Annotated in this window: 44 protein-coding genes and 1 pseudogene (1 of these 45 running past the window's edge); 21 read left to right on the forward strand and 24 right to left on the reverse strand. The window is 42.6% G+C overall.

Annotation, left to right across the window (positions count from 1 at the left end):
• A pseudogene (locus tag QT327_RS22395) lies at positions 1-1,715 on the forward strand (DNA gyrase/topoisomerase IV subunit A); the annotation flags it as partial.
• A gap of 216 nt (positions 1,716-1,931) precedes the next feature.
• Positions 1,932-2,450: a peptide-methionine (S)-S-oxide reductase MsrA gene (gene msrA / locus QT327_RS22400; protein ID WP_013664942.1), complete on the forward strand. Its 519-nt coding sequence runs from the start codon at positions 1,932-1,934 to the stop codon at positions 2,448-2,450.
• Positions 2,451-2,473: 23 nt separating this feature from the next.
• On the opposite strand, the gene QT327_RS22405 is transcribed toward msrA, so the two are convergent.
• The 13 genes from QT327_RS22405 to QT327_RS22465 all read right to left on the reverse strand — a co-directional run bounded on the left by QT327_RS22405 (position 2,474) and on the right by QT327_RS22465 (position 20,709).
• Positions 2,474-3,517 carry a hypothetical protein gene (locus tag QT327_RS22405; RefSeq protein WP_130854443.1) on the reverse strand — a complete coding sequence of 348 codons (1,044 nt, stop codon included), beginning with the start codon at positions 3,515-3,517 and terminating at the stop codon, positions 2,474-2,476.
• 424 nt (positions 3,518-3,941) lie between these two features.
• On the reverse strand, positions 3,942-5,645 hold the full coding sequence (locus QT327_RS22410; protein ID WP_289554077.1) for an FAD-dependent oxidoreductase: 1,704 nt from the start codon (positions 5,643-5,645) through the stop codon (positions 3,942-3,944).
• A gap of 18 nt (positions 5,646-5,663) precedes the next feature.
• The gene (locus QT327_RS22415) at positions 5,664-7,376 is read right to left on the reverse strand and encodes a GMC oxidoreductase (protein WP_289554078.1); all 1,713 of its coding nucleotides are present in this window, start codon (positions 7,374-7,376) and stop codon (positions 5,664-5,666) included.
• A 70-nt stretch (positions 7,377-7,446) separates the two neighbouring features.
• On the reverse strand, positions 7,447-8,316 hold the full coding sequence (locus QT327_RS22420; protein WP_289554079.1) for a sugar phosphate isomerase/epimerase family protein: 870 nt from the start codon (positions 8,314-8,316) through the stop codon (positions 7,447-7,449).
• Between the two features lie 81 nt (positions 8,317-8,397).
• On the reverse strand, positions 8,398-9,900 hold the full coding sequence (locus QT327_RS22425; protein ID WP_289554080.1) for a glycoside 3-dehydrogenase: 1,503 nt from the start codon (positions 9,898-9,900) through the stop codon (positions 8,398-8,400).
• Position 9,901: 1 nt separating this feature from the next.
• Positions 9,902-11,566: a RagB/SusD family nutrient uptake outer membrane protein gene (locus QT327_RS22430; RefSeq protein ID WP_289554081.1), complete on the reverse strand. Its 1,665-nt coding sequence runs from the start codon at positions 11,564-11,566 to the stop codon at positions 9,902-9,904.
• Between the two features lie 3 nt (positions 11,567-11,569).
• Positions 11,570-15,001, reverse strand: a complete 3,432-nt coding sequence (locus tag QT327_RS22435) for a TonB-dependent receptor (RefSeq protein WP_289554082.1) — start codon at positions 14,999-15,001, stop codon at positions 11,570-11,572.
• 170 nt (positions 15,002-15,171) lie between these two features.
• The gene (locus QT327_RS22440) at positions 15,172-16,167 is read right to left on the reverse strand and encodes a FecR family protein (protein ID WP_289554083.1); all 996 of its coding nucleotides are present in this window, start codon (positions 16,165-16,167) and stop codon (positions 15,172-15,174) included.
• A 92-nt stretch (positions 16,168-16,259) separates the two neighbouring features.
• Positions 16,260-16,841 (reverse strand): RNA polymerase sigma factor, encoded by a 582-nt coding sequence (locus QT327_RS22445; protein ID WP_013664951.1) that lies wholly within the window; start codon positions 16,839-16,841, stop codon positions 16,260-16,262.
• 324 nt (positions 16,842-17,165) lie between these two features.
• A complete protein-coding gene (locus tag QT327_RS22450) occupies positions 17,166-17,813 on the reverse strand; it encodes a DUF6266 family protein (protein WP_130854433.1) in 648 nt (215 codons plus the stop codon).
• A gap of 278 nt (positions 17,814-18,091) precedes the next feature.
• Complete coding sequence (locus QT327_RS22455) at positions 18,092-18,985, reverse strand: class I SAM-dependent methyltransferase (protein WP_289554084.1); 894 nt, start codon at positions 18,983-18,985, stop codon at positions 18,092-18,094.
• 159 nt (positions 18,986-19,144) lie between these two features.
• Positions 19,145-19,897, reverse strand: coding sequence for an ABC transporter ATP-binding protein (locus QT327_RS22460; RefSeq protein ID WP_013664954.1), 753 nt, complete (start codon positions 19,895-19,897; stop codon positions 19,145-19,147).
• 77 nt (positions 19,898-19,974) lie between these two features.
• A complete protein-coding gene (locus QT327_RS22465) occupies positions 19,975-20,709 on the reverse strand; it encodes an MlaE family ABC transporter permease (protein ID WP_013664955.1) in 735 nt (244 codons plus the stop codon).
• A 167-nt stretch (positions 20,710-20,876) separates the two neighbouring features.
• Between QT327_RS22465 and QT327_RS22470 the strand changes: the two genes are divergently transcribed.
• The 10 genes from QT327_RS22470 (at position 20,877) to QT327_RS22515 (ending at position 31,138) form a co-directional block, all read left to right on the forward strand.
• Positions 20,877-21,584 (forward strand): SDR family oxidoreductase, encoded by a 708-nt coding sequence (locus tag QT327_RS22470; protein ID WP_130854431.1) that lies wholly within the window; start codon positions 20,877-20,879, stop codon positions 21,582-21,584.
• 145 nt (positions 21,585-21,729) lie between these two features.
• On the forward strand, positions 21,730-22,278 hold the full coding sequence (locus tag QT327_RS22475; RefSeq protein ID WP_130854430.1) for a PspC domain-containing protein: 549 nt from the start codon (positions 21,730-21,732) through the stop codon (positions 22,276-22,278).
• 89 nt (positions 22,279-22,367) lie between these two features.
• Positions 22,368-23,318 (forward strand): toast rack family protein, encoded by a 951-nt coding sequence (locus QT327_RS22480; protein ID WP_130854429.1) that lies wholly within the window; start codon positions 22,368-22,370, stop codon positions 23,316-23,318.
• 241 nt (positions 23,319-23,559) lie between these two features.
• Positions 23,560-24,165, forward strand: a complete 606-nt coding sequence (locus QT327_RS22485) for an RDD family protein (protein WP_289554085.1) — start codon at positions 23,560-23,562, stop codon at positions 24,163-24,165.
• 389 nt (positions 24,166-24,554) lie between these two features.
• Positions 24,555-25,196 (forward strand): TetR/AcrR family transcriptional regulator, encoded by a 642-nt coding sequence (locus QT327_RS22490; protein ID WP_013664960.1) that lies wholly within the window; start codon positions 24,555-24,557, stop codon positions 25,194-25,196.
• A gap of 8 nt (positions 25,197-25,204) precedes the next feature.
• Positions 25,205-26,554: a TolC family protein gene (locus QT327_RS22495; protein WP_130854427.1), complete on the forward strand. Its 1,350-nt coding sequence runs from the start codon at positions 25,205-25,207 to the stop codon at positions 26,552-26,554.
• Positions 26,555-26,589: 35 nt separating this feature from the next.
• Positions 26,590-27,702 (forward strand): HlyD family secretion protein, encoded by a 1,113-nt coding sequence (locus tag QT327_RS22500; protein WP_130854426.1) that lies wholly within the window; start codon positions 26,590-26,592, stop codon positions 27,700-27,702.
• A 96-nt stretch (positions 27,703-27,798) separates the two neighbouring features.
• The gene (locus QT327_RS22505) at positions 27,799-29,370 is read left to right on the forward strand and encodes a DHA2 family efflux MFS transporter permease subunit (protein WP_149105172.1); all 1,572 of its coding nucleotides are present in this window, start codon (positions 27,799-27,801) and stop codon (positions 29,368-29,370) included.
• 217 nt (positions 29,371-29,587) lie between these two features.
• Entirely contained in the window at positions 29,588-30,145 is a 558-nt protein-coding gene (locus tag QT327_RS22510; protein WP_289554086.1) for an FKBP-type peptidyl-prolyl cis-trans isomerase, read from the forward strand.
• Between the two features lie 81 nt (positions 30,146-30,226).
• The gene (locus QT327_RS22515; protein ID WP_289554087.1) at positions 30,227-31,138 is read left to right on the forward strand and encodes an FKBP-type peptidyl-prolyl cis-trans isomerase; all 912 of its coding nucleotides are present in this window, start codon (positions 30,227-30,229) and stop codon (positions 31,136-31,138) included.
• On the opposite strand, the gene QT327_RS22520 is transcribed toward QT327_RS22515, so the two are convergent.
• From QT327_RS22520 to QT327_RS22530, 3 genes are read right to left on the reverse strand one after another with little or no spacing between them, the layout of a single operon-like run.
• On the reverse strand, positions 31,135-32,448 hold the full coding sequence (locus QT327_RS22520) for a cryptochrome/photolyase family protein (protein WP_289554454.1): 1,314 nt from the start codon (positions 32,446-32,448) through the stop codon (positions 31,135-31,137). The two genes, QT327_RS22515 and QT327_RS22520, sit on opposite strands and share 4 nt — an antisense overlap.
• Positions 32,441-33,364, reverse strand: coding sequence for a TIGR01777 family oxidoreductase (locus QT327_RS22525; RefSeq protein WP_289554088.1), 924 nt, complete (start codon positions 33,362-33,364; stop codon positions 32,441-32,443). The genes QT327_RS22520 and QT327_RS22525 overlap by 8 nt, the downstream gene beginning before the upstream one ends.
• 17 nt (positions 33,365-33,381) lie before the next feature.
• Positions 33,382-34,248, reverse strand: a complete 867-nt coding sequence (locus QT327_RS22530) for a Rossmann-fold NAD(P)-binding domain-containing protein (RefSeq protein ID WP_289554089.1) — start codon at positions 34,246-34,248, stop codon at positions 33,382-33,384.
• A gap of 215 nt (positions 34,249-34,463) precedes the next feature.
• Between QT327_RS22530 and QT327_RS22535 the strand changes: the two genes are divergently transcribed.
• The 4 genes from QT327_RS22535 (at position 34,464) to QT327_RS22550 (ending at position 41,462) form a co-directional block, all read left to right on the forward strand.
• Positions 34,464-35,768: a DASH family cryptochrome gene (locus QT327_RS22535; RefSeq protein ID WP_149105175.1), complete on the forward strand. Its 1,305-nt coding sequence runs from the start codon at positions 34,464-34,466 to the stop codon at positions 35,766-35,768.
• Positions 35,769-35,921: 153 nt separating this feature from the next.
• Positions 35,922-38,735: a 2-oxoglutarate dehydrogenase E1 component gene (locus tag QT327_RS22540; RefSeq protein ID WP_013664970.1), complete on the forward strand. Its 2,814-nt coding sequence runs from the start codon at positions 35,922-35,924 to the stop codon at positions 38,733-38,735.
• Between the two features lie 11 nt (positions 38,736-38,746).
• The gene (odhB, locus tag QT327_RS22545; RefSeq protein ID WP_130854420.1) at positions 38,747-40,306 is read left to right on the forward strand and encodes a 2-oxoglutarate dehydrogenase complex dihydrolipoyllysine-residue succinyltransferase; all 1,560 of its coding nucleotides are present in this window, start codon (positions 38,747-38,749) and stop codon (positions 40,304-40,306) included.
• Positions 40,307-40,466: 160 nt separating this feature from the next.
• Complete coding sequence (locus QT327_RS22550; RefSeq protein WP_149105176.1) at positions 40,467-41,462, forward strand: lipid A deacylase; 996 nt, start codon at positions 40,467-40,469, stop codon at positions 41,460-41,462.
• Positions 41,463-41,718: 256 nt separating this feature from the next.
• Here QT327_RS22550 and QT327_RS22555 read toward each other — a convergent pair whose 3' ends face one another.
• Positions 41,719-42,441, reverse strand: a complete 723-nt coding sequence (locus tag QT327_RS22555) for a head GIN domain-containing protein (protein ID WP_130854418.1) — start codon at positions 42,439-42,441, stop codon at positions 41,719-41,721.
• Between the two features lie 415 nt (positions 42,442-42,856).
• On the opposite strand from QT327_RS22555, the gene QT327_RS22560 reads away from it, so the two are divergent.
• From QT327_RS22560 to QT327_RS22580, 5 genes are all read left to right on the forward strand, one after another.
• Positions 42,857-43,921, forward strand: coding sequence for a hypothetical protein (locus QT327_RS22560; protein WP_289554090.1), 1,065 nt, complete (start codon positions 42,857-42,859; stop codon positions 43,919-43,921).
• Positions 43,922-44,236: 315 nt separating this feature from the next.
• On the forward strand, positions 44,237-44,782 hold the full coding sequence (locus QT327_RS22565; protein ID WP_013664975.1) for a plastocyanin/azurin family copper-binding protein: 546 nt from the start codon (positions 44,237-44,239) through the stop codon (positions 44,780-44,782).
• A 367-nt stretch (positions 44,783-45,149) separates the two neighbouring features.
• Positions 45,150-46,553, forward strand: coding sequence for a dihydrolipoyl dehydrogenase (lpdA, locus tag QT327_RS22570; protein ID WP_013664976.1), 1,404 nt, complete (start codon positions 45,150-45,152; stop codon positions 46,551-46,553).
• Positions 46,554-46,650: 97 nt separating this feature from the next.
• Positions 46,651-47,040: an acyl-CoA thioesterase gene (locus QT327_RS22575; protein ID WP_013664977.1), complete on the forward strand. Its 390-nt coding sequence runs from the start codon at positions 46,651-46,653 to the stop codon at positions 47,038-47,040.
• An 18-nt stretch (positions 47,041-47,058) separates the two neighbouring features.
• On the forward strand, positions 47,059-48,930 hold the full coding sequence (locus QT327_RS22580; RefSeq protein WP_130854416.1) for an LTA synthase family protein: 1,872 nt from the start codon (positions 47,059-47,061) through the stop codon (positions 48,928-48,930).
• Between the two features lie 52 nt (positions 48,931-48,982).
• Here QT327_RS22580 and QT327_RS28360 read toward each other — a convergent pair whose 3' ends face one another.
• From QT327_RS28360 to QT327_RS22610, 7 genes are all read right to left on the reverse strand, one after another.
• Positions 48,983-50,092, reverse strand: a complete 1,110-nt coding sequence (locus QT327_RS28360; RefSeq protein WP_354004793.1) for an LTA synthase family protein — start codon at positions 50,090-50,092, stop codon at positions 48,983-48,985.
• The gene (locus QT327_RS28365) at positions 50,089-50,916 is read right to left on the reverse strand and encodes an LTA synthase family protein (RefSeq protein WP_354004794.1); all 828 of its coding nucleotides are present in this window, start codon (positions 50,914-50,916) and stop codon (positions 50,089-50,091) included. The genes QT327_RS28360 and QT327_RS28365 overlap by 4 nt, the downstream gene beginning before the upstream one ends.
• A 16-nt stretch (positions 50,917-50,932) precedes the next feature.
• Complete coding sequence (locus QT327_RS22590; protein WP_013664980.1) at positions 50,933-51,244, reverse strand: DUF3817 domain-containing protein; 312 nt, start codon at positions 51,242-51,244, stop codon at positions 50,933-50,935.
• Positions 51,245-51,411: 167 nt separating this feature from the next.
• Positions 51,412-54,582, reverse strand: a complete 3,171-nt coding sequence (locus QT327_RS22595) for an efflux RND transporter permease subunit (RefSeq protein ID WP_130854413.1) — start codon at positions 54,580-54,582, stop codon at positions 51,412-51,414.
• A gap of 43 nt (positions 54,583-54,625) precedes the next feature.
• On the reverse strand, positions 54,626-55,717 hold the full coding sequence (locus QT327_RS22600) for an efflux RND transporter periplasmic adaptor subunit (protein WP_049795143.1): 1,092 nt from the start codon (positions 55,715-55,717) through the stop codon (positions 54,626-54,628).
• A gap of 121 nt (positions 55,718-55,838) precedes the next feature.
• A complete protein-coding gene (locus tag QT327_RS22605) occupies positions 55,839-57,191 on the reverse strand; it encodes a TolC family protein (RefSeq protein ID WP_013664983.1) in 1,353 nt (450 codons plus the stop codon).
• Positions 57,192-57,212: 21 nt separating this feature from the next.
• A protein-coding gene (locus QT327_RS22610) for a TetR/AcrR family transcriptional regulator (protein ID WP_013664984.1) crosses the window boundary here: on the reverse strand, positions 57,213-57,671 show its 3' portion. It continues 162 nt past the right edge of the window; 459 of the gene's 621 nt are visible here — the last part of the coding sequence; its start codon lies off the right edge, out of view; it ends in the stop codon at positions 57,213-57,215.

Below are 57,671 nucleotides of genomic sequence, written 5' to 3' on the forward strand. Positions count from 1 at the left end.
GTGTTAATGATGTGCTTATCGAAAATACAAAACATACAAAAGGTCTACTCAAGCAGGAATTGGAGATTCGCCTAAATGAATTGCTGGAAAAGATTTTCTTCAGCTCCTTACTAAAGATCTTTATTCAGGAAGGGATGTATAAGCATCCTGATTATGAGAACGCGGGTAATTTTGAGATTGTTGTGGACGTCTTAAATCGTTTGTTCACACCCTTCTTTGACCGCTTCTATCGCGAAATACTTCCTGAGGATTATAAAAAACTAATCGATAAACCGATGAGTAGCATCACCCGCTTCGACGTGAAAAAGGCGGATGAGCAGATGAAAGCTTTAGAGGATGAGATAAAGGAAGTCAAATACAACCTTAAGCATCTAACAGATTATGCAATCGCTTGGTTCCAAAAACTGAAGGATAAATATGGTAAAGGTCGTGAGCGGAGAACAGAGATTCGCATATTCGAAAAAGTCGAAGCTTCACAAGTGGCCTTAGCCAATGTTAAGCTATACGTAAATCGAGCAGATGGTTTTGTTGGAACAGGTTTAAAGAAAGATGAATATGTTGGTGATTGTTCAGATATCGATGATATTATCACATTCCTAGAGAACGGTACTTGCCTGGTAACCAAAGTGCAGGATAAAGTGTTTGTTGGGAAGGATATCATTCATGTTGGTGTTTTCAAAAAGGGAGATGAGCGTACCGTCTATAACATGATCTATCGGGACGCAAAAACAGGTATATCCTATGTCAAGCGCTTTTCGATACTAGGTGTTACGAGAGATAAGGAATACGATCTGACCAAAGGAAGTAAAGGATCAAAGGTGCTTTATTTTACTGCAAATCCGAACGGGGAGGCTGAGATAGTAAATGTACAGCTTAAGCCGCATTCCAAACTGAGAAAACTACAGTTTGATCTAGACTTTGCCGAAATTGCGATTAAGGGTAGGGCCTCGCAGGGTAACATTGTTAGCAAATATCCCATTAAGAAGATTATCCTGAAATCAAAGGGTGTCTCTACCTTAGCCGGACGAAAAATTTGGTTCGATGAGGTGCTGAATCGGTTGAATGTAGATGGCCGAGGGAAGTATTTAGGCGAATTTGATGGGGATGATCGCATATTGATCGTAATGCCCGATGGCACCTATAGCTTAAGCAGTTTTGAGCTTACGAATCATTTCGATCCGAAAATGCTGCGAATTGAGAAATATAATCCGGAGCAAGTTTTTACTGCAATACATATCGATGGCAAGACCGGAAACTACCTCGTAAAACGATTCGTTTTCGAAAATACACCCATCGGTAAAACAACCTCCATTATCAACGAGGAGGCTGGTTCTAAATTGGTACTTCTTACAAATGGAAAGGATCCAATCATTAAATTGGATGTATTGAAAGGAAAGACGCAAATTCCGGAAACAATCGAACAACATTTGAATGAAATTGTTGATGTGAAAGGAATGAAGGCACAGGGAAATAGGCTTAGTTCACACGATGTCAAAAAAGTTACGTTGTTGTCTGGAGAAGAAGCGTATGTAACCGGACATGATGAAGAGAAAAAGAGGGAAGATGCAATAGCAGACCCGGATGAGGAAAGGGTAGAGGACGAAACGGTAGCTCCTTCGGAGCCATCCGAGAAGCCAAAGCCAAAAATTGACTTGGAAATTACCAATCCGGATGATATCGACTTGGATGATAGTGGACAACAATCATTGTTTTAATGATCTCCAGCAAATTGCCTGTTACTAAGAGCAAAAGTATAAGATCGATGACTAAGCGGTTTAAATGCAAGCCTTAAGTCATATGTTATACCAACTGGCTTAAAGTGAGAAAAATTTTATAAATTGATAACAATAATGAAAGCTGATAGCTTACGGCTGGCAGCTTACGACCGTCCCGGTGGGATGGCATTTACTTTGGATTCTTAATTTAGGTTTATGAAGGCGACATTTGGAGGAGGCTGCTTCTGGTGCACAGAGGTTATTTTTCAGCAGCTTGACGGCGTTAATTCCGTGCTACCCGGCTATATGGGAGGACATAAAGAAAATCCCACTTATAAGGAAGTTTGTACAGGAGAAACCGGGCATGCAGAAGTAGTACAGATTGACTACGATCCGCAAAAGATCTCTTATAAGAAACTATTGGGCATATTTTTTAAAACCCATGACCCCACTACCTTGAACAGACAGGGGAACGATATAGGAACGCAATACCGTTCAGCGGTATTTTATCATAGCCCGGAACAAAAGTTTGAGGCCGAGACCTTAATCAACAAACTGACAGAAGAAAAGATTTTTGACGATCCCATTGTAACCGAAGTGGTAGAGGCTAGAACTTTTTATGAAGCGGAGGACTATCACCACGACTATTTTAATAATAACCCGGATAATCCTTATTGTGCGGCTGTAATACAACCCAAATTGCAAAAATTTCTTAAGAGCTTGGAAAAAGCCTAAGTGATCGATCAATTAGGCATGTATTATTGATATTGTATATAACTTGGTGCTGGCTTCAACTGCAATAATTCAGTTGGAGTCAGCATTCTTTTTGGAGCCTGTTTTAAATCGTTTTTATAAAATAATTTAAAACCGGTAAATTGCACGGGCTCCCGGTAGATAAATTGGCGGTAAGTTGCTTTCTTTAGGGCGGGAGGTCCCCAGCCATCCATCTCGATAACAACCTGCACTTCGGGGCGTAATTTAATGTTCTTATAGTCTCGCACCATACCGGCAGTGAAACGATGTACAACGAGTAATTTTGGAGGTAATTGGCTTTCTTTTACTAAACGAGCTAAAAAATCGGCCGCATAATTGATATCCCTGGCATCGAAGCTGCCGATCCGGGTACCGGGTTTGCTCCCATCCTTCATTGAAAATTCCGGATCGATTCCCAAATGTACCTGAGGCAGTCGTAGGTATTTTTCCAACCTCGGAATCTCTTCCTGCAAAGTACTTAAGGCGACTTGTATATCTAAAAATACAGGCAAGTTACCATGTTGCCGAGCAATATTCAGAACGGAATCTATTTGTTTGTCGGGCATGCGCAGACGGTGTTTACCATCTCTACCGGCGTCACTTTGGGCGGTTACCGCGATATAATGCAGGGCGGCAATGGCTTTGGTGCTGCTATCGGCATCGTTCCAACGTACAACTTCCTCATTGAGCCGCCTGATCATTTCTTTCGGTGGAAGTTCACCTAGTATTCCCATGCGCTTAGAATATAGGTTTCCATAGTAAGCGATAATCCGATGTTCGGGAAGCAAAGCGCCTTTTAAAGGCAAGGGCTGTGGACTCACCGGCCATCGGTTTGCCGTATCGCCATTGGCAAGTGCTAGTAACTTTTGGTAGTAACTGATACTATCCACTGTCGTATCATCGAAGCTTGCTTGGCTTTGTAAGGTATCTGCGAGCGCCAGCTTGTCGCTTACCGTATTAACCTGAGCGCAGGAATAACCCGCAAGTGCTAGCAAGGCGGGGATGAAAAGCAATAGCCTAAAAGGCGATCGAAAACCTATTTTAATCATAAAGTTTAGAATAGAAACGGTAAGGTAATACAAAAATAAAATAAATTTACCGCATACCTATGTAGTAGAATGAATGATATTGATAATGAAGGGGATATCATGAAAATAACTTTATTATTTGTACTTGTTCTAAATAAACTTTATACTTGCACTATCGATAATCGTTCTAAATAAAAGAAGTTTGTAGGCTTGAGAAATAACATGGTTCATGTTTGGTTTGGTTGGTTAAAGTTTCCGGTTTCATAACACATTGTAGAAGCCGGATTCTTTTATTCCGAGTTAAGGTTATAAACGTTAGGTTTTTTTGTTCATAAAGTATCTATATAGATTGTTTATATAGTTGTTTAGTTTAGTTAGTGTAAAGCGGTTGTCGTGAGATATCCGCTTTATTTTTTGCATTATGGTTACTCCATTGATAACTGCTTTAACCCGGCCAATTGGTTTCTATCCCTTCCTTTCGAACGAAACGCTGAAAATCGTTCAATAGCTTCTGATCGTTTCTAACCTGATGGGCTGTTAATTTCTTTCGAATAACATAGGCACTTAACAAACCAACGGCTTCTCCGATACTCCATTCCACGGGATGCAAACGATAACAGCCGTTTGTAATATGAGTGGTTCCAATATTTTTATTGGCGGCGAGCAGGTTTTTCATGCGTATGGGAAGGAATGCACCTAAAGGAATTTGAAAGGGGAGCGAACTAAAATCGATATAATTATCGCTACCACTGCTCGGGTGGAGATCGATATGATAGTACCCGATACCCACGCTGTCAAAAAAATCAGCGGCTTTACTAGCTGCGGATTGTCCGGCAACCAAACCTCTGTTTTCCTTTCCGACATGTTCTTCGAGAATGGTAAAGGTTGCTTTTATTCGTCTCGATTCGCGTATATACGGGTACTTAGCTAACCCGTCAGCGGTCCCTAATACATCACCCCGTAAACGAAGGCCGGGCCACCCTTCACCACCATCGGACCTTGGAGCGGCCGTCTGTAACCAGTAAAATAGGGATAAACTTAACTGCTTTGCTGCTTTCAGGTGCTTTGCATATACGGCGGGCGGTACATCGATCAAGTTACCCAAAAAATAATCGTTCTGTGGCCAATTCATTATACTGAGGTCACCGGCAAAGGTCCCGGGTAAAAAATTGTGTCTGTTGATGATTTTTCGATAATTCCAAAGGTTTAACGCTTTATTGGTCGCTTCACCGGTTGGATTGAAGCCGAGTGTAGTGGCCTGCAATGTGCGCGGATTGGAATAGGAGAGATCCAACAATTTACCCGACCAGGAGGGGACCATCTTCGGTATGAAATCACGCCAAAAATCATATTGCTCCGGCTTATCAATCACGTGGTTTTCTCCGTGTTGATAGTCCATAGCCAAACACATAGTAAAAGCCTGTTGGTTTTCAGGCTTGCCGACTTCCGGGGCATGCAGCTCGTTCGTTTCCTTTTTGGATTCGGTACCTGTAACGTATTCGGTACCGGTTAATGGGAGCAGATCACCGAGCTCGGTAGCATCGATAAAATAATGACCATTTAAAGTAAGTTCATGATCCTCATGCCGATGTTTCACAAGTACTGCGGTGACCTGATCTTGATGAACAGCGGCTTTTATAACTCGATAATCCGTGAGTAAGGTTAATTTACCGGAGCTTAAATAAGGCATTAACATCTCCAATAGGACGGCAACAGCCACTCTAGGCTCATGGCATAGGCGTGAAACGGAACCATCTCCGGGATTTAAATGGGTGCGCTGTTTTGCTTCGGTCGTTAATGGATAATTGCGTTTATAAAACGTACGTATGCGATCACGAAAAGCGCGGTATGAGGCGGGTGCACCATGGGTTTCAATCCATCGGTGCTCGTCGGGAGGTACGCCTTGTTGACTGAGCTGACCTCCCAACCAATCGGTTTCTTCACTCAGTGTAACGCGCAATCCATGGCGCAGCGCGGCTAAAGCTGCCGCGCATCCGCCTAAGCCTCCGCCAACGATGACAATGTCGGACTTAAGCTCTTTCTGTTTGTGCTTTTCATGCGCATGAGCTGATGCATTTGATAGGTAAGGGATATTGGCTAAAAAGGTGCTGCCTATAGTGATGCCTGTTATAAAATCTCGTCTTTTCATATTTGGAATTTATGGATGTCAAACGGTTCCATCGTTCTTTTGAAGTGCCGTAGCGGCATAATCTACTGCTCTTGCTGTAAGTGCCATATAGGTCAGGGATGGATTTTGATTACCGGTTGAGGTCATACAGGCACCATCGGTAACAAATACATTTTTACATTGATGAAGTTGATTCCACTTATTCAACAACGATGTTTTGGGGTCCTTTCCCATGCGTACCCCGCCCATTTCATGTATATCCAAGCCCGGTGCATCTTTACGGTCAATCCTTGCTGTGACCTTACAACCGGATTGCTCGAGCATAGCAGAGCCCTGTTCCAGAAAATCGTGCATAAGTTTTAGGTCATTATCCGTATAGTCAACGGATGTAATCAATTGGGGAATGCCCCACGAATCTTTTTCAAGATCACTTAAGCGGACATGATTTTCATATCGAGGGATGGTTTCTCCTTGCATCATCATGAAAACCTGCCACGGACCGGCCTCTGTGAGTTGATCTTTATAATCACTTCCAATTCCTTCCAGCTGTTGGCTCCATCCTGCTCTACTAGCGCTGAAGGCGATCATATAACCTCGTAGAAAGTCGGTCTCCTGCCGGAATACATTGCGAAAGGAAGGCATAAAAATGCTGGTGGGGCGTCGTCCGTAATAATATTGATCGCGAAGCCCATCAAAGCTGGCCAATATATTGCCACGATAATTATGAAAGGCAATGTAATGGCCAAGTAAGCCGTTGTCATTGCCCAACCCTTGGGGGAAGCGGGCTGACTTCGAATTTAATAGGATAAGATTGGTGTTAAGAGCGGATGCGTTAACAAAAATAATGCGTGCATAAAACTCCTTTACAAGTTTTGTTTTGCTATCCACAGTACGCACACCGATTGCTTTGCCCTTTTGTTCATCGTACAGAATAGATTCCACCACCTGATTGGTCAATAAGGTCAGATTACCTGTAGCATCGGCCCAGGGTAGTGTGGATGAATTACTGCTAAAGTAAGCACCGAATGGGCATCCCCGATGGCAGAGGTGCCGAGCCATACATTGGCCTCTTCCTTGGGCTACATGAATTTTTTGTGGTGCCGTGAGGTGGGCACAACGACCAATGATGACATGGCGATTGGGATAAGAGGCTTTTATTCGTTCTTTAAGGTGCTTCTCTAGAGCATTCATCTCGAAAGCAGGAAGCACTTCGCTATCGGGAAGGTTCGGAATCTGATCTTTGGTCCCGCTGATTCCAACAAACTTTTCTACATAACTGTACCATGGTGCCAGGTCTTTATAGCGAATGGGCCAGTCTATCGCAAAACCGTCCCGTGCCGGGGCTTCAAATTCATAATCACTCCAACGCTGCGTTTGTCGTGCCCAAAGTAGGGACTTGCCACCAACTTGATAGCCCCTTATCCAGTCGAACGGCTTCTCTTGCACATATGGGTGTTCCTGATCTTTTACAAAAAAGTGTTGTGTTGTTTCGTCAAAAGCATAGCAACGGGACACAATGGGATTGTTAGTCGTCACCGCTTCCGGTAGCTCTCCTCGATGTGTGAATTGCCAAGGATCCTGCATCGCCGTAGGATAATCTTCCAGGTGTTTGACCATTCGACCCCGTTCTAATACCAACGTTTTATACCCTTTCTCACAAAATTCTTTGGCCGCCCAACCACCGCTGATGCCGGAACCGATTACAATGACATCATACGTGTGCTGCGCTTTCGCCTTCCCCGATATATTCATGCTCTTTTTGTTTATAATGATACCTGCAGCAATTTAGTTATTTCCTGTTACAGATGCTTAGCTTGTGCCTTTATGGATTAATTTCCTTTAAAGCCTGGGAATAATAAGTTAAATTTTTTTGTATATCAGGTACCGAATTTTCCCAATTGTTTTCATATTCGATGGCCAAGGTTCCTTTGAAATTTTGTTGTTTTAGTTCAGCTAACATAGCTTTTACATCGAGTATGCCGGTACCCCAGATTGTATCGGGCATTTCCTCGTGCGCTGAACGCTTACCAGAGGTGATGTCTTTGAAATGGAGTGCATGTATACGCCCCTTTACCTTCCTAAGGCATTCCAGCGGATTCAGCCCTTCTCGTCTCCAATGGCCCACATCTGCGCAAGAGCCGATCCTCGCATCGCGGTGACCGATCGCCTGCAATAAATCGTTAGGACTCCAATACAATGAAGGCTTGGGATGGTTATGGACAGCCAGTTTTATATTATACTTTTTGACAAGCTTTTCAACCAAGTCCCAATCGGCCAAGGCCGGTTCGGCACTAATGTACTCCATATGCATGGCTGCGGCAAAGGAAAAATAAGCTTCCCATTCGGCAGCTTCCGTTACAACCACTCCCATGGCAATGATCCTTATATCTCGTTTTGCAGCCTCTTGATTTAATTTCTCTTGATTTTCTTTTGATAAACTCGGCGAAAAGTTTAATTCGCCAAAGCCTGCGCCCAAGGGATGCCCCGGGTAAACTTCCAGGTAGTGCAGTCCCAAAGTTTGTACTTTATCTAAGGTTTCCATCAGTGTAAACTTATGGAAGGTATACGACTGGACGGCAAGTTTCCAATCGGTCTTTACCTCTGGGGATTGTGCTGCCGCGTAATGAAAATTGTATAGAATTAAGCAGGCGGTAAAAAATACGGTTATCAGGTTCCTTTCTAATCTTTTCATGATGAATTCTCTTATATTTAAGACCGGTACCGTCGATCGCATAACAGATCAACGACACCGGCGATTACTTATTAAACCATATTAGTCGATCGGCATTTCGGGCAATTGGAATCCGTTATGGTAAGTATGCTTTATCCATTCGTTTGCAATGGATTTAGCTCCGAACTCCGTAAAACGACGATCAAATCGGGGATCGCCATCAACTACTTTAAACTCGTCCACCGAAACGATGTTGATTTTATCTTGATCTCCAATATTGGTAAAGGTCATATTTTCACCATCCCACAGCAGGTCGCGGTGTAGGCCCTGTAGTCGAACAGCTAATACACCCATCACCACCATCTCATTAAATGGTCCGGAGAATCCAAAATGCGAACTGGCCTCCGTGCGATTTTCCGGAGATTCCTTGGCTGCGCGAATCCATTCCTGCTCGTGGGCATTGGTACTCCAAATATCTCCATTTCCACCTTTAATCCGCGGAATCCAAGGCGTCGGCTGCTCAAAATGTTCCATTTCGCTCACTGGTAAAAGGGTTGGGTTCATGCCATAACATCCGGTCATGATTTTTCCTTTTTTACCAATGAAGAGAATACCACCATTCTCGTCGCCTAACATCATGCCGGGACTGAGTTCCACTGGTCTTTCGGGCATCAACCCCCCGTCATACCAATAGACCTTTACTTCCGGCATTTTTACTTTTCTTTTTTTCGGTCGCTCCGGAAAAGTATACTGCACCATTTGTGCATGAGGTGGTGAATACAAATTACTGAGCGTTGAACTGCCATTAACTTTAATGGGGTACTTTAAATCTAAAGCCCAATAAATGGGATCCATAATATGACAGGCCATATCGCCTAATGCGCCGGTACCAAAATCCCACCAACCTCTCCAGTTCCATGGCGTATAAACGCTGTGGTACGGACGTTTGCTGGCGGGGCCTAAAAAGAGATCCCAGGAAAGCGTTTCGGGTACAGGCATGGCATCGCTGGGCTGCATAAGGCCTTGCGGCCAAATGGGTCGATTGGTCCAACAATGGACTTCTGCAACTTCTCCGATAATATCGGATTGAATCCATTCGGCAACCTGTCGGCACCAGTCAAAAGAGTTTCCCTGATTTCCCATTTGAGTGGCTACTTTATATTTGGCGGCCAATTTGGTCAATAAGCGTGATTCATAAACGGAATGACTGAGCGGTTTCTGCGTATAACAATGCTTTCCCAGCGTAATGGCCTGTGCAGTAATGACGGCATGATTGTGGTCGGGAGTTGCTACCATAACGGCATCAATAGAATTTCCCATTTCATCAAATAGTTTCCGCCAATCTTTATATTGTTTTGCCTTCGGGTAATCCTGAAAAGTCTTTTGTGCATATTTCCAGTCTACGTCGCAAAGGGCGACAATATTTTCAGTGTTCATGTTAGCTAAATTGCGGCGACCCATGCCGCCAACACCTATGCCGGCTATATTCAGCTTGTCGCTAGGCGCCACGTATCCCAAAGTTTTACCCAAGACATGACTGGAAACAATGGTGAATCCTGCCAAGGCGGTGCTTTCTTTTATAAATTTTCTTCGTGTTAAATCCATGTTAGTAATTGCTGTTTTGTACTAATACTCCATTGGAGCGATCAATTTCAATTTGAGGTATAGGGAAAGGCCAGCTGTTTTCACTGGCATCACGTCCTTTATCTGCAAAGCCGTATTTTTGGTGGAAGGCTTTCATAGTGTTCGCGTATTCACCCCAACGTATTAGATCGTATAGTCGGAATCCCTCGAGGGCTAATTCGAATCGACGCTCCTTCTTTATGGCTTGCAAGATATCATCAGAGGTCTTTATGGCGTAACGGCTTGCAAAAGTAGCCTCATCGATGGCTTTGAGACCGGTTGCAAACAAGCGATAAATAGCGGGTTCATCAACTTTGGAGGTCGTTACGTAGGCGCGGTGACGTACTTCGTTCAGGTAGTTCAATGCTTCTGCGTGATTGCCACCTGTTCGTATAATGGCTTCTGCATAGATAAGCAATACCTCGGAATAGCGGATCCAATACGGCTGCCAATTGCTACGTTGCAAGTCGTTTTGTTGCCGATAGGCTTGTGGCACAAAGGCTTTACGACTCTGTTGCAAATTATAGTCGTTAAAATAACCGCGATAGTTGTGTACTTCCTCTCCTCCGCTAGAAGTTTTGAAAATGTCGTTATGACTGATAATGGTAAACATTTTGCGTGGATCAGCCGGATCAAATGCTGCTGCCAGATCGCGCGTTGGGGTATTTCCTCCCCAGCCGCCTACATTATTTCTGCCTACATTCATAATAGCAAAGGGGTCGCCCGCTAAGCTAAAAGCTGGATCGAATTTTCGCAGCACACCGAAAATGCATTCCTTTGAGAAGGGGCCGACTTGATAATCACCTCTAAATAAGTCCTGAAAATCGGGCAGCAAATGGAGCTGTCCGTTGTTAACGACCTCTCCCGCCATTTCTTTTGCGATGAGATATTCACCTAATGCATCTCCCTCCATTTTGCCCTGTTCCATTAATCCGGCAAAAAAAAGTGCAGCTCGTGCCTTAAGCGTATAAGCTGCATCTTTGGTGGCTCGTCCGGTTTCATTGTCGGGTAATTCGGACGATCGTGGAAAATTGGGCTCGGCAATAGCCTCGTCTAAATCGATGTACAACTGGTTGCGGAGCTCTTCGATGCTGGCCTTCCCCTTTCGTGTAGAAGGGTCTTCAACAGCAACTAAGAGGGGAACTTCCTTGAATACAGTAATTAAATCGAAATAATACCAAGCGCGCAAAAACTTTATTTCGGCAAAATAACGGGCAAGTGCTTCACTTGGAAGAGGTGCTCCGTTTTCTACTAAGTTACTTCCTTCTCGTTTCAGCGCATCAAGGGCGATATTACATTTGCCAATACCACGATATCGATTACTCCACGTTTCAAATAATAGGGGATTGGAAGAAAGAGGTCGACCGCGCCCTACTTCAGTTGTTTGCGGCCGATCGCCAGGATCGGAACCTCCCGCATCGGCATTATCGACACTTTCATCGCCAATAGCTACTTTGTTAACGGTGTAACCCCATCCGTCTTGCATTGGTTGGTAACAGCCCGTCACCAACTTTAAGCCGGCACCGTCGGTCTTAAAATAATCTGTTTCGTCCAGTACGCCGTAAGGGTCTCTTTCCAAAAAGTCACGCTTACAGCTAGCGATAAGGCCGAAAGCCGTTATGACTATATACGTTATCGTTCTTTTCATTGTCTAAAAGTTTGCATTGATACCAAACATAAATGATCTTGCCTGTGGGTAATAACCTTGATCTACTCCCATACTTAAGGGGGAACCGCTGCCAATCTCAGGGTCGAGACCCGAATAGGAAGTGAAGGTGAGGAGGTTGTACGCTCCTGTCCACACGCGAATACGTTGAATTTTGGCCTTTGCTAGCCAAGCATCCGGCAGCGTATACCCTAATTGCACACTCTTTATCCGTAGGTATGACCCATTTTCCACTAACCAATCGGATATTTGCAAATTGTTCTGATTGGAAGCGTTGATCGCGAACTGCGTGTGACTTGGATTACTTGGTGACCAGGCCTCGGTTAACAACTCTTTCGGCGCATTGTACCAGCCTACTCCCGACTTCATGTCGATCTTAGCAATGTTCATGATTTTATTGCCTAAGGTACCTTGCATTAACAGCTGAAAGTCGAAGTGCTTATAATCTGCTCCTAAACGGAGTCCGTAGGTCAGATCAGGAAAGGGATCACCCAAATTCGTGCGATCGGCATTGTTGATGGTCCCGTCACCGTTGACATCTACAAAACGTAAATCCCCTGGACGGGCGCCTTCTTGAATATAATCATCGGCTTCTTGTTGCGACTGGAAAATGCCATTTGTTTTGAAGCCGTAGAAATAACCGATCGGCATGCCTTCTTCGGTCAGGGTAGTTGTGTAGCTGATCCAACCACCACCGGTAATAGGCTCACCCCCACCTAAACTCAAGACCTTGTTTTTAAAGGTCGATGCATTGGCAGCAATGGAATAACCAAAATCTCCGATTTTATTACGGTACGAAAGATCAAATTCCAATCCGCTATTACGGACGCCACCGGCGTTGGACCAGGGACTATTCGGAAAGCCGAGGTAAGCCGGCAAAGGAACATTCAGTAACATCCCATCCGTGGTTTTGCGATAGGCATCTATTGTTAGGTTCAGCTTGTTGTTCAAGAAGGCTAAATCTAAGCCAATATCCAGCTGCTCAGTCTGCTCCCATTTTATCCCCGTATTTCCGATGTAATTACTGCCACCAATTAACTGTGGATTGCGTGGACCGAATAGATAATAACCCATATTGCCCGAAAAGGTGGTTAGATAAGCACCTCGACTGATGTTTTGGTTACCTATCTTTCCCCAACTTACCCGAAGCTTCCCTAAATTGAGCCACGACCATTGCTTAATAAAATCTTCTTCAGCAAAATTCCATCCAGCGGAAAGTGAAGGAAAAGCTCCCCACTTTTTATCCTCGCCAAAGTTGGAGGAACCATCGTAGCGGAAATTTGCCGTAAGCATATAGCGGTCCTTATAAGCGTAGAAAAGCCGACTGAAGTAAGAATTAAGTGCCATCTCCCATTTGGTGCCGGATGCCTGCGGATTAATGGTGCCGGCATCAATGATCCACTGACTGGGATCATTGGATACTAACCCTTGTTTCGAGGCGCTGGAGGATTCGCTTTTCCATTGTTCTGCCGAGGTACCCACCAAGAACGTTACGTGGTGATCGGCGAATTCTTTATCAAATGTGGCTGTGTTCTCCCACACATAGTAATCCGTCTTTGAATTGGATTTACTTACCGTGGCGTCCACATTGAATTGATCGCCATCTAAATAATATTTCGGTGAAAAATAATCCGAGGTCCCTCTGGCTAAATCCACGCCAAAATTACTTCTCAGTTTTAACCAGCTTAAGGGCTGTATGTCAATTGATCCACCTCCCTTAATAGCCGTTCCCTTCCATCGATTGTTTTTGTAGATCTCGGTCTGGGCTACCGGATTCTCCTTGTTAGTCATTAAAATGGGACTGTAAAACGACCATGGATTGTTTTGATCAATGCGATCAAGGAACAATCCTGATCGTAAAAAGTCGGGAACGTCTACTAAATTAGTCCGATACACGGGCGAGATCGGATCGGCTACAAAAGCGATAAAAGCGGTATTGAAACCCGGGCTGTTTTCAAGCACATTGCCTCTACCTTCATTGATGAGTCCAATATTCCCCGATAGTTTTAGCCAGCTGCGTAAATTATGGTTGAAATTAGTCCGCCAAGATAATCGATCATAGTCCGATCCATTGATAATCCCTTCTTGATCCATATAACTCAAGCTGGTCCGATAGGCTAAATCTTTAACACCACCGGAAATGGCGATATCATGATTTTGCACTAAGGCATTCTTATTATTGATCGCTTGCCACCAATTGGTACCCTCTTCACTTCCTGTGTTGGCACGCAGAAATTGTAACACCTCTGCCTTGTTTTGTTCCGAAAAATAGGGATCTAAACCTGCATTGATATTTGCCAGATTCTTGTAGTCCATAAACTCCGAAGCGTTCATCATCTCATAAGTTTTTATCGGATTTTGGATGCCGATATAACTATCCAGTGATATTTGGCTGTTTAGCTTGTCACCATCGGCGTTCCCCTTCGCCGTGGTAACCATAACGACCCCATTGGCTGCCCTTGAACCGTATATGGCGGTAGCCGACGCATCTTTTAAAACTTCAATGGACACAATATCATTGGGATTTAACCAACCGATGTCATTCTGAGGAAGTCCATCTACCACATAGAGCGGATTGTTATCGTTTACCGTACCTATTCCACGAATTCGAACAGCAGGAGGTGTGCCGGGGCTTCCGCCGGTAGAAGTGATTTGTACACCTGCCGTTTGACCTTGTAGGGCCTCTGTCGCATTTCGAATTGGCATATTACGGAGGTCCGTGCCGCTCACTTGACCAACGGCACCGGTTAAATCGCGTTTACGTTGTGTTCCATAACCAACTACCACTACTTCGTCCAAAGCGGCCTCTATTGATTTAAGTACAATCTGTAAGTCTTGCCCATTTCCAACTGCCACTTCTTGGGATTCGTAGCCTAAGTAGCTAATAGACAGAATGGATTGAGGAGTGGCGCTGATCATAAAGTGGCCTTGATCGTCGGTACGACTGGCTACATTGGTGCCTTTTACTTTAATGGATACGCCAATTAAGGGCTGTTTTGCCTCATCAAGCACTTTTCCGCTAACAGGAAAATCCTGCTGATCACTAATGGACTTTGGCAGACCTTCCTTCTTCTCTTTCAGCAGGATATAATCGCCTTGCAATTGATATGATAAAGAGGTGCCTTTTAATAACCTATCCAGAACATTGGCAACTGAACGTTTGGCGGGTGATATCGATATCGTTTGGTAGTTTTTTACCTCTTTGGCTTTATAGGCGAAACGATAGTTGCTGAGCGACTCGATCTTTAAAAGGGCGCTTTCCAGCGAGCCTTGATGAGAAAAAGAAATGTAGTCCTTATAAATGGATTGGCCTTTGGTTTTTTCAGCTAGCAACAGGCCAAAAGAAAAAAGTATCAAAAAGGCTATAAGACTGGCTGTTCTCATAATAAAAATGAGATAGGTTGGTTTAAAATTCATAATTTTGCATAATTAAGCTTATCTCTAGTTAAGATTGGGTTTAATATTGAGGGATTGCCGCAAGAATCCCTTATTTGCATGTGTAGTCACATTGGTTGCCGCCAGTGTGACTGCTTTTAGGGAGGATATGTTCGTCTGTTCATCATTTTTTTTAGGGTTTAAGCGGAGCGCTATTCACAGCCATTACCATCGAGGTACACGGTGTCATTTTTTATTTCATATTTAAAGTTGTTCAGTGCACTAATGACATTTAACATTTCCCGCAAATTCTCTCCTTCATGGAAGGACACGGTAAAATGACAACCGCGGATGGCGTCATTACGATAAATGAAGGTCTTGTTACTCCATCTTTCCAAGGCCTTTCCTGCATCTGCCATGCTTATGTTATCGAAGCGCAATCGCTGATGAATCCAAGCAATCATAGCAGTGGCATTTACATCATGTACTTGCTTGTGATTGGTATGGACATTATAAATCAACTGTTGATTTGCGGTTAACAAGGATACAGTTTCAGCCTGATGCTGAACGGCTATTTTCCCTTGCCGGACTGTTACAGCGATATGCGATGCATCGAAGCTGTTAATGTTGAATGCGGTTCCCAATACTTTAGTGATAAGAGAACCTGTTTCCACAGTGAATGGCTTTTGTTTGTTGGATTGAACATCAAAATAAGCTTCTCCGGCTAAAACCACGCGCCTATCGTTATCGTTATAGTTGCGCGGAATATCTAATCGGCTACCTGCATTTAGCCAAACGGAGGTACCGTCAGGCAACTCAATTTGTCGTTGCTCGCCCAATGGGGCCGTCCAGGTAGTGGTAAATGCATTCCGTAAATGTTCCCGTGGAGAAGACAGCCTTTGATATAAAAGCGCACCGACTAATATCAAGGCCAGTGAAGCCGCAACCCAAGTCAGATAGAGGCGTTTTTGTTTGCGAGCTTGTAAAAATCGCTTATCGGAAATAATCCGCTGATAACTTTTGAGGGATTGTTCTTGGTCATCCAAGTGGGGGATGATCGGTAAATCCTGAAACCGCCTTAATGCCTGATCAAGCTCCTCTGTATAGGTGTCGTCCTGAACAGCCTGCATTAACCTATGCAGCTCCTCTGCCGTAATGCGATCACTCGCTAGTTTTTCCAATAGTTCGCGTAGGCGTGTTTGATCCATATGTGACCTTTTTGAAGCTTCGTCAAAGCTCTTTATAAGTCAATACACAGGAAAGCTAAAGGATAACTAGGCTACCGGGAAAATTTTTTAAATCAAAAATAGAAAAGGAGAAAAAAATGGATTAAGCCGTATCGTAACAAATGTTTTCGGATTTTTTTCAGGCCTTCTACCAAATGATTGTTAACCGTATGAGGAGAGATTTGTAATCGTTCGGCAATTTGATCATGGCTTAGTCCTTCATACCTACTGAGGCAGAAAATTGTTTTCTGTTGTGGTGAAAGTTGATTCAGCGCTTCTTTTGATTTTTCATCGATTTCTTTTGCAGCCATGATATCCTGCGAAAGATGATCTAGTCTGTCGGATTTTTCCAATAACTCCGCAATAGCCTTCTCCGATTGGGCAATTTTTCGCAATTCATTTAATACAAGTCGACGGGAAATAGTAAATAAAAGTGGTGCTGCGGTAAAGCTATGATCCAATCTATCCCTTGCTTGCCAAAAGCGAATGAAGGTTTCTTGCATGACTTCTTCTGCATCTTCTTCATTTTTTAGAAACCGATAGGCAAAACTGACAATTTTTGTTCGATAGCGATCATAAATTTGGCGAAAGGCAACTTCATTCCCATCCTTGATAAGAAGAATTAGACTTTTTTCCTCTTCGTGTGAATGAATCATGATATGCATTAGGTTTGTTCATAGCAATAGTAAGCATAAAAAACTAAAAATTAAAAAATAGCTGGCTTTACTATTGCTTAAACACCCAGTAGCCCAATATCAGCCACAAAATTCCTTTCAGTAAAAAGAAAAGAAAACCCCAGAAACCGAGCCGTTTAAGCCAGACAATGAATTTATTCTTTTTTGGGATTTCGTTGTGTTCCATGATTATTAAGACGTACAAAGGAGTGTCTTGTTACCGTTTTAGCAACAAAAGAGGACCGTCGTGCCAAATAATGTTATTCGACAGGGAATAAGAACCTGCTTAAAGTAAAGGTAGGAAAATTATTGAATTTCTATAACACCCGCGTATACGCTATCTGAACTATTGTTGCTACCATCCGTAGCAAAAAATGACAAATAAAGGTGAAGCTTCGTGCCAATTTTAAGTCCTGCAGGTAGTGCGATCTCGTCATGCAGTTCAAACCTACAATTCCCGAATTGTTTTGCTTCTGCGAAAGTTAACCTGTCTTCCGGATATAAGAGCAGCATGGTTCGGTTCCGGTTCAGTTTAGAGTCTATGGATGTATTTTTCCAACTAATATAAAGCTTCTTATTCTTCTGCTCTACCTGAACACCTTCGGGTGGAGGAAGGATTCCTTTGCTAAAACAGAACTTTTCGTAGTCCAATTTATAACCATCGGTTGTTTCTAAAACAGCTTCCTTCAAGTTATACGACATGGCTGAATTGTGACCGGTTCTATTAGTCGCGTAGTTCATAAAACCTAAACGAACAAGAGGAACTATGGGTTTCAACTTTTCTTGCATAAAGCTAAACTTGCTGCGCTGCTTGGCTTGTGATTTGGTAGGTTTTCGGTTTTTGTTGATACGCGGTAATCCACGAACATAGTCGATTCCTTTCCACTTGCAGAATACAACGCTTCCTACTTTTCCTGAAATTGGGCCGTTAGCTCCATTAGTTACTCTTCCCATGACGGATTATCATTAAAGGTTCCTAGATACAATATCAACTTTAGAGAATGTTGATATACGATTTATACTACTAAACTAGTAACTGTTTTATTAAAATTCGGAAAAAATTAGGATTTTATTTGCTTTTATCCGAATAAGCTCCGAACAAGATCCGAATAAAGTCCTACTGATTTACAAAATAAAAGTAACGACAATAATAAAAGGGATATTATCCGGACTGAAAAAGGGCCGCGACTTAAGTATTAATCGTAAGCAACTGTAGGTGGTGCTATTTCACGTTAGCTTCTGAATTTTCCAAATACGCCTAAAGGTAATTTACTTCCAGCAGTGGCTTGAAGGAATAATTCGCCCGTCTCTAAATTTTTGACCGAAGGGAAAGCGCTTTTGATAAGATTTTCCACGATTACAGAGGAAAAACCTAGGGAATATGTGTTGAGGATTAAAAAATGTTCCTTGGGGTCTAATAACTTAACCACATCGAACATCATTTCGGTAATGTGGTCTTCTAATTTCCATTTCTCCCCTTTGGGGCCGTGGCCGTAAGCTGGTGGATCAAGGATAATACCATTATATTTATTCCCTCTTTTTAGTTCGCGCTTAACAAATTTTAAAGCGTCTTCTACAACCCAGCGTATATCTGCTAAACCCGAGAGTTCCTGGTTTTCATTTGCCCAGGTAACCACTTGTTTAATAGAGTCAACATGAGTTGTATCGGCGCCTGCGGCCCGAGCGATCAACGAAGCTCCGCCGGTGTAAGCAAAGAGGTTTAAAACTTTTGGCTTTGGCGTTTTAAAGGATTTGACAGTCGATGAGATATAGTCCCAATTAACCGCTTGCTCGGGGAATATGCCTACGTGTTTAAAGGAGGTAAGTCCCAGCCGGAACTTAATTTCTACGTCAGGATTTTTATAGGTGATATGCCATCTATCAGCTATTTTAGCATCCTTCTTGAGCCAGTCTCCGGTAGTAGCCGAACGGCCTTTGAAACGGATATGGTGAAGTTTGTTCCATTCTCCTTCATTCAGCGCTTTTGGCCAAACTGCTTGCGGTTCCGGACGAATCAGTACAAGCTGACCGAAGCGTTCCAATTTTTCAAAATTTCCGGAATCAATCAATTCATAGTCTTTCCAATATTGAGGAGTCAAAAGCTGTATGCTGGATGTCTGTGTCAAAGCGTTAATTTTTTGGCAAAGATAATGATTTGTTATTGGTTATAAGAGGTATTAAGCTTTATGCTATAGGCTAGGTGGAAGCGATAAGTTCCAAGCTACAAAGCAATAAGCCTAGAATCTTACGCTCCTAAGGCCTAATGCATATAGCCTACAGCTTTACTAAAACTTCTCCTTGGCTATTTTCATGAATGGACTGGCGAAAACAAAATCGTTTAGCTCCTCAACGTCGGTATGGGCAATTTCTTTGTTCGATCCTTCCCATTTCTTTTCTCCTTGATATAGAAATAATATATATTGACCGATGCCCATTACCGAGTTCATATCATGTGTAACAACAACGGTTGTTGTGTTGTATTCTTCTGTAATGTCTTGGATTAGTTCGTCAATGACAATGGAAGTACGTGGATCCAGACCGGAATTGGGCTCATCGCAAAAAAGGTATTTGGGCGTCATGGCAATGGCTCGGGCAATCCCAACCCGTTTTTTCATCCCGCCTGAAAGTTCTGCAGGATAAAGTTTATTCCGCCCTTCCAGATTTACACGTTCTAAACAGAAATTAGCGCGTTCAATGCGCTCTTTTTTGCTCATGTCACTGAACATCTGTAAAGGAAAAGTGATGTTCTCCTCTACTGTCATCGAATCGAATAGGGCTGAGTTTTGAAAAAGCATGCCAATTTCCTTTCGGATTGGAATACGCTCTTCAAAATTCATCCGGGTAAAGTCCTGGTCCTGATAAAGCACTTTTCCTTTGTTTGGCTCATGCAAACCAACCATGCACTTGAGTAAGGTGCTCTTTCCTGAGCCGGAGCCTCCGATGATTAAACTGATTTTACCGGCTTCAAATTTGGCAGATATGCCTCTAAGCACATCATTGTCACCAAAGGATTTATATATGTCCTGAACGTTAATCATTGTTTTTGGTTTTTAGCCGTTAGCTTTTATATATTAGCTCGTTTAGCTAAGGGCTAATGGTAATAACTAATCGCTTTTTAGAGCATTAACGCTGTAATTACATAATCCGTGGCCAAGATCATAATACAGCTGACGACGACACTTTTTGTACTCGCTTGCCCAACTTCCAAAGCGCCTCCTTTTACATAGAAACCATGATAAGCAGCTACGGATGTAATCACAAAACCGAATACAAATGCCTTTACCAAGGCTACCGCCACGGTATAGCCGTTGAAGTCTCCTGTAATACCCATAATATAATCAGCTGGCGTTACAGCTCCGGAAAGGGCGCCACCGATCAAGCCACCACTCAGTGCCAAAAATATAGATAGGATAACCAGAACCGGTACCATGGTAATGCCCGCTAAGATCTTTGGTAAAATTAAGTAGCCGGGAGCATTAATTCCCATGATTTCCAAGGCATCAATCTGTTCGGTAACACGCATAGAACCGATTTGGGAAGAGATGGACGAACCTACTTTTCCTGCCAAAACGAGCGCAGAGATGGTAGGACTTAATTCCAATATACTCGAGTCGCGGTTGATTTGGCCTATGATGGAGTTTGGAATAAGATCAGACACTAATTGAAAAGCGATCTGCATGGTCATAACCGCACCTATGAACGTAGAAATAATGGCGATCAAGCCCAAAGAGCCTACGCCGATACTGTTCATCTCATGCATAATCTCTTTCCAGTAAATACTCGCTTTTTCAGGTTTTTTAAAAACTGATTTTAACAGTAAAAGATATTTGCCGAAGCTCGTAAAAAACATATATGTGTCTCAAGAAAATATATTATCACCAAACTTATATAAAATTGCATTCATATGCAATTTAGCGATTCGGCTGGCTAAACAGAAATACAAACAGCAATTTGATATATTTGTTTGTTGGGCAAAGAGCCTAAAGCGAACAATCAACATTAATAATTTATAACGATATGAAAAAATGTGCGCTCATTACGGGTGCCACCAAAGGAATTGGAAAGAGCATTGCCTGTGCTTTGGCAAAAGAAGGCTTTGATATTTTGCTGTCTGCCAGAACAGAAAATGACTTACTTACCTTACAATCAGCGCTTGAATCCCGGTATCCGAATCAACGTTTTTATTATCAGGTTGCAGATTGTAAGGATCAGCAGCAAGTGAAAGCACTGGCCCTGCAAACCGATGCTTTTTTTTCTCACTTGGATGTCTTAGTGAATAACGTCGGACTTTTTGTACCGGGGGGCTTTTTGGAGGAATCACCCGAATCTTTGGCCGATCACTTGGCGGTTAACGTGCTGTGTACGCATTATTTGGCTGTTTATTTTGGTAAGAAAATGTGTCAAAGAAAGAGTGGACACGTTTTCAATGTCGGATCGGTAGCCGGTAAATCGCCTTTTGTAAAAGCTGCTTCATACAGTGTAACAAAGTATGCAGTACATGGTCTAACAGCTATATTGAGGCAAGAGCTTGGAACATATGGGGTTAAGGTTACAGAAATTATTCCGGGCTCTACGTATACTTCTTCTTGGGAGGGTGTGGATATCCCTTCTGAGAAATTTGTAGCAGCGGAGGATATTGCAGATGCCGTAGTGACTTGCTTAAAGATGAGCAAAGGAGCTAATGTGGATGAAATCGTTATCAGGCCGCTCGATTTGGAGATTTAGTTGGGTGTTGGAAGCGGTGATGTGGCGATGAGCCAATGATTAGCCAATGTGATGGTGGGCAAGCTTAAAGCTTATCGTCTATGGCTCAAGCCTAAAGTGAAGCTGATTTCCGATGGCTAAAAATTACAGCATATAGCTTATAACCATGGAAAAGGAACTTAGGAGAAATGAACAGGAAGGCATGCTTGGTGGCGTCTGTGCCGGCCTGGGGGAATATCTGGGTATTGATAAGGCCTGGATACGGGTGATTTTTGTACTCAGCATATTTTTTAGTGCTGCGGGGATTGGCCTGATAGGTCCGATCGCCTATGTGATTATGTGGATTGTAGTACCTCGTAAACCTTTTGTTTTTCCCGGGTTTCAGGAACCCTACGGCCGGCCGCACATGGAGAAGACGTTTACGGTAGGAGGAGAGGATGTATTCCATCACTTGGAACGGCGAAAACAGAGGGAACGAAGGTCGGTAGGCGTCGCGTTGCTGCTCATTGGTACTTTCTTTTTGTTATTGCAATTGGATTTTATTACTTGGGAGGAGCTTATCAAATACTGGCCGCTTGTTTTTGTGGTGGGTGGACTGATAAGCATCTTTAGCTCTTTCAAGCTCGGAAAAGGTCAGGCAGCGGAAGAGCCACTGATAGCACAACCTAAGGATAAGGAAAAACCGGAAGAGAGCGAATCGGAACAACCTTCGTAGCTGCGTACATAAAACAAACTGTAACGCTGTGGTATAAAACGGAGCAATAGGTCGTGCTCCTTGGTGTCGACCGTTAAGATATATTGAATATGAATAGAGAAAGATTAAATTGGGGATTGGTGCTGCTTTTTATCGGCGTCATGTGGCTATTAAGTAACACGGGAGTTATCTCTTTTTATTGGTCGAGTTTATGGCGTTTTTGGCCGGTGTTTCTGATCATTCTGGGGGTTAACTTGCTGTTACCTAAGCATGGGGTAGGCAATGCCATCTCAGTGGTTGCAACTATTGCGGTTTTGATTTTTATAGGCTTTCAGGTATCAAAACCGAGTAGAATATGGGGAGGGCATATAAGCTATGAAGACGGCGGTGATAATAAAGACCGGGGGGATAACGACATCGCCGGGGAGGTGAAAAATGCGGATTTTTCGAGCCCCTATAGCCCAAGCATTCGAAAAGCCCACCTCGAAATCAAAGGTGGTGCCGTTGAGTACAAGATGGATGGGGAGGCCGCGGAACTGTTTAGCGCGCATTCGCGTGGTGTTTTTTCGGGGCATGTACTTCAAACGACTACCAAAGACTCGGTGGCTGAATTGACCTTTAGAATGAAGGATGTAAAGAAAAAGAACTGGAATATCGATGGTGAGGGGAACAATGAGGTTGAGATGTCTTTGAATACCAACCCGCTTTGGACTATCAGAGTGGATGTCGGAGCCGGAGCCGTCGATTTCGACTTAAGCCGATATAAAATTGAACGCCTTACGCTCAAAGGAGGCGCTGCTTCTTTTGAGACAAAACTGGGTATGCCGATTGGCGAGTCAATCATTGACGCAGAGTCAGGTGTAGCAAGCGTAGAAATAGAAATTCCCAAGGAAGCCGCTGCCCGGATTGATGTGAAGTCCGGATTATCTTCTAAGGAATTTCCCGGATTTATTAAACAGAACGATGGGTCTTATATAACGGAAGGCTTTGAACAGGCAGGAAATAAATATTTAATTGATTTAAAGGGTGGGCTTAGTTCATTTTCGGTAAAAAGATATTAGTGGAGGTGTAGGGTTTTGGGCATGAGCTTTAGGGCTTAGGGCATAAGGTGTTAAGGTATTAGGTTTTAGGTGTTAGCGGTTTAGCGCATAACATTTTAGATTTTAGGTATGAGCTGTTGGATGAGATTGGTGTAAGGTAGGATGTTTTTTATCATCCCTCCGGGAGACAGGTCATCCCTGCTGGAGGCGGGCCATCTTCCGGGAGCGAGGCTTTTTGAATTTTTAATTTTGAATTTTTAATTTGACATCATACTACATAGTAAAAAATGGCAAACCATTTGGACCACTTAGTTTATCGGAACTAAGGACGATGGGATTAGTGGGTACAGACTTTATCAAGGAAGACGGTTGGGATGATTACAAAGAACTGAGGGAAATTCCGGATCTCAGTGCAAAATTGGGCATAGCATACGAACGGGCGCTGCCTCAATACTATGCTACCTTAGATGTTAGGCTACTAGCTGCGGCCATCGACTATTTTTTCGCTTTTCTCATTTACTGTTGTTTCGCCCTGGCGATTGTGATCAAAGCCGAGCATAAACAGGAGCAATGGACTTACCTCCTTTTCGGCCTATTGACAGTTCCTTTATTCAAATTCATTATATGTGTGATCGGTGAGGGCTCCGCTAAAAACGCTTCACCTGGAAAATTGCTGTTGCAAATTAAAGTAACCGACACGAAAGGCAATCCTATCGGCTTTGGAAGAGCGCTTTGGAGAAATATGGCCAAAATTACAGGCTTACTGACTTTAGGCGTGAGTTATTTAATTGGCTTTATGGATCGTAAGCAACAGTGTGTCCACGACAAATTAGCGCGCACTTTAGTGATTAAAGGAAGACTTATTTAGCAGCGATTGGCAATGGTTTTTCTGCTTACATTGGCTAACCGACCCTAGGGGAGCTCATGAACCGAGTGCAATGAGCTCATGAATGCCAATAAAAAAGTAATTGACTATGAATAATGCCCTTTGAAGTTAACACTAATGAATAATTATCCCATTAGCTAATTATTCACTATCTGTTTTTTAAGTGTTCATGAACACACTTTGTTCGGTTATTCATCATTAATTCCGTCACTCAACAACACGAAATCGTTTTACAAAAAAAAGACAATTCATAATTTGTTGATTTTCAATAGATTATTTCAGATGCGTATTACGTTAATGTTATCAAATGAGTTAAACGCTTGTTTGAATTAAACGTTTGTTTAACTTTGCGCCCATTAATTCATTAAGTGATGACTGAATACAGTGAGAAGCAGCTTTTAATTATGGACACCGCCCTTCGTTTATTTTCAGAGAAGGGATATGATAAGACCTCCATCCGCGATATTGCACAGGCCGCGGAAGTCAATGTAGCCATGGTGTCCTACTACTTCGGATCGAAAGAAAAATTGCTGGAAGCCCTTTTTAAAAAGCACTTTACGTTTATTACGGGCAAATTAGAGAGTATTCTTTATGAAAAGGACAGTACAGCCTTTGAAAAAGTCGAACAGATAATCGATGTATTTATTGACACGCTCTACAGTAGGCAACGATTTAATCGACTTATGACCCGCGAAGCCAGTATTTTACAGGAAGGACCGCTGTTTGATATGATTTTTGAGATGAAAACCAAAAACCGGAAGCTCATGGAGCGAGCTGTAAAGGCGGGACAGCGGCTTGGTGTTTTTCGTAAGGATGTAAACGTGTTCTTTTTATCCTCCGTATTGATTGGAAGTGTGAATCAGATGCTCGCCAATTGTCGCTACGAAGCACAAAATGCCAAGCTGGAAGGCTCGGAAGCCGAGAATTTTCAACAGGAAAAAATCAAAATACTGCGGAATCATCTCAAGCAAATGTTCATTGCTTACCTGACCCAACCGGAATTAAAAAGATAAGAGCAAAAATGGATAATATAATAAATAAAGTGAATAAACTTTTAGTAGGGTGTTGCTTGCTGGTTATAGCAGGCAATACGGTGTTAGCACAGGAACAAAGAACGCTCACTTTACAACAAGCGATTGATTTAAGCTTGGAAAACAGTAAAGAATTAAAAGTGAGCGATAGTAAGGTTAAACAGGCCTTAGCTTCTTTGCAAGAAGCGAAGGATAACCGCCTGCCCGATATTGATATTTCCGGACAATACATGCGGGTTAATAAACCGAATGTGGATTTTAAGTTACAGGGATCCGGATCGGAAGAATCAGGGGAAGGTTCGGGTAGCGAAATGCCGAATGTTAGCCAAGCTATGTTTGGGATGGCTACCGCTAGCTTGCCGATTTTCGCCGGTGGTAAAATTACTAATGGCATTGCTTCGGCTAAATATTTGGAAAAAGCAGCTGAACTGGATGCCGAACGGAACAAGCAAGAGGTGATACAAAATACCATTGCCGCGTATTATAATTTATATAAAGCACAAGCAGCGGTAAAACTGGTGACAGAAAACCTGAATACTTCAAAGCAGCGCGTAAAAGATTTCGCTAATATGGAGGCGAACGGTCTGGTGGCTAGAAATGACCTCTTAAAAGTTCAACTTCAGGAAAGCAATTTAGAATTGGCGCTGCTGAATGCCGAGAACAATGAGAAGATAACAAATTTTAATTTTGATTTAATGCTGGGGTTAGATGAAAGCACCAGGTTGGTTTTAGACACCACCGGTCTTTCTGTTAAACCTCAAGTCAAGTCGCTGGCCGACTGGGAAAGCCTGGCTTTGGACAATCGCGCCGATTTCAAGGCGCTCTCGAGCCGACAAGATGCTGCACATGCGAATGTGAAAGTAGCAAAAGGATCGTACTACCCGTCTTTTGCGGTTTCGGCGGGATATGTCGGTATCAATGTTCCACACGCACTAACCGTTACCAACGCCCTAAATGCCGGGGTAGGTTTGAGTTATAATTTAGCTTCGCTTTACAAAGCAGGAGCAAAAGTTAAACAGGCTAAAGCGCAGGAGGAACAATTGGCATGGAACCAGGAACAATTGAAAGATGGGATACGGATCGATATACATAAAGCATATCAGGATTATACGCAAAGCCTGAAAAAAATTCAAGTATATGAAAAGGCCGTGGAACAAGCCAATGAGAATTATCGCATTACTAAAAATAAATATGATAACAGCCTAGCCACTACCACCGACTTGTTGGACGCCGATGTGGCTCGTTTACAGGCAGGCATTGATTATGAATATGCAAAGGCCGATGCGGTAGTAGCTTATAATAAATTGTATGAAAGCGCTGGTGTAAGCGTAGGGGAATAAACAAATAAGAGATTTAAAGGTATTAGCAATAAAATATGGAAACCAATAATCAAACTACGGCAAAAGAACCGGAAAAAAAATCCGGAAATAAGGGTTTTGCGATTGTTTTCGTTCTGCTCATCCTAGTGGGAGGAACATATGGTGTAATTAAATATTTACACGCTCAGAAACACGAAGAAACAGATGATGCACAGATCGTGTCGACGATCAGTCCGGTTATTCCGCGCGTATCCGGTTATATCAAGGAGGTCCGCGTAAGCGATAACCAAATGGTGCATAAAGGAGATACCTTGGTGATCCTGGATGATCGGGATTATCAGGTTAGTTTAGCTCAGGCTGAGGCTTCATTGGCTAGCGCACGGAGCAATGCCCATGTAGCAGGTGCGGGTATTCAAGTGGCCCAAGCCAATATCAGTACTTCTCAGGTGAATGTGAACACGGTAGAAGCGCAGATTGAATCAGCAAAAGTTAATCTTTGGCGGGCAGAAAATGATTTTAAGCGTTACGAGAATCTGATTAAGGATCATAGCATTACGCAACAACAGTATGAAGAGGCTTTAGCCACCAAACAGTTGGCACAAAGACAGCTCGATGTGTTACAAACACAGAAACAATCGGCCGCAAGACAAGCCGCTGCGGTTGGTACGCAGAAATCCGTTAGTGCCGGGCAGGCATCGGTAGCGGAGGCAACCATTAAGCAACGGGAAGCAGAAGTGGAAGCAGCTAAGTTAAATGTTTCTTATACCGTGATTACGGCTTCAATTGACGGTCAGGTAGGTAAAGTGAACTTGCAACCGGGACAATTTTTAGGAGCTGGGCAATCGCTTTTCAACATTGTTCCAACTACCGAAAAATGGGTAATCGCAAACTTTAAAGAGACACAACTCACTAAAATGAAAACGGGACAAAAAGTGTCTATTAAAGTGGATGCTTATCCTGACTCTACCTTAGAAGGCGTGGTTGCTTCTTTCTCTCCGGCAACCGGTGCCGCTCAATCTTTGTTACCGCCCGACAACGCTTCCGGTAACTTTGTGAAAGTAGTACAGCGCATTCCGGTGAGGATCGATTTTAACGAGGGACAAAGTCCTGAATTGATTCAAAAAATCCGTACCGGAATGAACGTATTGGTAGATGTGCATCTTAATTAGCTGTCGGAAATCAGCTTTCAGCTCTCGGATTTATAGATTGGAAGTATTGAATAAAAAGCTGATTGCTGATGGCTGGAGGCTGAAATCTTAAAATATATGGAACAAAATTCTTTAGTTGAATATGGTTGGCGGCGGGCAATTATTACCATAACAGCTATTTTATGTGCGCTCTTGGAGATTGTGGATACCACCATCATCAATGTTGCGCTCAATGAGATGCGCGGTAATATGGGCGCTACGCTGAGCGAGATTGGTTGGGTCATTACGGCTTATGCCATTGGTAACGTCATCGTAGTGCCGCTAACGAGTTTCCTTTCTCAACAATTCGGTCGGCGCAATTATTTCGCCGCCTCGGTTATTCTTTTCACCATATGTTCTTTTCTGTGTGGTAATTCAACCGCCATGTGGGAATTGATTTTATTCCGGTTTCTACAAGGGGTAGGGGGTGGTGCCCTGTTGGTAACCTCTCAAACCATTATCACGGAAGTGTACCCGATTGAAAAGAGAAGCATGGCTCAGGCTTTGTATGGTTTGGGAGTCATCGTCGGACCTACGCTGGGACCTCCGCTCGGTGGGTATATCGTTGAAAATTATAGCTGGCCTTACATCTTTTATATCAACATTCCAATTGGTGTAATTGCAACCATGCTGACACTTAAGTTCGTTAAAAGTCCTAAATACGGCGAGAAGCGGTCGGCGCGGGAAATTGACTGGTGGGGGATTGTATTTCTGGCCGGGGCCGTCGGATCGTTGCAGTTTGTATTGGAACGCGGACAAGAAGAAGATTGGTTCAATAACAGTATGATTTTGGCCTTTACCATTCTTTGTGCGGCTTGTGTTTATTTATTTATCTGGCGCGAACTCACGGTCAAAAACCCGATTGTCGAGTTGCGCGTACTGAAAGATGCCAATTTACGGGTGGGCACGATCCTTTCCTTTATTATGGGGTTTGGTTTGTACGGATCAACATTCATTATTCCGCTTTATACACAAAACAACCTCGGTTGGACGGCTTATCAGGCGGGTCTTTTGATGGTGCCGTCTTCATTGGTCACGGCCTTTATGATGCCGATCATCGGACAGGTCCTGCAGCGGGGGGTGAAACAAAAATACCTGGCCGCTATGGGAATGTTTCTCTTCTTTATGTTCTGTTTTTGGGGTTTTCGTATTATAACGCCGGATACAGGGGAGGGCAATTTCTTTTGGATGCTGATGCTGCGCGGTTTAGCCATGAGTATGCTATTCATTCCGGTAAGTACCCTATCACTTTCCACCTTAAAAGGGGCGCAGATCGGTCAAGGAGCAGCCTTCACCGGGATGATGCGGCAGTTAGGTGGTTCCTTCGGTATCGCTTTGATTACTACCTTTATGACCCGGCAAAATGCCCTACATCGTAATAATTTAATTGAGCATATCAACCCGAACAATCCCTTGTTTCAACAGCGATATCAAGGGATGGTAAGTAATTTTATGCAACATGGTATGGCACCCAACCAAGCTAAAGCTGCCGCGCTGAAAGCGATGGATGGGTCGCTTATGAACCAGGCCTCAGTGCTTTCTTACATGGACGTGTTCTTATATATCGGTATCATGTTCTTAATCTGTGTGCCTTTTATCCTTATGTTGAAAAATGCGAAAGCTAAACTGGATATGTCGAATGTGCATTAAAAAGTAAAAAGTAAAAATTCAAAAATAAAAAGTAAAAGTTCAAAAAGGCGAGTGTTGAATGGCGCTCGCCTATGGCTTAAAGCTTATTGCTTGCATCAATGTTAAAAAATGTTAATACATGCATTTAACCAATTAATTCAATAACTTTGCAAATAGCATTGTATTGAATTTTATGGGCAGACTCTACACCCTCATTTTCTTTATTATAATGGGGCTTATGGCAGTTTCATGCGATAAGGAGGAAGTCTATGTCTATGATCAACAGCTGGTGTTGGAGCGAGAAGCGCCTATGATTGCTTCTTATATTACGGCACATGGCTTGTCCGATTCGGCCAAGCTTCATCAGGAGACCGGTATTTGGTATGTCTTGAGCGATTCGGGGACTACGGCTGTCGATTACCTGACAATCGATTCGACAACAAACAAAGAACAGCTGAAAAATAAACTGATCCGGGTAAAATATACAGCACGTATGTTGGATAGCACGATCTTTGAAGAAAACACAAGCTTGGATTCCATTCCTTATAAACCGTTGCTAACTTCCGAAACCGATACCGGGCGGATTTTGGCTTGGAAAATTGCCTTTTATCCAAAAAGTGTTGGCGGATTATTGGAAGGTGGTTTACGTATCGGCGCTAAAATCAGAATCATCACACCTTCCGTATATGGCTATCAAGACCGTCCCTATGGTATTGTCAAGGAAAATTCGCCACTTGACTATGAACTGGAGGTTTTGGATATCACCGATGCCGACAAGCCCAAAGCAATGAATTGATTTTCACATAATTTAGAGACAAGAGATAAAGTATAAATGAACCTTTCTATCAAAAGAATATCCTTATTAAGTTTATTGGGCATGAGCCTTTTCGCAGCCTGTAAGAAACAGGAGTACCAAAGCATCGAAGAACTTGATGCGGTCAGTATTGATTCCTATATACGGGCTAACAACTTAACGGTTCAACCCCTTGGCAATAGCGGTATGTATTATCAAATATTGGAAGAGGGAAAGGGGAATGATATCGACTATACCGGTCGGTACGCCTTGGTCTATACCGTGCGCTCATTGGATGGTGTTTATAGCGTAACCGATACCTTTGCTTCCGCCAGTCGTTATTTTGATTATTTGGGCTATTTCTTGGGGGCCGCTCCGCAGGGCACCGCGATTTCCACGAGCCCTGCCTATCAGCAGCAAATTGAACGAGAAGAAGGCTTAAAAATGGCTATCCGAAGCATGTTGAAGAAGACGGATGGTCAAATTCGGGTGCTTATCCCGTCACGCTTATTGCCTTACGGTCGAAATGGAAACACCGATTTGGGGATACCTTCCAATGCTTCCATGGATTATGTGATTCGGGTCATTGATAGTGCGAGTATGCCGGCTTATGAGGACTTGTCCATACGAAAGAGAATGCAGGCTGCAGGACTAGATACTGCCGATTTTACAAAAACCGAGACTGGAATATATTATCAAATTACTGAGCAGGGTGACGGTAATCCAATTACGGTTGATTCGACAATTACTTGCTCATATAAATTGCATTTAATGAACGGTACCGAACTTGAGAGTCAAGATTCTGCAAGGTTTTTGATATCGGGATTAGCTGTTAATGCTTGGAAAGAAATTCTTCCCAAAATAAATCAGGGAGGAACGGTCCGTTTTCTTACACCTTCAACACAAGCGTATGGATATTCCGGATCGTCTTCGACACCACCCTTTACCGCGTTGGACTTTGAAATTTCTGTGCGGAAGACAGAGAACGATGACTAATCCTTCAAAGCACTTTTATACACCTCCAAAGCCCGCTCGCGGGCTTTTTTATGTTCTATAATGGGGCTAGGATAGCGAAAGGGGTCATCCAATTCGGGAATCCAGCGTTTTGCATAAACGAGCTTGGGGTCAAATTTTTTTAATTGTATCTCCGGATTAAATACCCTAAAATAAGGAGCCGCATCGTTGCCTGATCCGGCAGCCCACTGCCAGTTTCCTACATTACTGCTTTGTTCATAATCCTGTAATTTTCGCGCAAAATAGGCTTCTCCCCATCGCCAGTCGATCAGCAAATGTTTACACAAAAAACTAGCCACCACCATCCGTACTCGATTATGCATAAAGCCCGTCTCATTCAATTGCCGCATACCGGCATCTACCAGCGGATAACCGGTTTTCCCTTGGCACCACGCGTCAAATTCGCTTTCATTATTACGCCAATGAATTCGGTCGTAAGCAGATTTAAAGGCCTTGTTAACTGTTTCAGGAAAGTGCCATAAAATCATCATATAGAACTCGCGCCAGATCAGCTCATTTAGCCATGTTTTTTCGCTCGCTTGTCGTGCATCCTTTATCAGTGAACGAATACTGACCGTCCCAAAACGGAGGTGTACACTCAAATGGCTTGTGCCTTTTTCGTCCGCAGGGATATCGCGTGTATGGTGATAATCGTCTATAACCGTCTTATAGCTTTTACTCGGAAAAGTTTGTTTGGTAGCAACAAATCCTAGCTCTTTTAGTGTGGGAATCGTTTGCCAATGAGATCGGAGTGCCGCTAAGTGACGCTCACTTGGATAATTTTTAAGATGGGATTCACCTAATTGAGCGAGCCAACAATTTCTATAAGGGGTAAATACGGTATAAGGTTCGCCATTACTCTTCAGGACTTCTTCCTTTTCAAAAATGACCTGATCTTTAAAGGTATAAACGGCAATATGGTATTGCCTAAGAAAATCACTTATTTCTTTATCTCGCTTTCGCGCATAAGGTTCATAATCATGATTAAAATATACCGCTATGGGGTCGAATTCTTTTACAATTTCTTCCCAAGCTTTATTTGGCTCATCATGGTAAAAGGCGATGCCGGAGCCTTGTTGTTCCAGCTGTTTGTTTATGGCTCTCAGCTCACGATGGATAAATGAAACTCGGGCATCATCGCGATCTTCCAACTTCGACAATATCGCAGTGTCAAAAATGAATACGGGTTGGACTTTGTATCCGCTACGCAACGCCTCATACAGCGCATGATTATCCTGTAGGCGTAGATCACGTCTGAACCAGAATATACAGGGGCGCTCTTTCCTACTCATCCCTCTTTTCTCTTTCAAAAATATGTTTTAAAGCAGTTTCTATGGTGGGATAGGTAAACCGAAAGCCAGCGTTAAGTATTTTGTCGGGCGATACTTTTGCACTATCCAATAGTAACTCACTCATTTTACCCATAATGGATTTCAGGACGAAAGCAGGGACAGGCGGCAGCCACAGCGGTTTACCTAAAATCTTTGCAATCTGTTGATTTAATTGTTTGTTGGTGACAGGTTCCGGAGCTACCATGTTGTAGACTCCCTGTAATCCCGGGTGCTCCAAAGCGTAGATATACATATTAACGGCATCCTGGATATGGATCCAAGGAATATATTGTTTTCCGCTTCCTAAAGTAGCCCCAAGTCCAAGTTTAATAGGTGCAGCTATTTTGGATAAGGCACCGCCTTCTTTGGTGAACACCACACCACACCGCAAAGAAACCGTACGAAGCCCGAGCGACCGACCTTTTGCTACGGCCATCTCCCAGGCAAAACAAGTCTGACCCAGGAAGTCGTCCGCAGGAACACGGTCTTCACTCAATAATTCGTCCCGTTTATTGCCGTAATAGCCCGTTCCGGAAGCCGATACCACCTGCTTTACCTGGTGATTACCGGTTGATAATAATTTATAAATAAGTCCGATACTATCGGTGCGGCTTTTTAGGATCTTCGTTCGTACATTTTTACTCCACGGTCTTTTTCCAATATTTTCACCGGCGAGATGAACAATCGCATCCACCTCTTCTATACAAGTCTTGTCTATTATACCCTCCTCCACATTCCAGGTAAAGTATTTTACCTGTTCGCTATCCCGTTGTGGCTTGCGTACGAGGGCGTGAACGATGTACCCCTTTTTCGTAAGTGCTGCTGTTAGGTGCTCACCGACCATACCCGAGGCCCCGGTGATTAATATTCTCTTCATGTGTACGGTATTAAACTTTAAGCAAGCGCCGCTTTGAGCGCTTGTTCAAATGTCAGGCATTCATGAGGAAACAAATCACGGATGTGATTGTTTTCGCACAATAAATCTTGCGTAATATTCTCGCCGAAGGCGCGCGCTGTGGATACGCTTACACCTGTTGTGAGACTGATAAAAAAAGCGGACAGACGGTTATTAAAGCTTGGTACTGAAATAATCGGCCTAGTGATATGTATCTGCTTCATGTAAGCCTTCAGCATCTCTTTATAACTCAGAACGTCGGGCCCACCAATGTCGAAGCTTTGATTAAAGGCGGCAGGATTAAGCACGATAAAGCTTAGATAAGTTAACAAATCCTGCAGAGCAATCGGTTGGGCACGCATTTTTACCAAACGCTGATTGGCAAAGATAATGAAGCGCGACGACACCTTTTTCATCATTTCCATCAAGATAGACTCTTTTCCGATAATATTGCTGATCCTAACAATGGTATAAGAAATATAACTATCCGTCAAAATCTGTTGCACTTCTTTTATAAAAGGTGTACGCAAACGCGTAATATAAACAAGTTGTTGGCTATTGCTTTTTCTCGCTTGCTTAATAAAGTTGATCAACGAGAGAAGCTCGAGGTTTTTGTATTGCTCGCTCCATTCGGCAGAATCCTGACTGAGGTAAATGGCCACATCTATCTGTTCCGCAATCGTCGGTGTATAACGTTCGCGTACTAAGTCTCCACGTATAACGGATACATTCGGATGCTCTTCAGTCGTTTCCAAGAAATGCTTCTCATTCCGCACCAAGCAAGATGTTTGGTACCCTTCATCGGCAAGATGCCACGCCAATCGCTTCCCCAAATAATTGTTCAGTCCGGTAATTAGTATATTCATTTCGCAAGGCCTATGTCACGTTTATAACTACAATTATATCGTTCTTTCTGTTTAGTTTAAAATGAAATAAGTATTTCATAAGGAAAGCATTAAAAAACACCATGTTTAAACAAGGTTTGTTAACGCGGTGTAAAAGCTTGCGGAGAATCCCGCTATTTTTGTTTTATGAATTTAAAAACCAGTATATTTGAGATTAAAAGTTTCCTATATTAAGAATGAATAAAGATACAATCCTTGTTTGGTTTAGAAATGACTTACGCGTGCGTGATAATGAAATATTATGGCAGGCGCTTGCTAAGGCAGACAGGGTGGTGCCGGTATATGTTTTTGACCCCCGTCAATTTACTCCTTTAAAAAATGGAATGCATAAAACCGGTGTTATTCGTGCAAAATTTATCTTGGAAAGTGTACAGGACCTCCGACTTTCCCTGCGTGCATTGGGTGCCGACTTATTAGTCGTTTCCGGTTATCCTGAGGAAATACTGCCAACCTTGGCAGAGCGATATCAGGTAAAGGAAGTATATCACCATCGCGAGGTTGCCAAGGAAGAAACGCATATCTCGACACTTGTAGAGGAAGCGTTGTGGAAGAAGCGACTTAATCTACGCCATTTTATAGGACACACGTTATATCATAAAGAAGATTTACCCTTTCCAATTAAAGATATTCCCGATGCTTTTGCAACCTTCAGGAAGAAAATAGAACGGGAAACAACTATCCGACCTTCGGTAGAAACGCCGGTGAAAATTGAGGTTCCCGATAATTTGGAAGCGAGCGAGATTCCTTCCTTGGCATCACTCGGCTTTTCGGCTGATCTAATCGGAATAGCAGATCAATCGCCTTTTAAAGGCGGAGAAACTGAGGGATTGAGGCGTCTGGAGACTTTATTGGCAGGTGCTGATACGGCATCATTGACAGGCTCTTTTGGTTCTGAAGAAGGAACCGTCTTGTCGCCTTGGATAGCAATGGGATGTTTGTCGGTGCATACCGTGTATCATGCGGTGAAAAAATATGAGGATAAAAGCCTGCCCAAAAAACAAGCAGCAGCTATTATTACCGGCTTGTTGTGGCGCGATTACTTTCGCTTCATGTTTAAAAAGCATGGTAACAAGTTCTTTTTACAGCAAGGTTTCTCTAATGAAATACCCGCTTATGAACTGGTGGGGGACGCTTTATTCGACCGGTGGAAGCGAGGAGAGACGGGCGATCCCTTCGTCGATGCCGCCATGCACCAGCTGAATACAATAGGTTTTATATCCCATACTGCCCGGATGCTGGTAGCACATTACCTCGTAAGCAACTTAAATATCAGCCACCTGCTAGGTGCTGCCTATTTTGAAGACAAACTGGTTGATTACAACCCTGCCTCCAATTATGGCAATTGGGCACATATTGCCGGTGTTGGCAGCAGTACCAAGGATAATGGTATTCGCGATATCAAGAAGTTGCAAAATTTACTAGACGCCCAAGGCGAATATGTCAAACGCTGGGGGACCCCCCAATTGTCTTATTCGAGCTAAACATTTCCATGCTTAACTTGTTGAGAAAAAATGTGCGTCACCGTGCGGTAACTATCAAGCAAATTTTTGTGCTGACGTTATAATTAAATTTGATTTAATGTGCATTCCGTCAGATATTTTATAACTTTGTCAGCACATCGTATTATAAAGTAAATGGACAGACTTTCATATCTTAGTAACGCAGACTCAAGTTACGTAGAATCGCTCTACAAAGCGTATAAGGAAGACCCCGATTCGGTCGATTTTGGATGGCAGAAATTTTTTGAAGGATTTGAATTCGGAGAGCAGGCGGGAGGCCATGGGCAACCGGTGGAAGGCGGCGACGTTTCTGAGCATTCTCTGAAAGAAATAAGGGTATTAAATATGATTCACGGTTACCGTGACCGTGGACACTTGTTTACAAAAACTAACCCCGTTCGTGAACGGAGACCGTATTATCCGGGAAAGGAGCTGGAAACCTTCGGCTTATCGGAAGCGGATATGGACACCGTTTTTAATGCCGGGGTAGAAGTTGGCTTAGGTCCGGCTAAATTACGCGACATTCGTCAGCTTATCGAAGAAACTTATTGTCAATCGATCGGCGCTGAATTCACCTATATTCGGCATCCTGAAAAAGTGAAGTGGTTGACAGAGTATATGGAAAGTACACGCAACCAGCCAAATTTTCCTATTGAGAAGAAAAAAAGAATTCTTCAGAAACTGAATGAAGCCGTAGTTTTTGAAAACTTTTTAGGTACCAAATTTTTGGGGCAGAAACGGTTTTCGCTGGAAGGAGCTGAAACGGTCATTCCAGCGCTGGATTCTATCATTGAGAAAGGTGCTGATCTTGGTATTCAGGAATTCGTGATTGGTATGGCGCACCGCGGTCGACTCAATGTACTGGCCAATATCATGGGAAAAACCTACAAAGATATTTTCTCTGAGTTTGAAGGAAAAACCTATGCTGCACAGGGTGATGAACCCGATTTCGGAGGAGATGTAAAATATCACCTGGGTTTCTCAACGGATATCAAAACAAATACCGGCAAGGACGTCCATTTAAGTTTATGTCCAAATCCTTCCCATTTGGAAACTGTCAATCCAGTGGTAGAAGGCTTGGTGCGTTCTAAAATCGATATGAAATACGATGGGGATAAATTGAAAATTGCCCCTATTTTAATTCATGGTGATGCTGCAATTGCAGGTCAAGGTATTGTATACGAAGTGGCGCAAATGTCAAAATTAGATGGATACTCTACCGGAGGAACCATTCACCTGGTAATCAATAACCAAATCGGCTTTACCACCAATTTTAAAGATGCACGCTCATCTACTTATTGTACAGATTTAGCAAAGGTGACCCTTTCCCCTGTCTTCCATGTAAACGGTGATGATGTGGAAGCCTTAATATTTGCAATCAATATGGCGGTGGAATATCGCCAGCGTTACCATACGGATGTTTATATCGACGTGTTATGTTACCGCCGTTATGGACATAATGAGGCAGATGAGCCTAAATTTACCCAACCGAAATTATATAAGGCGATTGCTTCACATCCAAATCCCCGCGAAATCTATAATAAAAAGCTAATGGAACAAGGCAGCGTGGATGCTAACTTGGCGAAGGAGATGGAGAAAGATTTCAAAGCCTTATTACAACAACGCTTGGATGAATCGAAAGAGGCAGAAAACCTGAGCGAGTCCAACCCAATGTTTTCCGGCGCTTGGAAAGGATTAAAGCCTGCTAAGTATGAAGATATCTTTAAGCCGGCCAATACAGCGGTTGATAAAAAGAAATTCATCGAAATCGCCAAATTAATTACGCTGCTTCCAAAGGATAAAAAATTCTTCAGCAAAACTGCAAAGTTGTTCGAAGCACGTTATAATATGATTGAAGAAGATTCGTACGACTGGGCGATGGGAGAGCTAATGGCCTATGGAACGTTATTAGCAGAGGGATCTCGGGTTCGTATTTCCGGACAGGATGTTGAACGCGGTACTTTCTCGCACCGTCATGCAGTGATTACGCTGGAAGATTCGGAAGAGGAGTATATACCTTTAAAAGCGATTAACAAGGGCGATGTTAAGTTCGATATTTATAACTCCTTACTTTCTGAATATGGTGTGCTAGGCTTTGAGTATGGTTATGCTTTGGCAAACCCCCAATGCCTCACTATTTGGGAAGCTCAATTTGGCGACTTTTTCAATGGAGCGCAGATCATCGTTGACCAATACTTAGTAAGTGCTGAAACAAAATGGAAGCGTTCTAACGGATTGGTGATGTTATTGCCTCATGGTTATGAAGGACAAGGCCCTGAACACTCTTCAGGACGTATCGAACGTTTCTTGGAAGCTTGCGCTGAAAATAACATTCAAGTAGCCAATTGCACAACGCCCGCAAACTTTTTCCACTTACTTAGACGTCAACTGCATCGTGATTTCAGAAAGCCATTAATCGTATTTACACCAAAGAGTCTGTTGAGACATCCGAAGGTGGTGAGTAAGCTGAAAGATTTTACTGAAGGTCAATTTCAGGAGATTATCGATGATAGTTACGTAAAAACAGCCGATGTAAAACGTGTGCTTTTCTGCACAGGGAAGGTTTATTTCGATTTGCTGCAAAAACAGCAAGATGATAAACGGAAGGATGTTGCTATCATACGAGTGGAGCAGCTTTATCCGACACCTACTGATAAAATACGCGCTATCCGCCAGAAATATAAGAATGCAACCAAGTTCTACTGGGTGCAAGAAGAACCGGAAAACATGGGCGCTTGGCCACACATTTGCCGTAAATATCGCAAAACAAGCGTGGAGCTGGACGTAATCTCGCGTAAAGAGAGCAGCAGTACGGCTACCGGTTATTCGAAACAACACAATGCACAACAACTGTCGTTGATCAGTCGCGCCTTCGCCGACGACAGCGCAGGAACAGAAGCAAAAAAACAAGTAAAAAAGACAACTAAAGAAGCAGCAAAAGTAGACTAACATAAAAGATTATGGCAATAGAAATAAAAGTTCCAGCCGTAGGCGAGTCGATAACGGAAGTTACCTTATCTCAATGGCTGAAAAAAGATGGCGACTATGTAGAAATGGATGAAAATTTGGCTGAATTAGAATCCGATAAAGCCACCTTTGAATTACCGGCTGAAAAGGCTGGGATACTCCGTATTATTGCTAAAGAAGGGGATACCTTGGAGATCGGTGCGGTTGTCTGCACCATTGAAGAGGCAGATGGTAAAGGCGCAAGCACAACACAAAATAATACTACACCAACGGCTACACCGGAGGCAAAACCGGCCACTCAAGATAATGGTTCAACCGGAGCTCCTGTTGAAATTAAAGTGCCGACTGTGGGCGAGTCGATCACCGAAGTGACCTTGTCGCAATGGCTGAAAAAGGACGGTGATTACGTAGAGATGGATGAAGATTTGGCGGAACTGGAATCTGATAAAGCAACTTTCGAACTGCCTGCTGAGGTAGCAGGGACTTTACAGATTGTTGCACAAGAGGGTGATACCCTTGCTATAGGTGCAGTAGTATGTAAGATTATTCCGTCTGGTAAGGGCGCTGCAGCTGCTGCCCCAAGCAGCGCGTCAGCTCCGGCTACAGCAAAAGAAGAGGAAGAAGAAAAGGAACAAAACTATGCTGCCGGAACACCTTCACCCGCTGCTGCTAAGATTTTAAAGGAAAAAGGAATTGACCCAAGTACCATTAAAGGAACCGGGAAGGACGGACGTATTACAAAAGAAGATGCCTTAAAAGCGGAGAAAAAGGCCGTTGAGCCAAAACCGGCAGCGACAGCGTCGGCTCCTAAGGCTGAACCATCGACAACAGCACCTAAAGCTGCTGCCGGTTCGAGAGATGAACGTAGGGAGAAAATGTCTTCACTCCGTAAGACGATAGCCAAGCGTTTAGTTTCTGTTAAAAATGAAACGGCTATGCTGACTACTTTCAACGAAGTGGACATGAAGCCGATCATGGATCTGCGTGCAAAGTATAAGGATAAATTCAAAGATAAATATGGTGTGGGCCTCGGCTTTATGTCATTCTTCACGAAAGCCGTAACGACGGCCTTGGCGGAGTGGCCTGCAGTAAATGCACGGATCGAGGATAACGAGATTGTATATAGCAATTTCGCGGACATCTCTATCGCGGTTTCTGCACCGAAAGGTTTAGTGGTACCGGTAATCCGTAATGCAGAGTCCATGACCCTAGACGAAATCGAAAAAGCAGTTCGCGATTTGGCCTTGAAAGCGCGGGATAACAAATTGACTATTGATGAAATGACCGGTGGTACCTTTACCATCACCAACGGTGGTGTGTTCGGATCCATGATGTCTACACCGATTATCAATGCCCCTCAATCAGCCATCCTAGGAATGCATAACATCGTGGAACGTCCGGTAGCCATTAATGGTGAGGTCGTGATTCGCCCAATGATGTATGTCGCCCTGTCTTATGACCACCGCATCGTTGACGGACGGGAATCTGTTAGTTTCTTGGTTCGGGTGAAGGAATTGTTGGAAGACCCTGCTCGTTTATTATTGGGCATTTAATAAAAAGCTTATCTTTTAAAAAGCGGTTGGAATTTATTCAACCGCTTTTTTTTGAGAATGTCTATATTAAATGATCATCAAGAACCTTTCGTTGAATTATTGGCGCAGCTTGTTTACCCGGGCAAACTATAGAAACTTGCCAAGGGTGTCATTATAGAATATGAAAAAATTAGTACTGGTTACTTTATATTGCCTTTCATTTTTTGTTTCGAGAGGACAACAGGAGTTTGAATGGCAGGTGAAGGCTTTCGGCTTTGCTGATAACCGAGAGTATTTAAATGCGAAGCTCCATTCACAGTCGATACTGGGCATGCGTTTTGCTCCCGAAGTGGGGCTTCGGCTTGATAGTACGCATCGTATCCGCTTTGGGGTCAACTTTTTACAGGAGTTTGGTGCGGAACCTTTTGGCGAAAAAGTAAATCCAATCCTTTACTATAACTACGAAAACAGGGGCTTGTCCTTTTATATTGGTGCATTTCCGCGCTTCGAACTATTGGGCGACTATCCTCGTGCCGTATTGAACGATACCTTAATGTATTACCGGCCTAATATAGAAGGGCTCTTTTTCCGTTATCGAAAGGGAAGTTTCCATCAGCAGATATGGGTTGATTGGACCAGTAGGCAAACAGCTGAAAAAAGGGAACAGTTTATGGTTGGCTTGTCCGGAAGAGCGCAAACTGGCCTGTTTTTCTTTTCACATTATTTAAGCATGCTGCATACGGCCAATACGTCTAATGGCGAGTTCCCCGTGCGGGATAATATGGTTGCTCTTTTGCAGATCGGGGCCGACTTGAGCGATCAATGGGTGCTGGATTCACTGACGATTGCGGCCGGTGGTTTAGGATCATTGGATCGTATAAGGGGAGAGTATGACACCCGTACGCCAAAAGGATTCATTGCTGACCTGCATGCCGCCTACCGATCCTGGTTTATACATAATACCTTTTATAAAGGGCAGGCACACGATATCCTATTCGGAGACCGGTTTTACACGAAAGATAGCTACGATCGATTGGATCTTGGCTGGCGACCGTTTAGAAAAGGAAATGTGGAAGGTTTCTTTATGTTCAGTTTGCACTTTACACCAGGCGAGATCAGCAACCAACAAATGATCCAGCTTCGGTATAATTTCGGAAAAGCGTTGAAGTTTAATTAGTGAAGTAGTTGTAGGGAAATAGTTGAGTAGGGAAATGGTTGATCGTAGACGTAAGATATAGGATCAGCCAATGTGATGATGTGCCAATGATGGTTACTAGTAGCGCTGGCGGTTGAAGGGGCCCTTACTTAAAACCTATAACGTAGAACTTATAACTAGTCAGGCTTGAGTTGCCAAATAACTTAATAGAGCAATGAGCAGGGGGGATTTACCTTACCCCCCAATACCTTACCCCTTATACCTTACCCCTCATCCCTTATAGCCTTCTAACTTTGCCTGATCCGGAGGTGGAAGCATTCACACTTTTTACATTTCCTGCATAATGGACAGAACCGGAGCCACTGATTTTGGCGTTTAATTCCTGATTGGTAAACACATAGGCATCACCTGATCCACTAATGTTAACATTCGTGCTATTAGCCGTTAATTTTGCCCCGTTAAATTTGCCCGAACCACTAATCCGGATGTCGTTACTTTCAGTCGACCCCTGAATATCAAGTTGTCCCGAACCACTGATAGCAGCAACAAAATTATCTACCTTGGCCGTACAGGATATATTGCCGGATCCACTTACTTTCACGTCAAGTGCCGGCGAAGTAATTGTACCGGACACTTCGATTTTTCCTGATCCACTCTGAGATAAGCCGGTTAACTGCTTAGCGGTGATATACACCGATACATGTCCTTTATTGATCGAAAACCAATTCAGGTTTTTTTTCATGCGGATTTTAAGTGCTCCCTGTTCTACTACGGTTTCTACATTTTGTAAGGTTTCCGGATCGCCTTCTAATTTGAGCGATTCGGTATTTCCCATTTTAATGTACACGTGGAAGCTCCCGCTGTTCTGTATGCTGTTAAAACCGCTAACATCCCGGCGCTCTTCATCGAGCTTGTTTAATAAGGTTGCATGTGCTATACCCATGCACATAAAAGGCAGTAATACTGCTAACCATCCGAGTGATCCGAATAACCTTTTCATTTAAATACTGTTTTAAGTGGTCATGAGGTTTACCAACTGCGTCCCGATAAGTGCAAAGCGGTATCCTTCATGTATCTATTGGTTTGTTTTTATCGCTTCTAATGTAGCGTGATTTTTATATAAGACGCATAAAGTCGGAAAACGTTGCATTTTTTTTATCTTTATTCGTTTAAAAACAAATTTCAAATCTTTTTATTTATACAAGATAAAGTGCCTTAACCGCTTATGTTTTAAAACAGACTGGTTTTCGTGAGCTGACTATAAAGTAAGAGTTGCAAGCATGGGCCAAAATTATATATCTTCCATGGTTTTGTAGACGTATAAAAAAGGAATGAAACCTGCATAAATTGTTATAAACAGAAGACAGTGAATAATTTATGCAAGCTTCATTGCCATTAAAAGCAAATTTATTCCAATGAAAATTAAAAAGGTAGATACTCCCGCACTCGCTAAAATTTTTCTAGAAATACCTTTGTCTTTATATGCTTCTGATAAAAACTATATACAACCGCTAAATGAAGATGTAGAAAGTGTGTTTGACCGACAAAAAAATGGCCTCTTTGCCATCGGCGATTGCTGCAGATGGGTCTTGTTTGATTCTCATGGAAAGGCAATCGGACGAATAGCGGCCTTTTTTGATACCATAAGTGCCAAAAGCTATGCGCAACCCACGGGAGGTTGTGGATTTTTTGAATGCATTAATGATCAAGAGGCTGCCTTCGCCTTGTTTGACGTCGCAAAGGAATGGTTGAAACAGCAAGGGATGGAAGCGATGGACGGTCCGATCAATTTTGGGAGTAGGGAGCGTTGGTGGGGACTGCTCGTTGACGGTTTTGTTGAACCCTGCTATTGCAGTAATTATAATCCACCCTTTTACCAAACACTTTTTGAAGCTTATGGTTTTCAGACCTATTTCAAACAATATACCTATAGACGGTTAACAGACGGTAACATAGATGATCGATACGCGGCCAAGGCTAAACGTGTCCTGGGAATGAAGGGTTACCATTTTGATCATGTAAAGCGACACGAGTTGGATCGTGCAGCGCGACAGTTTCGAATGATTTATAATAAGGCCTGGGTGAACCATGATGGGGTAGGAAAGATGACAGAAGAGCAGGCTAACAAATTAATGAAGAATTTGAAACCGATCGTTGATCCGATCGGACTATGGTTTGCTTATTACGAAGGAGAACCTGTAGGCTTCTTTATTAGCATACCCGATGTAAACCAGCTATTAGTGAAATATGTAAAGGGGAAAATTGGGCTGCGAGGCCTGTTTGTTTTGCTTTGGAATAAATGGTTTAAGCGTTGCAAAACGCTCTTCGGTATAGTTTTCGGTATTGTGCCCGAACATCAGCGTAAAGGGGTAGAGGTGGGTTTGGTAATGGAGTCGGCCCGTGTATTTATTAACAAAAAAGCGAAAACCGGTTACGCAGAGTTACAAATGAATTGGATAGCGATTTTAATCCCAAGATGATGAATTTGGCGCAGCAAATCGGCGCCCACATTTATAAGACGCATCACACTTATCGTTATTTATTTGATCGGACGAAGCCCTTTGAGCGACACCCTATTCTTTAATAGTTGAATCGTTAAGTGGTTAAGTAGGAAAATAGTTGGTGACGTGCTAAAACCTTATACCCTAGAGCCGATAGCTGACATCCGAAAGCTAATACCTAATTGCTAACACCTAAAAGCTTAATGTGGTACAATTTCAAGAGAAGCAAAAGGATTTTGATAAATTATTAATAAGTTTGTAATTAGCTAATAAGAAAAACAAAAAAGAAAAGAAATGAAGAAAGTATTTATCGTGCCGGCTTTAGCGGCGGCATTGTTTTTAGCAGCTTGTGGTGGAGGTGAGAATAAAAATGCTACCCACGAACATGAAGAGACGGCTGCTTCAAGTACCCCGGCAGAGACTCCGGCTGCTGCCACTGTTCCCGGTATAGAAAATGTGCAGGTAACAAGCCATATCGAGCTTCAGGCTTCTGATGACATGCGTTTCGATAAGGATTTGTTCAAAGTAAAGGCCGGAGAAAAGGTAAAACTTACGTTGAAGAATGTTGGACAACAACCGATCGAGTCAATGGGACATAACGCCGTTGTCTTAGATCAAGGTACTGACATCGCGGCCTTTGGAGGAGAAGCTTTCAAAGCGAAGGATGATGAATATATCCCTTCTACTTTTGCTTCCTCGATTATTGCCCATACGAAGCTTTTAGGTCCAGGTCAGTCAGATGAAATCGAATTTACCTTACCAAAAGCAGGTGTATACGAATTTATATGTAGTTTCCCCGGACACTGGGGAACGATGCAAGGTAAAATCGTAGCTGAATAGAACTTAATATACAGTTTAAAGGCCCTGTAAGTGTCATACTTACAGGGCTTTTTCTATGAAGCTAAGCTATTCATACAGATAAGAATGGATGATTTAAGACCGGTTTTTTAGCTACCTTGGCCTGCACCAAAGTTACTATGCAAATTATGAGAAAAGGTATATGTTGATTCTAAAAGCGCATGGTCTTGAATGAACAATCCGATAGTCAATAAAAAAGTCAAATTATCCAAGTTTTATCATTCAATTCACGCTTTTATAAGGAATTAGCGGTAAGAATTCATACCTTTGACTGTCAATTTCACTTTGTTTGCTCGTGAACAGAAATTGGCAAAATATCTGTAAATTGATAAGAAAATAAATTATATCCATGCAATACGACGTCGTAGTAATAGGCAGCGGACCCGGAGGCTATGTAGCCGCTATCCGTTGCGGTCAACTAGGGTTAAAAACAGCCATTATTGAGAAATATAGTACCTTGGGAGGTACCTGCTTGAATGTCGGATGTATACCATCCAAAGCCTTGCTCGATTCGAGTGAACACTACCACAACGCGAATAAACATTTTGCAGAACATGGTATCAATCTGAGTAACTTGAAGGTCGACCTAAAGCAAATGATCAAAAGGAAGAACGGTGTAGTGGAGCAAACAACCGGAGGAATCACCTTCCTGATGAAGAAGAATAAAGTGACGACCTATCAAGGAGTTGGTTCTTTTGTTGACAAGAATACCATCAAAATTACGAAGGATGATAAAACAACGGAAGAAATTACCACGAAGAACGTCATTATTGCAACGGGATCAAAACCGGCATCATTACCCTTTATTACCATTGACAAAAAAAGAATCATTACCTCAACAGAAGCACTTAATCTAACTGAAGTGCCAAAACATTTGGTCTTGATCGGTGGAGGGGTTATTGGCTTGGAACTGGGATCGGTATATGCACGTTTGGGTGCGAAAGTGACGGTGATCGAGTACCTCGATTCCATTATTCCTACAATGGATAAAGGCTTAGGAAAGGAATTGCAGAAATCGCTAAAAAATCTAGGTTTTGAATTCTTGTTAAGTCATAAAGTAACCGGAGCAAGTGTAAAGGGAAAAACAGTCACCGTAACTGCTGAAGATACAAAAGGAAATCCGGTAAAAGTAGAGGGCGATTACTGCTTAGTAGCCGTAGGACGTACAGCCTATACAGAAGGCTTGAATTTGGATGCCGTTGGTATTAAATTAGAAGAACGAGGTAAAAAAGTGCCGGTTAATGAGCACTTGGAAACGCCTGTTGCCGGTATATATGCAATTGGTGATGTGATTCGAGGGGCAATGCTTGCGCATAAAGCGGAGGAGGAAGGTGTTTATGTTGCTGAACTCATTGCCGGGCAAAAGCCACATATCAATTACAATCTTATTCCCGGTGTCGTATATACATGGCCGGAAGTTGCCAGCGTAGGTGCAACCGAAGAACAGTTAAAAAACGACGGTATAAAGTATAAAGCCGGGTCTTTCCCTTTCAAAGCAAGTGGGAGAGCACGCGCAAGCATGGATACCGAAGGTTTCGTTAAAGTGCTAGCCGATGCCGGTACCGATGAAATTTTAGGCGTTCATATGATCGGACCACGTGTGGCCGACATGATTGCAGAAGCAGTTGTTGGTATGGAATATCGTGCGTCAGCGGAAGATATTGCACGTATTTGCCATGCACACCCAACATTTACTGAATCATTTAAAGAAGCAGCTCTAGCAGCGACGGGAAATAGAGCAATTCATATTTAGTAAGGTAAAAGGCGTAGGGTGTAAGGTTTACGGTAAGGCTACCATCGCTTTATACCTTACACCTTATCTCTTACACCTTAACTTACTCCTTTAACACATGAATTTTCATACAAGAAAATGGGTAAAACCCGAAGATTTAAACCCAAACGGCACCCTGTTCGGCGGGACCTTGTTACGCTGGATCGACGAGGAGGCTGTGATTTATGCCATTGTGCAGTTAGGGAACTCCAAAGTTGTGACGAAATTTATTTCGGAGATTAATTTTGTGAGTTCTGCAAAGGCTGGGGATATCATTGAATTGGGTATTCAAGCTACACATTTTGGAACTACTTCAATTACGCTGACCTGTGAAGTACGGAACAAAATTACAAGAAAGAGTATCCTGACCATTGATAAATTGGTGTTTGTAAATCTTGATGATAACGGGAATCCGGTTCCTCACGGAAAGACCGAAATTACTTACGCTTTTGCCGGCGATAGACCTTAAGAAGATTTTAATATTTTCATGAATAAATTATTCGGCATCCTATGGCGATACTTCGCCTTTTGGATGCTTTTTGCTATCCTTTGTAGAGCCTTTTTTCTGGCTTATTTTCACGAACAACTCCACCTGTTACCTTGGATGGAAGTCCTGAAAATATTTGCATATGGGATGCGTATGGACGCTTCCATGGCTGCTTATATTTGTGCCATCCCCACTTTAGTGCTGATTTTGAGGGTCTGGGTTGATCGCTTGCATATTTCTCAACGTCTATCTCGCCTGTATGTATGGAGCGTAGTAATCGCTTGCTCCCTGATCAATATTATTAATTTTAATATTTACCGGGAATGGGATACATTAATATCATACAAGGCGGTCGATTTATTTTTAGATTCACCTCATTTAGCCATTGCTTCCGCCGCCTCGTCTCCTATTTTTTTATCCTCGCTCTTATTGCTGAGTTTAAGTTGTCTTGGCATTTACCTGGCTAGATGGATGAAGATTTACCAATGCACTTTTGTCGGCATAAACAAATGGTATAAAAAAACTTTCACATCGCTGGGGCTTCTATCCGTGGTTTTTCTATTAATACGTGGAGGATGGGGGCTGACACCGCTAAACCCGTCTATGGTCTATTTCGCTACCAATGCCTTCCCCAACCATGCAGCTACCAATGTATCTTGGTATTTTATTAATGATATCTTACATGCCGGCGGATTACATCGTAATCCTTATATCAGCATGAAAAATACGGAGGCCAAGCAAGCGATCGCTCCGTTACTTAAAACTACAGCAGGGCACACTACACGAATTCTAAGTCGATCAAAACCCAATGTGGTTTTAATTATCCTGGAAAGTTTTACAGCCGATCTGGTGCAATCACTTGGAGGTGAGAGGGGAGTGGCACCAGGTTTGGAAAAGCTCATTGCGGACGGTTTATTGTTTGATCACATATATGCATCAGGAGATCGGACGGATAAGGGAATGATTGCCATCTTGAGTGCTTTTCCGACCCAATCATCCAAAAGTATTATAAAGAATATCCAAAAACAGGCTGAGCTTCCTTCATTAATGAGCGATTTTAAAGAAAAGGGATACCATACTTCTTTTTATTATGGGGGAGAAAGTGAATTTTACAACTTCAAAGGCTATATGTTAAGTCATGGATGTAGGAAGATCGTCGACCAGCTCTGTTTTCCACATCGTGAAGCCCGATCGAAATGGGGAGTATTCGACCATGCGACATTCGGTAAACAGCTGCGCGGCCTCGATAAAGAAAAACAACCTTTTTTCTCTACTTTACTGACGCTGAATAATCATGAACCTTTTGACCTACCGGGTGTGCATCGTTTTGGAACGGATAATCTGCCCAATCTTTTTAGGAGTACGGCTTTTTATACCGACTCGGTTTTATGTAGTTATTTAAAACAAGCCAAAACGAAGCCTTGGTATAAAAACACGCTCTTTATTATTGTGGCCGATCATGGCCATCGTTTGCCATTGGAACAATGGGAAAGTAATTGCCCCAAGCGTTATCGTATACCTTTGTTATTGTATGGAGATGCGTTGCAACCTGCCTATCGCGGAAAGCGAATCAATAAGATAGGAAGCCAAGTTGATCTAGCGGCAACTTTATTAAACCAATTAGGCTATGACGCTAAACCGTATACATGGAGCAGAGATTTGCTGAATGACAGTACCGTTCCCTTTGCTTTTTTCAGTTGGTCTGACGGCTGGGGAGCGGTGAATGGACATTGCCGGGTGGCTTTTGATAATGTCGGAAAAGTAATGAGTTACCAGAAGAGTTTGGATTCGTGCCAACGCAGTAAAGAAGATTTGCTTCATCAAGGAAAAGCGTATATGCAAGAGGTGTATAATCAATACTTAGCTTATTAATTGAGAGGCGCAATGAGCTTTAAGTGCCGGCAGACTCTAAGTGAGACGCAGTTTACTTGATCGGATGATAGGTTAATTCATCCTGAATCATCCGGTTATTGTATTGTTGAATAAAAGCGTTTAGATAAGTTTCCATTTTTGCCAATACGATCGGTTCGTCCTTAATTAGGTTATGCTTAGTGAGTCGGTCCTCCTTTAGGTTATACAAAGCGGTACTAACCTGTCCATCGTTTAGCAAAAGGTAATCACCATGATAAAGACTAAAGGTGCCGTCATTATTATTTATGACAAAATTGTCTGTTTGCGGTGAGAAAGCATTGAATCCAAACGCAAAATAAGGTTTATCATAGTGTAGATAACTTAATACGCTGGGCATAATGTCAATCTGTTGTACAAGCTTGTCGGCTTTTCCTTTTAGGTTTCCTCCGGGATAATAAAATAGTATCGGAATAGAAAACGCACCGGGGATGGTTTGATACTCGGGGAAGTATGAAACGGTTGCATGATCAGCGCAAAGTACAAAAAGCGTTTGTTTAAACCAGGGCATCCTCGAGGCGGTTTCGAAGAATTTCCTCAATGCCGTGTCCGTATAACCCATCGGTTCCTGCACTTCCAACGGGCCTCTCGGAAATTTGCCGACATACTTGGCCGGTACTTTAAAAGGATGGTGAGAAGACAAGGAAAAAAAAGCCGTAAAAAAGGGTTGATGAAATGTATTGATGGTTTTAGCCATAAATTGCATAAAAGGTTCGTCCCAAATGCCCCAAATGCCATCGAAATCGGCATCGTTGTTATATTCGGTTTTGCCGTAATAGTGCTCGATACCTGCAAGTTTTGTATACGAGGAAAAGCCCATGGAGCCGTTGGGTGCTCCGTGAAAAAAGGCCGTTTCGTAACCTTTATCGGCCAGTAATTTCGCAATGCTCGTTGTCTTGTTACCGGAATAAGCGGAAAGAACAAAGGGTTCCCGGATGGAGGGGATACCGGAAATAATCGATGGCAGTGCATCAATGGACTTTCGCCCATTAGCATATGTATGTGTAAAAGTGTAACTGTTTTCAACCAGCGAATCAATAAAGGGAGTATAACCTTTATAGGTTCCGTTGGCTAAATCTCGATTTAACGCTCCTACATGTTCCTTTCCTAAACTTTCAATAATCAAAAAACCACATTAAGCGGTTTAAAGGCAGCTGTATCGTGTGGTAGGTGAATCGTATTATATATCCCTTGAAGCGTTGCCTCATCGTAATAATGAACCGGTTTTAAACTGACTGCTTTTAAGGTTCGTATAATTGCGAAGGGTGTATTCAGTACGATGCTCATTTGATTGGGCGACTGGACGAATTCACCGGCATTGCTTAATGTGATAGGACGTGTGCTGTGGCGCCATCCTCCGCGCATGCCCACAACCGTTAAATAAGCGAAAGCAAAAAACAAAATCGTATGACCGAGATAATACCGAGCATTTCGTTTCATTGGATTCTTCAAACGAATGCAATCGTAAAGGCGAATAAACAAATAAATCAAAAAAATAAATAGAACAAGGAGGTACCAATAGCCGAGTAAAAAATCAACCGTTAACTTCCATTTATTCTGTTCATTGATAAATTGACTGAACACAGTACCGGTAGTACGCTTGAGCGTGAACTTATAATAAGCAATATCGATTAGGTTAGCAGCAATGCCGACGCTGTTCGTAACGATAAACAACCATTTGGCTACCTTTTGATAAAGTACATGATATCGAAATGAAAAAGGTAGAACCTGGAGTAAAATGTAAAGAATATTGATGTAAAGTAAAGCCGATAGGTCGAATTTGATACCACCCAGAAAAATACTACTGAATTGCGAGGTGCTAATGTTTGGAAATAACGACTGATTGCCTAAATAAAATCCAAGCCTCAGTAAACTGTAAAGCACCAGTAAAAATATAAACCTAGCTATCAATGCTCCGTATATGGGCATTTTAACCGATCCGACCCTCATGTTTATTGGTATAGATTTAGTTAGCTTCGGCCTTTAATCTTTTTTCTACAACAAATGGTGCAAATGGCAAGAGCGAGGCAAAGAAAAATAAAAGGACTCTTCCAAATTTCCAACTATATTCTGTCCAGCATTGAATTAGCGAAAATACATAAGCAATAAAGAGAACACCGTGTGCCCAGCCTACATATTTAACTGCGAGTGGAAAATCTGCCCAGTACTTAAGCGGCATGGCAATAAATACCAACAAGATAAAGGAAATCCCTTCCAGTAAGGCTATTTTTCGAAATCTACGGACTGTACTTTTATTGGCTGCAGTATTTGCTGACATTATAAATATGTTAATATTTTGTTAAATGCAGCAAAGGTAGGGGATCTATCTATTGATTCTTAATTCTTTAGAAGGTTTGACTTATTTATGACGGCAGCGGTGACTGTGAGTCGGACGAGTCAATTTATTAGTCAATTGGCTGATTAGCCAATTGACTAATAAGCTAATTAGCCGTGGTGGCTTTCATACTCTTTTACTTCTTTATGATCGTATTCCTCAACCATTAACTCTTCGATTGGCCTACCCTTTTTATCCCATCCCAAGCGATGTAAAATGTTATCTACCACTTGATATACTACAGGCACAATAATCAAAGTTAAGAAAAGCGAGCTGATCAAACCACCTATAATAACCCAAGCAAGGCCATTTTTCCATTCAGAGCCGGCACTTGAAGCCAATGCGATGGGCAGCATCCCTATTACCATTGCAATAGTTGTCATCAAGATGGGACGCAAACGGGCATGGTTTGCATGGATAAGGGCCTGCCGTGTGCTATTCCCTTCCGCTTTCATTTGGTTGGTAAAATCCACCAAAATGATCGCATTTTTGGCAACGAGTCCGATAAGCATGATCAAGCCCAGAATAGTAAAGATATTCAATGAATTATTCGTCAATGCCAGGGCAAGCAATGCACCGATAACGGATAATGGAATGGAGAACATCACCACAAATGGGTACACAAAGCTATCATACAATGCTACCATAATCAAATATACCAAGACGATGGAAACCATCAAGGCAACGCCTAAGGTTCCGAAGCCCTCCGATTGATTTTCCATATCACCACCCCAAACATAGCTGACACCCGTCGGCTTCGGAATTGACCCTAGCTTTCCTTCAAATTCCTGAATAACGGTACCCGATGGACGCCCCACGGCTTGCGATTGCACTTTAACCGAAGTACTTTTGTCCCTACGCTCCAGTTGGCTAGGTCCCGAACCTTCTTTTACTACAGCAAATTGAGAAAGCTTAATGAGCTTACCGTCCTTGTTTGTGAAATAAAGATTCCGTACATCGTCAATATTCTTCCGGTCATAATCTTCAAAGCGAATATTGATATCATACTCATACTCGCCCTGGCGATATTTACCATCCGTATTACCATTAAAAGCGGTTTGCATGGTACCTCCAACAGTTTGCAGCGATAAACCAAGCGCGGTCATTTTATCGCGGTCTACTTCTACCGTGATTTCGGGATTTCCACTTTCCACCGAAAGTTTTGTTTCGGCAGCACCGGGAACTTTCGCTAAAAGCGCTCTTGCCTTTTCGGCATAAGCCAATACGCTATCCAGATCCGAACCGGTAACGACCATTTCAATTGGTGCTTGCTGCGCGGCTCCTAAAATATCAATCGGTACGGTTTTCACCTTGGCTCCTACCAATAACTTTTGAATTTCTCCTTTTAGCTTGGCAGCGTAAATATCAGATGATTCATCCCGTTCTTCTTTGGGAGTGAGTTTTACGGTAATTTCTGCTTTGTACGCAGTCGATTGATCAGCACCAAGGTTGTCGCTCGACTGACCGACGGTCGTGATTAAAGAAACAATTTCTTTCTTCTTGCTTAAGAAGTCCTCCGCCTTTCTAGTAACTTGGTTCGTTAATTCAAGAGAAGCATCTTTTGGCAATTCGATTTGGACCAAAAACTCCCCACGATCACTCTGTGCGAAGAATTCTGCTCCAATAAAACCACCAAAAGTTAATCCGCAGGACGAAACCAGTAAAAGTGAAACCGTAACGAGCGTGATTGCTTTATGGTCCAAAGCCCAGTTTAATATACCCGTTACCCAATTGGTGAAACGATGCAACTGCTTTTCAAACCAAAGAATAAACCTTCCGATAAAATTACGGTTTGATATGCGTTCAAGTTTTCCAAATCGAGAAGTGAGTAGTGGTACGATGGAGAAAGAGGCCAATAAACTCAAAAGTGTAGAGATCATCACTACCACACAAAACTCCCGAAGAATATCAGATACTAAACCGGTACTCACTGAAATCGGAAGGAACACGACCACGATAACCATGGTGATAGACACAACGGTAAAACCAATTTCCTTGGTTGCGTCATAAGAAGCCCTCACTTTATTCTTTCCCATCTCCATATGCCGATAGATGTTTTCAATAACAACAATCGCGTCATCTACCAAAATACCTACCACAAGCGATAAACCGAGTAAAGACATGAGGTTTAATGTGAAACCAAAAAGGTAGATTCCAATAAAGGTTGCGACAAGTGAGGCGGGTATAGCCACCATAACGATGACGGCATTTCGTAAACTATGTAAAAAGAATAGCATCACCACCGCAACTAAGATAACGGCGAGGAATAAGTCATGTACCACCGCATCGGCTGATTCAAGCGTATAGTCGGACGTATCATTGGCGATAACAATCTGAAGATTTTCTTTTTGGTAATCAGTGGTCAAACGTTCAACAATTGCCCGTACTCCTTCACTTACTTTTACCGCATTTGCGTCCGAGGTTTTAAGGATCTGTAATATAATGGAGCCACTTCTATTTAGTCGCGCTATTTTTTCAGCATCCTCCTGTGCATCCTGTACGTCAGCAACGTCCATTAGTCGTATTTGTGCACCGTCGTCTGCCGTACTTATGACTAAATTTCGTAATTCATTAACCGATTTGTATTTACCGGCCAAGCGGATTAAGATATCTTGATTCTTGGTTTTTACACTTCCTGTTGGAAAATCCAGGTTCGAGTTGAGAATTACCTGTTGTACGTCCAGTGCAGACAAACCATAGGCTTCCAATTTCGCCGCGTTTAGGTTTACTTGTATCTCACGCTCCTGACCGCCGATTAAATTCACCTGCGCTACACCATTTACACGAGAAACAATGGGCTGAATGCGTTTATCAATTAAATCAAAAAATTGCGCATCATCCATATTGGCTGTAGCAGACAGCGTAATGATGGGGAGATCATCAAGCGAGAACTTGGCCAATGAGGGCGTTTCCGCGTCATCGGGCAGGTCTGACAATACTGCGTTGACTTTACGTTGCGCATCATTGATCGCATAATCGACATCCGCTTCACTGGTAAGCGTAATAGTAATAACAGAAAGCCCTTCAAAAGAAGTCGCTTCCAGTTTTTTAATATTCTCCATGGAAGACACTGCGTCCTCCAACTTCTTAGTAACGGTGTTTTCTACTTCATTCGGTGAGGCGCCCGGATAAATCGTTGAAATCGATACGACTCCCGGATTAAACTTAGGAAGCATCTCATAATTCAATGACAAATAACTAATGATTCCCAGTAAGGTTAAGGCGGTAAAGACCACGATAACAATAGAGGGGCGCTTTATAGATATTTCAGCAATTTTCATTCGAATAATTGTTTATTCATTTAAGTGACAAGGGTTTTATGCCCTATTTAGTCGTGTTATTACGTGCGTTTTCATTTGCCTGTGGTTTCACTTCCGTGCCATCAACAAGATTGATCTGGCCGCTGGTTATTACGGTTTCGCCTTCTTTCAGGCCGTCTATGATCTCTACCTGTTCACCTAAAATGCGTCCTGCAGTTACTTTCCGGAGTCGAGCAGTATTGCCATTTTGCAAAACAAATATTTCATTACTACTTACACTTCCCACAAAAGCACTTCGTGGTATAACAATTGTGGGTTGCTGCTCAGGTAAGTCGAACGTAGCCGTTGCATACATACCCGCCTTTAATTGTTGAGTGCTGGAATTTTCCACTTGAATTTCTACCGGATAGTTCAGGGTATTGTCAGCTTTTGCAGCAATAAAGGAAATTTTACCACTGAATTTTTTGTCCGGAAATACGGTAGTTGTGATGCTTACCGGATCGCCAACTTTCAAGTTCACTACCTGTGATTCATTGGCATTAACAAGTAATTTGAGCCTCGAAACATCTACTATATCAAATAACGCTGTGCCGGGCGAAACATACGTACCCACTTCGATATTCCGCTTGTTAACAATACCCGATATGGGCGCTTTGATATAAGCATCAGCTAATCGGCGTTTAGCTTGTTGTACTTTATTTTCGGCATTGCGTACGTTGAGATTGATTTCGTCAAGTTGGGCCTTGGTAACACCACCGGTTTTAAAGGAGCTTTCGTATCGTTGCTGATCAGTCTTTAATTTACTCAATGCGTCTTCTGCCGCTTCCAGATCTAAATTAAGATATTCATCATCTATTCGCGTTAATAGTTGCCCACGGCTAACATGGGACCCTTCATCTACCAGGATTTGTGTAACTCGTCCGCTATTTTCTGCTAACAGGCTCAAATCTTGCCAAGCAGCGAAGTTGCCATTGGAAGAAAAATCGAGATTGATAGCCGATTTGCTAGCAGTGGTTGTACGCACCACAACAGCACCTGTACCCTTTGCTACGATATCCGTTTTGGCTTGGTTCTCTTTTTTGTTGTTATTCAATACCCACGCGATTATCGCCAGGGCACCGAGGACAATAAGTAGAGTAAAAATGATTCTTTTCATCTGTATATATTTATGTTTTACTTGCCAAATGAAGTGTACCATATCTGTTTAAAACTTGCATGTTAAGGTACGGGTGCTTCATTTGAATCTATCTATGGAATGAGAATGATCGGTTTGTATTTTATTCTGTTAAGAGTGATTTGATATTGCCGTTTGACTTAATCAGTTCGATTTGCGCTACTTTATAATTGAGTAGTGCCTCGTTATAACTGTTCTGCGCCGATACGAGATCCGTTTCTGCCGTTAATAGATCGGTTAAGCTTGCTAAGCCATTGCGATAATTGTTTTGCGTGCTATAGAATACTTCTTCGGCCAGTTTCTTATTTTCTTCTTGTGTTCGGATCGTTGTCAAGCTGTTCTTAAGTTGATTGTTTGCATTTTCATAAGCCATTTTTAAAGAGTTAGAGGTGTTTTTTATGTCTTGATAATTTTTTTGTATCTCAACATCCGCTTGCCTAACTCTGGAGCGTCTGGCAAAACCGTCAAATAGCGGCACTTTCAAGGTCAGCGTGATGGCAGACATATCAAAATTCAGCGCTTTGGACGAATAGGGATTAAATCTATTACTCTGTGTATTATAAATATAGTTGGCGCCAAGTGATAAGCTAGGGTAATATTCCGCAATTCTGGCCTTTTTTTGGTAACTTAATAAGGACTCTTGGCTTTTTAGTACTTTGTATTGCGCCATTCGATCCAAATTGAAACCATTGCCATCCAAGGCAAAGGCTTCCTGTTTTAAGGTCTGTAATTCACTTTGTGGAATTTGAATGTTTTCGTTAATGGGCATACCCATATAGTATTTAAGCAAGTTATTCTGTTGGGTGATAGCGGTTGATAAATCCTGTTTTTGAGATTCGAGATTGCTTAAGTTCACTTTCACTCGATCCAGATCGATTTTCTTTGCCAGGCCGAGATCATATTGACTGGAGGTCATCGTGAGCAATTTCTGCGTACGATCTATATTGGCATCAATCACCTTCATCTTTTCTTGATTGATGATTACCTGATAGTAGGCGGAAGCAACTTGTTGTATCACATTCTCTTCACTTACCTCTGCGGCCAATTTGTAATACTCTTCTGAACTTTTAGCCGCTTTTAATCCCGTAAAAACGGATTGGTTGAAGAGTTCCTGGTTCAATTGGACTTGTGTAAGGCCCGTCCAATATTGGCCCCCCGCAATGGCGACGAATTCACCGGGCTGGCCGCCCATGAATTCAGCCGGAACTACAAATTGTGGCAAAATCAAATTTCGTGTAAGGCTACTGGTGAGATCAACTTGCGGAAGCGCGCCGGCCCTTACTTCAGCTACTTTATGCCGACCGTTCAGGATGTCCAATCTGGCTTTTTCAAGGACCTCACTGTTTTTTATAGCATAGTTGAGCGCCTGCCTGAGCGTTAAGGAGTCTTGCGCTTTTAAACCTAAAGAGGAAATCAATATAAATGCGAAAACCAATAAGGGTTTTATAGATTTCATATGAGATGTTGTGTTATAATGTCAATTTGTTATCATTTTATGCCTTAGTCCATTTACAAATATCGCAGAGGCAATTTTCTGTTTTTCAAAGATTTCGCTGAAGATCGAAATTTCCGGAATGTCCTTGTTCGTAACTTTTGCTATGGAAACCATCGAGATACCTTTTAAGACGGTGAAATATATTTGAGACGTTTTTTCAACATCAAATGTTACAAGCTCGCCCGTTCCGATCGCTTTCGTAAATGCCAGACTGATCGCCGTTAATTCTTTGGTTTCAGCATAACGGCCTAATGCGTTTAACGCATCGATATTTAAGTTACTGTCGGCATAGCCCATGGTAACATGGAGTAGGTAATGCTTTTCAAAAAAGTTCTTCTTGATCCTTAAAAAGCCGGTCAAGGTATCCAGGATTTGATTCGACTCTTGAATAATACGGTGGTAGGCTTCCATCCCTTCTTCAATTAGATGTTTAATAACATC

The organism is Olivibacter sp. 47, assembly GCF_030372825.1.
GTDB lineage: Bacteria > Bacteroidota > Bacteroidia > Sphingobacteriales > Sphingobacteriaceae > Olivibacter > Olivibacter oleidegradans.

Coding starts and splice junctions, on each gene's coding strand:
- msrA (WP_013664942.1), top strand. CDS start 1,932: ATGAAGGCGACATTTGGAGGAGGCTGCTTCTGGTGCACAGAGGTTATT.
- QT327_RS22405 (WP_130854443.1), bottom strand. CDS start 3,517: ATGATTAAAATAGGTTTTCGATCGCCTTTTAGGCTATTGCTTTTCATC.
- QT327_RS22410 (WP_289554077.1), bottom strand. CDS start 5,645: ATGAAAAGACGAGATTTTATAACAGGCATCACTATAGGCAGCACCTTT.
- QT327_RS22415 (WP_289554078.1), bottom strand. CDS start 7,376: ATGAATATATCGGGGAAGGCGAAAGCGCAGCACACGTATGATGTCATT.
- QT327_RS22420 (WP_289554079.1), bottom strand. CDS start 8,316: ATGAAAAGATTAGAAAGGAACCTGATAACCGTATTTTTTACCGCCTGC.
- QT327_RS22425 (WP_289554080.1), bottom strand. CDS start 9,900: ATGGATTTAACACGAAGAAAATTTATAAAAGAAAGCACCGCCTTGGCA.
- QT327_RS22430 (WP_289554081.1), bottom strand. CDS start 11,566: ATGAAAAGAACGATAACGTATATAGTCATAACGGCTTTCGGCCTTATC.
- QT327_RS22435 (WP_289554082.1), bottom strand. CDS start 15,001: ATGAATTTTAAACCAACCTATCTCATTTTTATTATGAGAACAGCCAGT.
- QT327_RS22440 (WP_289554083.1), bottom strand. CDS start 16,167: ATGGATCAAACACGCCTACGCGAACTATTGGAAAAACTAGCGAGTGAT.
- QT327_RS22445 (WP_013664951.1), bottom strand. CDS start 16,841: ATGATTCATTCACACGAAGAGGAAAAAAGTCTAATTCTTCTTATCAAG.
- QT327_RS22450 (WP_130854433.1), bottom strand. CDS start 17,813: ATGGGAAGAGTAACTAATGGAGCTAACGGCCCAATTTCAGGAAAAGTA.
- QT327_RS22460 (WP_013664954.1), bottom strand. CDS start 19,897: ATGATTAACGTTCAGGACATATATAAATCCTTTGGTGACAATGATGTG.
- QT327_RS22465 (WP_013664955.1), bottom strand. CDS start 20,709: ATGTTTTTTACGAGCTTCGGCAAATATCTTTTACTGTTAAAATCAGTT.
- QT327_RS22470 (WP_130854431.1), top strand. CDS start 20,877: ATGAAAAAATGTGCGCTCATTACGGGTGCCACCAAAGGAATTGGAAAG.
- QT327_RS22475 (WP_130854430.1), top strand. CDS start 21,730: ATGGAAAAGGAACTTAGGAGAAATGAACAGGAAGGCATGCTTGGTGGC.
- QT327_RS22480 (WP_130854429.1), top strand. CDS start 22,368: ATGAATAGAGAAAGATTAAATTGGGGATTGGTGCTGCTTTTTATCGGC.
- QT327_RS22490 (WP_013664960.1), top strand. CDS start 24,555: ATGACTGAATACAGTGAGAAGCAGCTTTTAATTATGGACACCGCCCTT.
- QT327_RS22495 (WP_130854427.1), top strand. CDS start 25,205: ATGGATAATATAATAAATAAAGTGAATAAACTTTTAGTAGGGTGTTGC.
- QT327_RS22500 (WP_130854426.1), top strand. CDS start 26,590: ATGGAAACCAATAATCAAACTACGGCAAAAGAACCGGAAAAAAAATCC.
- QT327_RS22505 (WP_149105172.1), top strand. CDS start 27,799: ATGGAACAAAATTCTTTAGTTGAATATGGTTGGCGGCGGGCAATTATT.
- QT327_RS22510 (WP_289554086.1), top strand. CDS start 29,588: ATGGCAGTTTCATGCGATAAGGAGGAAGTCTATGTCTATGATCAACAG.
- QT327_RS22515 (WP_289554087.1), top strand. CDS start 30,227: ATGAGCCTTTTCGCAGCCTGTAAGAAACAGGAGTACCAAAGCATCGAA.
- QT327_RS22520 (WP_289554454.1), bottom strand. CDS start 32,448: ATGAGTAGGAAAGAGCGCCCCTGTATATTCTGGTTCAGACGTGATCTA.
- QT327_RS22525 (WP_289554088.1), bottom strand. CDS start 33,364: ATGAAGAGAATATTAATCACCGGGGCCTCGGGTATGGTCGGTGAGCAC.
- QT327_RS22530 (WP_289554089.1), bottom strand. CDS start 34,248: ATGAATATACTAATTACCGGACTGAACAATTATTTGGGGAAGCGATTG.
- QT327_RS22535 (WP_149105175.1), top strand. CDS start 34,464: ATGAATAAAGATACAATCCTTGTTTGGTTTAGAAATGACTTACGCGTG.
- QT327_RS22540 (WP_013664970.1), top strand. CDS start 35,922: ATGGACAGACTTTCATATCTTAGTAACGCAGACTCAAGTTACGTAGAA.
- odhB (WP_130854420.1), top strand. CDS start 38,747: ATGGCAATAGAAATAAAAGTTCCAGCCGTAGGCGAGTCGATAACGGAA.
- QT327_RS22550 (WP_149105176.1), top strand. CDS start 40,467: ATGAAAAAATTAGTACTGGTTACTTTATATTGCCTTTCATTTTTTGTT.
- QT327_RS22555 (WP_130854418.1), bottom strand. CDS start 42,441: ATGAAAAGGTTATTCGGATCACTCGGATGGTTAGCAGTATTACTGCCT.
- QT327_RS22560 (WP_289554090.1), top strand. CDS start 42,857: ATGAAAATTAAAAAGGTAGATACTCCCGCACTCGCTAAAATTTTTCTA.
- QT327_RS22565 (WP_013664975.1), top strand. CDS start 44,237: ATGAAGAAAGTATTTATCGTGCCGGCTTTAGCGGCGGCATTGTTTTTA.
- lpdA (WP_013664976.1), top strand. CDS start 45,150: ATGCAATACGACGTCGTAGTAATAGGCAGCGGACCCGGAGGCTATGTA.
- QT327_RS22575 (WP_013664977.1), top strand. CDS start 46,651: ATGAATTTTCATACAAGAAAATGGGTAAAACCCGAAGATTTAAACCCA.
- QT327_RS22580 (WP_130854416.1), top strand. CDS start 47,059: ATGAATAAATTATTCGGCATCCTATGGCGATACTTCGCCTTTTGGATG.
- QT327_RS28365 (WP_354004794.1), bottom strand. CDS start 50,916: ATGAGGGTCGGATCGGTTAAAATGCCCATATACGGAGCATTGATAGCT.
- QT327_RS22590 (WP_013664980.1), bottom strand. CDS start 51,244: ATGTCAGCAAATACTGCAGCCAATAAAAGTACAGTCCGTAGATTTCGA.
- QT327_RS22595 (WP_130854413.1), bottom strand. CDS start 54,582: ATGAAAATTGCTGAAATATCTATAAAGCGCCCCTCTATTGTTATCGTG.
- QT327_RS22600 (WP_049795143.1), bottom strand. CDS start 55,717: ATGAAAAGAATCATTTTTACTCTACTTATTGTCCTCGGTGCCCTGGCG.
- QT327_RS22605 (WP_013664983.1), bottom strand. CDS start 57,191: ATGAAATCTATAAAACCCTTATTGGTTTTCGCATTTATATTGATTTCC.